The following is a 51,939-nucleotide window of genomic DNA, read 5'->3' as shown; positions in this document are numbered from 1 at the left end:
GTGGCCCAAGGGGAGGACACATGCCGCAGGACACGCCGCCGCTGCTCGGCCTTGGCTTCACCTGGCAGCAATTGGCGGTCGGCCAGCGCTTCCGCAGCTTCGGCCGCACCGTCACCGAGCACGACCTGATGGGCTTCGTCGCGCTGACCGGCATGCAGGAACCGCTCTTCGTCGATGCGACTCAGGCCGGCGCGCTCGGCGCCCGCCCGGTGCCCGGGGCGCTGACCCATGCGCTGATCGAAGGCTTGCTGCTGCAGGGCATGTGCCATGGCACCGGCCTCGCATTGCTCGAGACCCATATCCGCCCTCTGGCGCCGGTGCGCGTCGGCGATACGATCCGCGCCGAGGTCGAGGTCACCGCCATCCGCCCGACCAGCACCGGCGGCCGCGCCGTGGTCGCCTCCGCCGTACGGGTGCTGAACCAGCGGGACGAGCCGGTGATGGACTACGACGTGACGCGACTGCTCCGGGGAGAGGATACACCATGATCGCACGCCGCCATCTGCTGGCGCTCGGCGCCGCCGGCCTCGCCGCGCCGGCATTGGCGCAAGGAGGCTTCCCCGACCGGCCGGTGCGGCTGGTGGTCGCCTTCCCGCCCGGCGGCCCGACCGATGTGGTGGCGCGCATCCTGGCCGAGCGCATGGGCCGCGACCTTGGCCAGACGATCGTCGTCGAGAATCGCGGCGGCGCCAATGGTAATATCGCCGCCGAGGCGGTGGCGAAGGCCGAGCCCGATGGCTACACGGTGCTCTACAACACCTCCTCCATCGTCATCAGCCGGGCCCTGTACAAGCGGCTCAGCTACGACCTGCTGCGCGATCTGGCGCCGGTCTCGCTCACCGCTGCCTCGCCGCTCGCCCTGGTGGTGAACCCGGCCGCGCCGCCCCGGACGGCGCGCGAGTTCATAGACTGGGTCAAGGCCAATCCCGGCAAGCTCAGCTATTCCTCGGGCGGCGTCGGCAATATCTCGCACCTCGTCACCTTCCTGGTGATGCGGCATATCGGTGGCGATGCGGTGCATGTGCCCTATCGCGGCACGGCGGCGGCGCTGACCGACACGGCGGCGGGCAATGTGCAATTCACCGCCGATACGGTGGTGACGGCCCTGCCGATGATCCAGGAAGGCCGCGTCCGCGCCATCGCCGTCTCCTCCGCGGAGCGCACGCCGCTGCTGCCGGATGTGCCGGCCATGGGCGAGGTGGGGCTGACGCCGCCCGGCTTCGACCTCGGCGCCTGGCAGGGCATCCTCGCCCCGGCCCGCACGCCGCCCGCCGCCATCGCCCGGCTGAACGCGGCGGTGGCCGCGGCGCTGGCCGACCCCGAGGTGCGCGCCCGCCTCGCCGCCCAGGGTGCCAAGCCGACCGGCGGCAGCCCGGCCGATTACGCCGCCACTATCCAATCCGAGATCGGGCTCTGGACCAAGGTCGTGGCCGATAGCGGCGCCACGGCGGAATGAGCGACGGGATCGCCATCCGGCCGCTGGAGGAAGCCGACATGCCGGCGCTGCCCGGCCTGCTGGCCCAGCTTGGCTATGCGATGCCGGCCGAGGAGGTCGCCCGCCGCGTCGCCGCGGTCCGCGCCGCCCCGGGCCATGCGGTGCTGGTCGCGGTGCGGGAGGGGGCGGTGCTCGGCCTGATGCACCTCTTCCTCCGCCCGGCGATCGAGAAGCCGCCCGAGGCGATGGTCCAGGCGCTGGTGGTGGAGGCGGGGTCGCGCGGCACGGGCCTCGGCCGGCGGCTGATGGCGGCCGCCGAGGATTGGGCGCGGGCCCAGGGCCAAGCCTCGCTCGCCCTCACCTCCAACAGCGCCCGCAGCGGGGCGCATGCCTTCTACACCACGCTCGGCTACGAGACGGTGGCGACCTCCGTGCTGTTCCGGAAGGCGCTTTAGGCGACGGCCCGCCGCACCCGCTCGCTCTCGGTCTTCAGCTGCCCGCAGGCCGCCAGGATGTCTCGCCCGCGCGGCCGGCGGATTGGGCTGGAATAGCCGGCATCATTGAGGATGGCGGCGAATTTCGCCGTCTGCTCATGGGTGCTGGTCTGGTAGGGGCTGCCGGGCCAGGGGTTGAAGGGGATCAGGTTGATCTTGGCCGGGATGCCGTGCAGCAGCCGCACCAGCTCCCGCGCCTCGCCCTCCGAGTCGTTCACCCCGCGCAGCATGACATATTCGAAGGTGATGCGCCGCGCATTGCTCGCCCCCGGATAGCGCCGGCAGGCATCCAGCAGCTCCTGGATCGGATATTTCCGGTTCAGCGGCACGATCTCGTCGCGCAGCTCATCCGTCACCGCATGCAGCGACACGGCGAGGTTGACGCCGAGCTCCTGCCCGCAGCGGTCCATCATCGGCACCACGCCCGAGGTGCTGAGCGTGATCCGCCGGCGCGAGAGGCCGATGCCCTCGCCATCCATGATGATGCGCAGCGCCTTCGCGGTGTTCTCGTAGTTATAGAGCGGCTCGCCCATGCCCATGACGACGATGGTGGACAGCAGCCGCGGCTGGTCGTCCTTCGGGCTCGGCCATTCGCCGTAGCTGTCCCGCGCCGCCATGAACTGGCCGACGATCTCGGCCGCGCCGAGGTTGCGCACCAGCTTCTGCGTCCCCGTATGGCAGAACCGGCAGGAGAGGGTGCAGCCCACCTGCGTGCTGATGCAGACGGCGCCCCGGTCGGCATGGCGGTCGGGGATATAGACCGTCTCCACCTCCTGCCCGTCGCGCCAGCGGAACAGCCACTTGCGCGTCTCGTCGGCGCTGGTCTGCACCGTCGCCGCTTCAGGCCGGCCAACGGTGAAGCGCTCGGCGAGCTTCGCCCGCATCGGCCCGGCGATGCTGGTCATGGCGGCGAAATCGGTGACGCCCTGGTGATAGATCCAGTGCCAGAGCTGCTTCGCCCGGAACGGCTTCTCACCCAGCGCCGCCAGCTCCGCCACCAGCTCCTCGCGCGAGAGGCCGACCAGCTCCCGCCGCCCGTCGGGCAGCGTCGCCTCGGGCGGGTTGAAGAGTGCGGATTTGGCGAGGATGCGGTCGCGCTCGAGCGCGGTCAGGTCGCTCATCGGTGGGCGCCACCCGCGCCGGGCGGGCACTCCTTGCTGATCGCCTCATAAGCGGCGGTGAAGCCTGAGAGGGAGAAGCTGTCGGAGACGGTCCCGCGTCCATTGGCACCTGGCCCCTTCAGCACCGCGTCCCGCCCGTTGCGGAAGGCGCGCACGGCGGCCGCCCCGTCCCGCGCCGCGGCGGTGGAGCCGGCGGTATAGAAGGGCAGGTCCGTGCCGCCGACGGTCGCCGTCGCCTCGGCATTGCGGGGATAGGCGTAGCCGGCCGTGACCGTCACCGTGTCCCGCGTCGTGGGGCGGTGGGTGACGGAGAGCAGCACGCCCTGGCGGCCGGTGCGGGTGAAGGCGTAGCAGACCTTCTGGCCGCCTTCGGCATAGGAGGCGGCGATCCAGGCGCCGAATTCTCCGAGCTTCTGCGGTCGTGCCTGCTGCGCCTGCGCGGCCGGCACAAGAATCGTTCCGAGGATGAGGGCGAGGCGGAGCGCGAGCATGCCGCTAGATAAGGTCCCTGCCGCGCCGCAGCAACCGGGCTGGCGGCACCGGCGGCCGCGCCCTATGCAGAGCGGCCATGAGCGACCTCCCGGACCGCCACCTCGCCGCCCAGTACGAGGCCTTCCCCTACCCCGCCCGCGACCCGCGGGAGGAAGCGAAACGCCTCATCATCGGCAGCCCGAGCCATCTGCGCGAGATCGACCACTGGATCTTTGGCAGCCGACGCCCCGCCTCCACGCCCCTTCGGGCGCTCTTCGCCGGCGGTGGCACGGGTGATGGCACCCTCATGCTGGCGCAGCAGATGGCCTGGGCCGGCCGCCCGGGCGAGGTCACCTGGCTCGACCGCAGCGCCGCCGCCCACCGAATCGCCGAGGCCCGCGCCGCCACCCGCAAGCTGGGGAATATCCGATTCGAGGCGGGCTCGCTGCTGGACCTGCCGGGGAGCGGCCTCGGCCCCTTCGACTACATCGATTGCTGCGGCGTGCTGCACCACCTGCCGGACCCGCTGGCTGGGCTGCGGGCGCTCACCTCCGTCCTGGCGCCGGGCGGCGGGATCGGGCTGATGGTCTATGCCCCGCATGGCCGCACCGGGGTCTATATGCTCCAGGACGCGCTCCGCCTGCTGGCGCCGGAGGCCGAGTCGCCGCCGGCGCGGATCGACATCGCCCGCCGGCTCTGGCGCCAAGTGCCGGAGACCGCCTGGCTGAAGCGCAACCCCTGGCTAACCGACCACCTCTCGGGCGGCGATGCCGGGCTCTATGACCTGCTGCTGAACCCGCGCGACCGGGCCTATACCGTCCCGGACCTCGCCGCGCTGGTCGCCGAGGCCGGGCTCCGCATCGCCTGCTGGGTGGAGCCGGTGCGCTACGACCCGGATGCCTATCTGCCCGACCCGCGGCTGCGCGCCCGCACCGCCGGCATGACCCCGATCGAGCGCGCGGCGCTGGCCGAGGCGATCACCGGCAATATGGGCATCCACATCCTCTATTGCCGCCGCGCCGAGGAGCCGGAGCCGGAGCGCCCCTGGGAAGACCCGGAGGCCGTCCCGACACTCCGCGAGATGGACGGCGCCGCGCTGGCCAAGGGCCTGCCGCGCGACGGCACCCTGCCCGTCACCTTCGACGGGCTGCGGGTGAACCTGCCCCTGCCGCGCCTTGCGGGCGCCATCCTGCAACGGGTCGATGGCCGCCGCAGCCTCGGCGCCATCGCCGATGAGCTGGCGGCGAATGGCATCGCGCGGGAGGTTTTCTGGCGCGACCTCGCCGCCCTCCGCCAGAGCATGGAAGCCATGAACCGCCTGCTCCTCGCCGCCCCGGCGTGAGGGCGGCGATCGTCATCTTCGGCGCCGCCGTCCGCCCGGATGGCAGCGCCAGCCCTACGCTGCGCCGCCGGGTCGAGGCTGCCGCCCGCTTCGGCGCCCGGCTGGCCGACCCGATCTACATCCCGACCGGCGCCCAGGGACGTTTCGGCCCGGCCGAGAGCCAGGTGATGGCGGATCTGCTGCAGGCGCTCGGCGTGCCGGCGGCGCGCATCCTGGAGGAGCCGACCGGCACCGACACCCTCTCCTCGGCGCTGGCCAGCGTCGCCCTGCTGCGGCGGCTCGGCCATGCGGGCCCGGTCTATGCCGCGACCAGCCGCTTCCACCTGCCACGCTGCCTGCTGCTGCTGCGCCTCGCCGGCCTTCCCGCCCGCCCGGTGCCGATCGGCGGCTCGGCCGGGGCGGAGGGCTGGCGGCGGCGCTGGTACTGGCGGCTGCGGGAGGTGCCGGCCATTCCCTACGATGCCGCGCTGGCGCTCTGGCACCGGCTGCGGGGCGGGTAGCTCGACAGGGTCGTGGCCCCTTGCCATCCTCCCCCTGGGAGGAACCAAGAATGATCCAACCCATCGGCGGCGCGGCGGCCTGGCGGCCGACGCAGCTCGAAGCCTCGGGCGCCTGGCTGCGCCGCCTGACCGCGGCGGAGATTGCCGATCTCGAGGCCGGCTTCGCCCGACTGAAGGCGAGCGGGAAGAGCATGCTGGAGATGGTGCGGGAGGATTTCCCGCTCGGCCCCTTCGCCGCCGTGCTCGCCGAGGTGGCGCGGGAGATGGAAAGCGGCATCGGCTTCCGCACCCTCCGCGGCATCCCGGTGGAGCGCTATTCGGTCGAGGATGCGAGGCTGCTCTTCTGGGCGATCGGCACGCATCTCGGCGTCGCCCGGCCGCAGGGCAAGGCGAGCCAGCTGATGTCGGATGTGCGCGATGCCGGCGGCACCTATCGCGGCCATGGCGGGCGTGGCTACAACACCAATGCCGAGCTCGACTTCCACACCGATGGCAGCGATGTCGTCGCCCTTCTGTGCCTGAAGACCGCGCGCAGCGGCGGGCTCAGCCGCCTCGCCAGCTCGGTCGCCATCCATGATGCGCTGCTGGCCGAACGGCCGGAGCTGGTCGAGACGCTCTACGGCCTCTTCCCCCATAGCCGGCAGAAGGAGGAAGCGGCCGACGAGACGCCGACCTACATGGCGCCGGTCTACAGCCTGAAGGACGGCCACTTCGCCGCCCGCTACATCCGCAACCACATCCGCTCCACCCAGCAGATCGAGGGCGAGCCGCGCCTGACGGAGCAGCAGCACGCCGCACTCGACGCCATCCAGGACCTGGCGAGCAGCGACGCCTTCTGCTTCTCGATGTGGCTGGAGCCGGGCGACCTGCAGCTGGTGAACAACCACGTCATCATCCACAGCCGCACGCATTACGAGGATTTCGAGGAGCCGGAGCGCAAGCGCCACCTGCTCCGCCTCTGGCTCGCGGTGCCGGAGGGCCGGCCGCTCTGCGATGCGATGCGGGAGGTCTACAAGAACACCGCCCCCGGCAGCGTCCGCGGCGGCTTCAAGGGCCAGAACCTGCCGCCCGGCCTCGCCGCCTGGCAGGCTCGCGCCGCCGCCGCGCTCGGCATGCAAGACACCCCGTATTGAGGAGCGGCCGATGACCCTCACCCGACGTGCCGCCCTCGCCACCGCCCTGCTGGCGGGCTCTGCCCATGCCCAGCCGGCCTGGCCCAGCCGCCCCGTCACCATCATCGTCCCCTATGCCCCCGGCGGCGGCACCGACATCTTCGCCCGCGCCGTGGCCGAAGGCATGCGCGAGGCGATCGGCCAGCCGGTGGTGGTGGAGAACCGCGCCGGCGCCAATGGCGTGGTCGGCGCCGAATATGTCCAGCGCTCGGCGCCCGACGGGCATATGCTGATGGTGGCGACCGGCGCCCATGTCATCAACCGCTATGCCATGCCGAGCATCCCCTTCGATCCGGTGAAGGATTTCGCGCCGGTCTCGATGCTCTCGGGCTATCCGCTGGTCCTCGCCGCGCATGGCGGCCAGCCCTATTCCGACATTGCCGGCCTCATCGCCGCGGCCAAGGCCAAGCCCGGCAGCATCGCCTTCGGCTCCACCGAGGCGGCGACCAGCTATGCCGGCAATGCCTTCGCCCGCCAGGCCGGCATCCAGCTGATCGAGGTGCCCTATCGCGGCAGCGGGCCGCAGCTCAACGACCTGGTCGCGGGCCATGTGCCGCTGGCCGTCACCAGCACCGTCGCCGTGCTCCAGCATGTGGCGAGCGGCGCGGTGAAGGTGCTGGCCGTCACCTCGGCCCGCCGCTCCGCCCTGCTGCCGCAGGTGCCGACCATGGCGGAGGCGGGATTGCCCGGTTACGAATTCAATGGCTGGTACGGCATGTATGGCCCGCCCGGCCTGCCGCCGGCCCTGGCCGCGCGCATCTTCGCCGCGGTGCAGGCGGCGCTGGCCAGGCCCGCCATCAGCGGGCGCCTGGCGGAGCTGGGTGCCGATCTGGCGACGCTGGGTCCTGCGGAATTTGGCCCCTTCCTGGAGCGCGACAACCGGCGCTGGGCGGAGGCCGCCGCCTCCGGCCTCATCACCACCGCCAACTGACCGCCCGGGTCAGACCCGCATCGGCATCAGCACATAAAGGGCTTCCGGCTTCGCCGCATCCGTCACCACGGTCGGTGCGCTGCCATCGGCGAAGCGGAATTCCACGCTTTCGGTGATCTGGTCGGTGATGTCGTTCAGGTAGCGCGCCTGGAAGCCGATCTCGAGCGGCGAGCTGTCATACTGCACCACCTCGCCATCCAGCTCCTCCTGCGCCTGGCCCTGCTCGGCGGAGGAGGCCGAGAGCAGCAGGTGGTTGCGGTCGAGCGAGAGCTTCACCGGCCGCGACCGTTCGGAGCTGATGGCGGCGACGCGCCCCACGGCCTCGGCGAATTCCTTCTTCGAGACGCGCAGCACCTTGTCGTTGCCGCGGGGGATGACCCGCTCGTATTCCGGGAAGGTGCCGTCGATCAGCTTGCTGGTGAGCTGCACCGCGCCGATATCGAAGCGGATCTTGGTATCCGACAGGCGGATGGCGATCTCGTCCTGCGTCTCCTCGGCCAGCTTCCGCAGCTCGTTCACCGTCTTGCGCGGGATGATGACGCCGGGGATGCCGGCGGCGCCGTCCGGCAGCGGCTCCTCGACGCGGGCCAGCCGGTGGCCATCGGTCGCCACCGCGCGCAGCACCTGGACGCCGTCGCTCTCGGTCGCATGCAGGTAGATGCCGTTCAGGTAGTAGCGCGTCTCCTCGGTGGAGATGGCGAAGCGGGTGCGGTCCACCAGCTCCCGCAGCTGGCCGGCGGGCAGGGAGAAGCCGTGCGGCAGCTTGCCCTCGGTCATGGAGGGGAAATCCTCCACCGGCAGCACCGAGAGGTCGGTGTTGAACCGCCCGGCGCGGAGCTTGAGGGCGGCATCGCCCCCGGCATGGTCCAGCTCCACCTTGGCGCCGTCGGGGAGCTTGCGGACGATCTCATAGAGGGTGGCGGCCGGGGCGGTCGTGCGGCCGGGCCGGGCGACCTGGACGCCCGGCACCTCCTCGACCACCGCGATCTCCATATCGGTCGCGGTCAGCTTCAGGATGCCATCCCCGGCCGAAAGCAGGACATTGGCGAGGATGGGGATGGTATTGCGGCGCTCGACCACGCTCTGCACATGGGCGAGCGCCTTGAGCAGGATCGCCCGTTCGACCGTGAACTTCATCTGCCCCAGGATCCCCCGCGCCCAACGCCTTTTGGGCCGTCATACTAACAGCCCTGATTCGTAAGGGTAAGCGGGGGCTTCTTGGGAGGCTATTTGAGAATGCGCCAAGCGGCACATTCTCAAATGGCGGCACCGGCCCGCACCCCCACCCGGCCACCCACGACAGTATGCTGATGGGTAGCCGGGTGGGGTGCGGGCCGGTGCCGGGCCTGCTGAACGGCCTCTAGGTTTCCAGCATCTTCCGCAGCAGCGTCACATCCTCGGCGAAGCCGGCATCGGCCACCATCAGCTCCGCCACGCGGGAGACGGCATGCATGACCGTGGTGTGGTCCCGGTTGCCGAAGCGCCGGCCGATCTCGGGCAGGCTGCGCTGGGTGAGCTGCTTCGCCAGATACATCGCCACCTGGCGCGGCCGGGCAACGTTCCGGGCCCGGCGGGCGCTGCTCATGTCGGTCAGGCGGATATTGTAGTGCTCGGCGACCTTCTTCTGGATCTCCTCGATCGAGACCCGCTTCTCATGCGCCCGGAGGACGTCATGCAGCACCTCATGGGCGCTGTCGATGGTGATGGGCCGGCCGAAGAGGTTGGCATGCGCCACCAGCCGGTTCAGCGCCCCCTCCAGTTCCCGGACATTGGCGGTGATCTTGTTCGCCAGCAATTCCAGGACCTTGGGCGGCACTGCCACCTGCGCCGCCGCCGCCTTGGCCTGCAGGATGGACAGCCGCAGCTCATAGGTGGTGGCGTGGATATCAGCCACCATGCCGCAGCCGAGCCGGGTCCGCAGCCGGTCCTCGATCCCGGCGAGGTCCGAGGGCGACTTGTCGGAGGAGACGATGATCTGCTTGCCCTGATCGACAAGCGCATTGAAGGTATGGAAGAATTCTTCCTGTGTATTGTCCTTGCCGATCAGGAATTGCAGATCGTCGATCATCAGGACATCGACGGCCCGCAACGTTTCCTTGAATTCCATCGTGTTCTGCGACCGCAGCGCCGCGATGAAGCGGTACATGAACTTCTCGGCGGACATATAGGCGACCGTCCGGGCCGGGTCGTGGGCGCGGATCGCCCAGGCGGTCGCATGCATCAGATGGGTCTTGCCCAGCCCGACGCCGCCATAAAGGAACAGCGGGTTGAAGCCCGGACTCGCCGGCTTCTCGGAGACCCGGCGGGCGCAGGCATGGGCGAATTCGTTCGGCTTGCCGACAACGAAGGTGTCGAAGGTGAAGCGCGCCTCCAGCGGCACCACCCAGTCGGACCGGGACTCGGGCGTCGGCCGCGCCTCGGCCGCGCGCGCCGCCAGGGGTTCGGCCAGGCCGACCCGCTCGGCGCCGATGGCTGCCGGCTGCTGCTCCTCGGCCCCGGCCAGCGCGGCCTCGGCCGGCGGCGCGGCGGAGACGCGGAATTCCACCCGCCGCACGCCGGCATGCTCGGCCTGCCACAGCGCCCGCAGCCGGTCCCCGTAATGGCTGTTCACCCAATCGCGCAGGAAGCGGGTGGGCAGGAGGATGACGGCATCCTCACCCTCGATGCCCGAAAGGGTCATCTGCCGCAGCCAGGTGCGGTATTCGACCTCACCGACATCCTCGCGCAGCCGGCCGCGGATGCGGGCCCAAAGGGCAGCCATCTCTCCGGAGGATTGGGGTGGCAAGCGGCCGGCCTCCTGTTCTTGTCCTGCCCGTGCCGGCGCGTGCCAGCTCGAAAGGCCACGCAGGATGGCCCGCGGGGCGCCGACGGAGGATACAACTTCCCCAAAGCGGCGGACAATAGTTACTTTCCGCACCGAAGCGCGAACTCAGTATTGTTTGAATACAGTCGCGCAAAAGACAAAAAAGCCTCGCGCCGAATCGTCGCGAGGCTTCGTCGTCATCGCTGCGTGCTGTTGCGATGCAGGCCGTCAGGCCCGCACCCGGTCACTCAGGCGCTGAGCGACTTGATCCGGGCGGAGAGGCGGGAGAGCTTCCGCGCCACCGTATTGGCGTGCAGCACGCCCTTGGTCGCGGCCCGCTGCATCTCCGGCTGGGCCGAGCGGAAGGCTTCCTGGGCCTGGTTCTTGTCGCCGGTGGCGATCGCCGCCTCGACCTTGCGCAGGAAGGTCCGCACCCGGGAACGCCGCGCGCGGTTGCGGATCGTGCGCTTCTCGGTCTGACGGATGCGCTTGCGGGCGGACGCCGTATTCGCCATGGGGTTGTTTCAACTCGAGCAAGGGTGGTGGAAAGCCGAACGGATCCCGGAGCATCCCGTCTGGGGATAACCCTGGCCGCGCGAGGAACGGGCTTCTAGACCCCGCCGCCGCGCGGCGTCAAGCGATGCCGGAACCCGTACGCTACCCGACGGTCAGCGATTGCGGAAGGCTGGCGGACGCTTCTCGGCGAAGGCGGCCATGCCTTCCTTTTGGTCCTCGGTGGAGAACAGCGCCTGGAAGGCCCGGCGTTCGAATTTCACGCCCTCGGCCAGGGTGGTCTCGAAGGCGCGGTTCACCGCCTCCTTCGCCATGGCGACGGCGGGGGCCGAGAGGCTGGCGATCTTCTCGCCGATCTTCACCGCCTCGGCCACCACATCCGCCGCCGGGACGATCCGGGCGACGAGGCCGGAACGCTCGGCCTCATTCGCGTCCATCATCCGCGCGGTCAGCACCAGGTCCATCGCCTTAGCCTTGCCGATGGCCCGCGTCAGGCGCTGGGTGCCGCCGGCGCCCGGGATGACGCCCAGATTGATCTCCGGCTGGCCGAATTTCGCCGTCTCGGCGGCGATGATCATGTCGCACATCATGGCCAGCTCACAGCCGCCGCCCAGCGCATAGCCGGCGACCGCCGCGATCACCGGCTTCTGCACATAGGTCACCGCTTCCCAGCGCTTGCCGATGAAGTCGTCCAGATAGACCGCCGGATAGGTGCGGGACTGCATCTCCTTGATGTCGGCCCCGGCGGCGAAGGCCTTCTCGCTGCCGGTGATGACGATGGCCGCCACGCCCGGGTCCGCGTCATAGCCGCGCAGCGCCTGGCCGAGCTCCTCCATCAGCTGGTCGCAGAGGGCGTTCAGCGCCTTCGGCCGGTTCAGCCGGATCACGGCCACCCTTCCCTGCATCTCGGTCAGGATCATCGTGTATTCGGCCATGCCGCCCGTCCTCCGGTTTGGAGGGAAGATATCAGCGTTGCAGCCGCGGGCAATGGAAGGTGGCGCGGCCGGCCTGGACGAAACGCTGGATGCCGGGGCAGGTGCCCCCGGCGGAGCCGGTTTCCTTCCCAATACCTGGGCAGGCCTCGCAGGGCAGCCCCTCCCGGTCATAGACCTTGAATCGCTCCTGGAAGAAGCCGATCCCGCCATCCGCCTGGACATAGTCGCGCAGCGAGGAGCCGCCGGCGGCGATGCTCTCCTCCAGCACCGCCTTGATCGCCGGCACCAGCCGGACGGTGCGGGCGCCGGCGACGCTCGCCGCCTGCCGCCGCGGCGAGATGCGGGCGCGGAACAGCGCTTCCGACGCATAGATATTGCCGAGCCCGGCCACCACCTTCTGGTCGAGCAGCGCCACCTTGATCGGCGTCCGCTTGCCAGCCAGCGCCACGCTCAGCACCGCCGGGGTGAAGGCCTCCTCCAGCGGCTCCGGCCCCAGGCCGGCCAGCAGCCGGTGCCGCTCCTCCGCCTCGGTCGGCACCAGGTCGACGCTGCCGAAGCGGCGTGGGTCGACGAAGCCGACCCGGATGCCTTCCTCGGTCTCCAGCGCGAAATGCTCATGCGCGACGGGCGCATTGGGCAGGTCCTCGGCCCGCCGCGCCACCATCCGCCCCGACATGCCGAGATGGATCAGCAGGGACTCCCCGCCCGAGAGGCGCATCAGCATGTATTTCGCGCGGCGCCGGAAGGCTTCCACCCGGCGGCCGGCCAGCCTTGCCGCCAGCCCCTCCGGGAAGGGCCAGCGCATATCCGGCCGGGTGATGGCGGCGGCCCGGATCACCCGGCCTTCCAACACCGCGGCCAGGCCGCGCATCACCGTCTCGACTTCCGGCAGTTCGGGCATAGGTTCCGCATCAACTCCGCTGCCCCTATGGTGCGCCCCGCATGACCGAACGCAACACCCCCCCTGAGCGCAATGCGCCACGCCCGGCTGGTGCCGCCATCGAGGCTGCGCCTGAAGGCGCAGCCTCGATCGGGAACGACTCGACGATCGACTTCGGCTTCCGCGCCGTGCCGCGCGAGGAGAAGGCCGGCCTCGTCCGCCAGGTCTTCGACAGCGTGGCCCCGCGCTACGACCTGATGAACGACCTGATGTCGCTCGGCCTGCACCGGGCCTGGAAATCGGCCTTCGTTGCCGCCATCGGCGCCTCCCGCCGGGAGACGCTGCTGGACCTCGCGGGGGGCACCGGCGACATCGCCTTCCGCGCGCTGGAGGGCGGCGCCGGTCGCGTCATCCTGTCCGACATCAACCCCTCGATGCTGCAGGTGGCGCAGGGGCGGGCGCTGGAACGGGGCCTCGCCGCCGGCCTGACCTTCCTCTGCACCGATGCCGAGCACATCCCGCTGCCCGACCGCAGCGTCGAGAAGGCCTCGATCGCCTTCGGCCTGCGCAATTGCACCGACAAGCCCGCGGTGCTGCGCGAGGCGCGGCGCGTGCTCCGCCCCGGCGGGCGCTTCCACTGCCTGGAATTCAGCCGGGTGGAGGTGGCGGCCCTCGCCCCGCTCTATGATGCCTGGTCCTTCCAGGTCCTCCCCCGCCTCGGCGCCCGCATCGCGCGCGATGCCGAGAGCTACCAATACCTCGCGGAGAGCATCCGCATGTTCCCCGACCAGGAGAGCCTGGCGGCGATGATGCGCGAGGCGGGGCTGGAACGCGTCGCGCATCGCAACCTTTCGGGCGGTATCGTCGCTATCCATACCGGCTGGCGCCTGTAAGGCCTGCCAGGCAGGGCCGGCGGCTGAGGGCCGGCGAGGGATTTTTTGGCCTGGGGAGGAGGGCAGCGCCGATGCTGGTTGCATCGGCAAGCCGACCGACGCGCCCAGGGCGAAAAAGACCCGCTGGACCGACCCGATCGGCCCTGCCTGGCAGGCCCTTGGCCTGAGAATCCTTCGGCCGGCCTAGCCATGGCTGCATGCCCCGTGGGAGTATCGTATACGATATCTCCTTGGGGGACCGTCCTGCGCCGCAGGGCGGAGCGAGGGGGCCGACCGGATCCATGTCTGATCATTCAGAGGCACAATACCGCCTCGACACCGCACCCGAATTGCCTGGCGGCATGGTGGCCGAAGTGCCGGAGGGCTGGCTCAGCCTGGAGGGCTGCAGCCTGCAGAGCCGCCCGATCGATGCCGCGCCCGGCCCGGCGATCGCGGTCCCGCTGGTGCTGATGCATCCGGAATTCGGCCTGGCCATACTCGGGCTCGAGCCGGTGCAGGCGGAAGCCGCGGAGGCGGCGCTGCGCGAGCGGCTGGAAGCGGCGCGCTTCGGCGCGATCTTCCCGGGCCATCTGCCGGTGGTCTCGCTCAACCTGATGCCGGGCGATCCCTTCAACCTTCAGCGGCGCCTGGCGACCGCCTTCGCCGCCCAGCCGCCGCTGGAACTCGCCGGCGGCGACGGCTGGGTGACGGTGGTGCGGCGCCTGCTGCTGACCCATCCGCCGGTGCGGTCCAGCGCCATGCTGCGGCCCATGGTCCGCGCCCCGATGCTGCCAGAGCCGGAGGAGCCGGTTCGCGCCCCGCGCTTTGCCCTCGGCACGCTGCCCTGGCCGCTGCTCGGCCTCACTGCGGCGGGGCTGGTGGTCGGGCTGGCGCTCGGCCTCAGCCACCGGCCGCAGGAGACGAATACCGGGGCCGAGGCGCCACCGCAGCCGGCCACGAGCGCGCCCCCGCCGGTCGTGGCGGCCGCGCCGGCCCGCGTTGCGGAGCAACGGGCTACAGCCCCGGCCGCGCCGGCCCGCGTCGCGGAGCAGCGGGCCGCAGCCCCGGCCGCGCCTGCGGCCTCGCCCGCCCCCATGCCAGCGCCAGCGGCACCTGTCACGCCAGCCGCGGCACCCGCCGCCAACCTGCCGCGGGTCCTGGTCCGCACCGCGGCCAATATCCGCAATGGCCCCGATACCGGGGCCCGGGTCCTCCGCACCGCCCCGCGCGGCGAGTCCTTCCGGGTGCATGGCGAGGCGCGGGGCGGCTGGGTCCAGGTGGGCGATGCGGCGCCCGAGGGCTGGATCCATTCCAGCCTGCTGACGGAGCCCTGATCAGGCGATCTCCAGCGGCAGCACCCCCTGCCGCCGGCGCCGCGCATCCAGCCAGCGCATCGCCGGCGTCACCGTGACGCCATGCAGCCCGACCGAGACGAGCACGGTCAGGCTCACCACCGCCCAGAGCTCCGGCATCTCCGGGAAGGCCGCCGCATTGGCGGCGTAGCTGAGGTAATAGGCGCTGCCGAGGCCGCGGATGCCGAAGAAGGAGATCGCCGCCCGCTCCTCCAGCGGTCGCCCGCTGCCGATCATCGAGAGCATCCCCGCCGCCGGCCGCACCAGGAAGATGAAGGCAAGCGCCGCCGCCACCCCAGCCCAGCTGAGCGGCCCGAGCACGCCGCCCGCCAGCGCGCCGCCGAACAGCACCAGCAGCACCATCATCAGCAGCCGCTCCGTCTGCTCGGCGAAGTCGTGCAGCCGGTCGTGGTAGTCGTGCTGCCGTTCCGCCGCCCGCATCGCCAGCGCTGCGACGAAGACGGCGAGGAAGCCGTATCCATGCACCAACTCGGTCAGCCCATAGGAGAGGAAGGTGGCGCCGAGCGCCACGAACCCGTCCCCGGTGCGGGAGAGCCGCGCCCGGTTCGGCATATGGAAGGTGAGCCAGCCGAGTGCCGCCCCGATGCCCCAGCCCGCCGCGATGCCGGCGCCGAGCTTCCAGATCACGTCGAAGCCGATCCAGCCCCAGGCCCAGCCATTGGGCGCCGCCACCAGCACCACCGCCAGGTTGACGAAGGGAAAGGCCAGGCCGTCATTCAGCCCCGCCTCGGCGGTCAGGGTGAAGCGCACCTCATCCTCCTCGCCCGAACGGGGCGGGCCGACCTGCACATCGGAGGCGAGCACCGGATCGGTCGGCGCCAGCGCCCCGCCCAGCAGCACCGCCGCGGCGGCGCCGAGGCCGAGCCACCAATGGCCGATCAGCGCGATCCCGGCGATCGAGAGCGGCATGGCGATGCCGAGCAGCCGCCAGGTCAGCCGCCAGTTCTGCCAGCATAGCGGCCGGTCGAGCTTCAGCCCGGCGCCGGTCAGCGCGACGATGACGACGAGTTCGGTCAGCCGCTCCGTCGCATGCGGATAGGTGACCGGATTCGGCGTGTCGCCATTCGAGAGGGCGAAGGTGGCGGCGCCGAAGGCGATGCAGAACATCGGCAGCGAGAGCGGCAGCTCCCGCAGTGCCATCGGCAGCCAGGCGACGAGCAGGATCAGCGCCCCGGCGCCAATGAGCAAAACGATATATGGGTCCATCTAGGGACAACGCGCCGGCGCCGCCGAAGACGCTGGCTTGACCGACCGTCCGGCCGGGCCTGCAATGCCGGCAACGACCTGAGGGGAGAGGCCATCCGCATGCCCGATATCCGCGTGAAGTCCGAGATCGCCGGCTCCGTCTGGAAGGTGCTGAAGCAGCCGGGGGAGGCGGTGGCGGCCGAGGAGGACGTACTGCTGCTGGAATCGATGAAGATGGAAATTCCGGTCCCCGCCCCCCGCGCCGGCACGGTGCTGGAGCTGCTGGTGGTGGAGGGTGAGGCGGTCGCCGAGGGCGATGTGGTCGCGGTGATCCGCGCGGCTTAAGGCCGGTGATCCGCGTGGGATGACCGTCCGGCAGGAGACGAAGCGATGCGGGTGACGGTGCTGGGGGCAGGGGCGGTCGGTGGGTGGCTGGCGGCGGGGCTGGCGCGGGGCGGGCTGCGGCCCGCCATCCTCGCCCGCGGCGCGAGCCTCGCCGCGCTCCGGGCCCATGGCCTCCGCTTCCGCGAGGGCGAGCGGGAGGAGGTCTTTCCGGTCGAGGCCTCGGAGGAGCCGGAGGCGCTGGCGGGTGCCGATATTCTGCTGCTCGGGCTGAAGAGCCACGACCTGCCCGCTGCCCTGCCCCTGGTGCAGCGGCTGATGGGGCCGGACACGCTGGTGGCGACGGCGCAGAACGGCCTGCCCTGGTGGTTCCTTCAGGGCTTCGGCGGCCCGGCCGAGGGGTTGACCCTGAACGCCGTCGATCCCGGCGGCGCGCTGGCCCGCGCCATCCCGGTCGGGCGCGTGCTCGGCGGCGTCGCCCATGTCGGTGCCATGGTCGAGGCGCCGGGCAGCATCCGGCTCATGAAGCAGGACCGGATGATCTTCGGCGATCCCTCGGGCCGCAATCCGGCGGCGCTCGCCGCGCTGGTCGCGGCGCTGCGGGCCGGCGGCATCCCGGCCGAGGCCTCGGCGGATCTGCGCCGCGAGATCTGGCTGAAGCTCTGGGGCAATTCCAACATGAACCCGCTGAGCGCGCTCTGCCGCGCCGATATGCAGGCCATGCTGCAGGATGACGGGGTGCGCGGCCTGGTCGAGGCGATGATGGTGGAGATGGCCGCGATCGGCGACCGCATCGGCCTGCCCACCGGGCAGACGGTCGAGGAGCGCATGGTGGTCACCCGCCGCCTCGGCCCCTTCCGCACCTCCATGCTGCAGGACCTGGAAGCGGGGCGGCGGCTGGAACTCGGCCCGGTGCTGGGCGGGCTGGTGGAACTCGCCGCGCATCTCGGCCTGCCGGCGCCCAGCCTGGCGGGGGTGCATGGGCTGACCCGGCTGCTCGCGCAGCGGCTCGGCCTGGACTGAACCCGGACCGTTCTGCTGCGTCTCTGCGATATGGAGAGGATGACGAAACGGGCCCTGCTGCTGGGGCTGGCCGCCTTCGCCGCTGGCCCGGCCGAGGCGGAGGAGCGACGCCGGCGCCGGCGGACCCGTGCACCGGGCAAGCCGCAGGCCGCCGCCCCGCCGCCGCCCGAGCCGGCCGCACCGCAGATCGACGGCCCGCCGCCGCCCTCGCGCCAGACGGGGCTGGACCCGGCGCCGGTGCCGAATACCAATGTGCAGCGCCCCTATGCCGACCGGCTGCCGCGGGCGGATTGGGATCTCGGCGTGCCGTCGCGGCCCGACCCCTATCAGGGCCAGACCTTCGAGCGACGGGATCCGGCGCCGGACCGGCGTTCGCCTCCCGGTGCCTGGTATCCCTCGCCCGGCGCCAGCGTCCGGTTGCCCTTCTAGCTCTTCGGCGCCTCGTCCTCGCCGGGGCCGTCGGTCGAACGCCAGGGCTCCAGCCCGCTGCGGTCGCGCCGGGTCGGGAAAATGTCCACCGGCCCGCCCAGCTCGGCGGCGCGTTCGGCGAAATCGCCCGGCTGGGCATCGCCTGTGCCGATCGGCCGGTCGATGGTGCCGCTGGCGCGTTCGGTGGATTCGGTCGTGGGGTCTGGCTTCTTCTGGGTCATGCGCGGCCAACGCGCCCCGCCCGGCCCCGGTTCGCTTGGACCCGCCCGCCTGCCATGCGAGGCTTCCGCGTCCGAACCGGGAGGGTTGCCCATGCTCGAACTCCGCCCCTGCTGCGAATGCTGCGGCACCGATCTGCCGCCCGAGAGCACCGAGGCCCGCATCTGCTCCTTTGAATGCACCTTCTGCGCGGGATGCGCCGGGGGCGTCCTCGCCGGGCATTGCCCGAATTGCGGCGGGGAGCTGGTGCGGCGCCCGATCCGCCCGGCCGACCGCCTCGCCAGGCACCCGGCCTCGACCATCCGCAAGGTCAAGCCGCAGGGCTGCGTCGCCGCCTGATCACCGCGTCCAGGCGCCCATCAGCACCCCCTCGGCCAGCTTGCCCTGGAGGGTGAAGTCGGTGTCCTCCGGCCCGCCCCGGCCGGGATCGGTGAACCAGCGCCAGAGCAGCAGCGCCTCCACCGCCGGCCGGTCGAGCGCCCGCAGCCAATGCGCCAGCACCTGGGCCTGCACCCGCGGATCGGGCAGGGAGCGACGTTCCTCCGCCGTCTCCCAGGGCCGCGCCGCGGCGCCGGCCGCCGAGCGGATGCCGAGTTCCACCCAGACCCGCCGCCGCAGCCGGGCCGCGAGCCGGTCCAGCCGCTCCGCCTCGCGCCGCATCACCGGCGTCCATTCCTCCGGCCCGTCATCGCGGCCGAGCGCCGGGTAGAGCCGCAGCCCGATCCCGTCCAGCCGCTCCCAGAAGGGGATCGCCTCGGCCTCCTCCGGACTGCTCGCCATATAAAGGAGACGGCCGCGGAAGGTGCCGCGCAGCCCGTCCAGCAGGCCGCGCCATTCCGGCCGGCCCACGCTGCGGCCGAGGCCGCTGCCGGCGGCGAAAGCCTCCGCCCCCACCTCCTGCGCCAGCCGGGCGAGCTCCGTCACCTGCTGGCCATAGCTGGCGAACCAGCGGCGCCAGCCGGCCTCGTCCGCCGGGCGGGCCGTCTCCGGCCGGCCGCCCTCGACCCAGAGCAGCGGCCGGACCAGCACCCGCAGCCCGGAGGCCCGCGCCTGGCGGATCGCCTCGGCCAGCCCCTCGGGGTCGAGGTCGCCGCCGCGCAGAACCTCCGTGGCGGCCGGGCCGGATTGCCAGAGCGAGGGCAACAGCACCACCGCATCGGCGCCGAGCGGCAGGGTCTGGCGCATCGCATAGCGGGCATCGGCGCCGCCATAGGAAAAGCCCGGCACCTGCACCAGATGCAGCCCCCGCCAGGGCCCCGGCCGCGGCGCCTGCGCCCGGGCGAGGGCCGGCGCGGCCAGCAGCGCGGCGAGCAGGGGGCGGCGAAGCGGCATCGGCGCGGGTTATAACCGAAGCCGGTGGCAAGGGCAGTGGATGGATGGACGGGAGCTTGGTGATCTACGGCGCCGGCGGGCACGGACGGGCGATCCGCGAGCTGCTGCACCACCTGCCCGGCCTGGTGCCGGTGGGCGTGGTCGATGCCACGCCCCGCGCCGCGCAGCTGCTGGACCTCCCGATCCTGGGCGACGAGGCGGTGCTGCCCGGGCTTCTGGCCGCCGGCACCCGCCTCGCCTGCGTGGCGATCGGCGATGCCGCCGCGCGCCTCGCCGCCGCCGCGCGGCTGGAGGCGCTGGGCTTCACCCTGCCGGCGCTGGTGCATCCCTCCGTGATCCGGGCCCGCAGCGCGGTGGTCGGCCCCGGCGCGGTGGTGCTGCCGCGGGCCGTGCTCGGCGCGCTGGCCGAGGTCGGGCGGCTCGCCATCGTCAATACCGGCGCCATCCTCGAGCATGACGTGGTGGTGGGGGAGGCAGCGCATATCGCCCCCGGCGCGGTGCTGGCCGGCGGGGTGCGGGTGGGGGCGCGGGCCCTGGTCGGTGCGGGCGCGGCCTGCCGGCCCCTGGTCTCGGTGGGCGAGGGGGCGGTGGTCGGCATCGGCGCCGGCGTCGTCGAGGATGTGCCGCCCGGCGCCGTGGTCGGCGGCGTGCCGGCCCGCCCCTTGGCCCGCCCCTTGGGCTGATCCGGCACCGGTGGCATACCGCTGCCGGAAGGGGACCAGCCTTGCAGCAGCCACAGCCCGCCGAGCGGCCATCCAGCTTCACCGCCGCCGGCTTCCGTCGCGGCGCCCGCGCCGGCCTTGCCCTGACGATCGGGCTGATGCCCTTCGGCCTGGTGGTCGGCATGGCGGCCGATGCCCGCGGCCTGTCGCTGCTGGAGGCGCTGCTGATGTGCGGCCTGGTCTTCGCCGGCACGGCGCAGCTCGTCGCGCTGCAACTTTGGACCGATCCGGCGCCGATCCTCGCCGCGACGCTGGCCGCCTTCGTCATCAATCTGCGGCTGGCGCCGATGGGTGCGGCGCTGGCCCCGGTGCTGGACCGGGTGCAGGGCATCCGGCTCTGGGGCAGCCTCGCGGTGCTGGTCGATAATTCCTTCGCCCTCGCCATCGCCGAGATGCGGGCCGGGCGGCGCGATGCGGCCTTCCTCGCCGGGGCCAGCCTGACGATGTGGGCGAATTGGATGGTGATGTGCGGGGTCGGCCATGTCTTCGGCGCGGCGGTGCGGCTGCCACCCGGGCATCCGGTCTTCTTCGCCTCGGTCGCGGCGCTGGCCTCGATCCTGGTGCCGCTCTGGCGCGGGCGGGCCGACCTGCTGCCCTGGGGGCTGGCGGGGGTGCTGGCGCTGGCGGCGCATGGGCTCGGGCTCGGCCCGCCCTGGCCGGTGCTGATCGGGGCGCTCGGCGGTGCCGCGGCCGGGGCGGCGATGGACGGGCGGCGGGCGCGGGCATGATGCTGCGCTGGGACGTGCTGGCGGCCATCCTCGGGATGGCGTTGGCGACCTTCCTCTGCCGGGCCGGGGGTTATGCGATCCTGCGGGTGACGCGGCCGCCGCCCTTCGTCCAGGCCATGCTGCAGCACCTGCCGGGCGCGATCTTCGTCGCCTTCCTGGCGCCTGCCCTGGCGCAGGAGGGCTGGCCGGCCTGCGTCGCGGGCGCCGCGGCGCTGATCACCCAGGCGCGGATCGGCAGGATGGCGCTCTCGATCCTGGTCGGGGTCGCGGTGCTCTGGCTGCTGCGGGCAGCGCTCGGTACACCATGAAACGCCCGCCCCGGAGGGGGCGGGCGCTTGGTTTCTCCGATCCGGGCCGCGATCAGCCGATCACGGAATGGGTCGAATAGGTCGCCTCGTACAGGGTGACCAGGTTGTCGCCATTCTGATAGGCCGCGGCCCAGGCTGCCTGCTCGCCGACGCCCGGCACCGAGTTCTCGCCGCCATGGGCGAAGTCCTTCGGCACATGCTCGGTCGTCGTCCACTTCTGCACGCCGTCGACATAGCCGGTCAGGCGGCCATCCTGCCAGTCCATGGCATAGGTGTGCTTGTCGGTGAACTTGATGCCGTCCAGCTTGTAGGACTGGAACTGGTCGGACCCGTCGGCGCCCTTCCAGTGGATGGTCGAGTAGACGCTGCCATCCGGCGCCACCTCGGCCATGTCCAGCTCCGGGCCGGGCCACTGGTCGGATGCCGGCCAGAGGCACATGAAGGCGCCCGGCGCACTGTCCTGGTTGCCCTTCACCGTCCAGGAGAAGAGGCCGTAGCCGAAGCCGGCGCTCGGGCCGCTCGGCGCGATCATCGCGCCCGACTGGCCGAAGCCGTCGCCGGCCCAGGAGGCGATGTCCACCTGGCCGTCATGCGCCCAGACATGGCCGTAGTTGTGGCTGAACTTGCCGAGGCCGCCGTCGAAGGTCTCGCGCCAGACCAGATCGTAGCCGGAGGGCAGGATGCTCTCGCCGCTGGTCGAGGGCGGGGTGACCGGCGTGGACGGGTTGGTGGGCGTCGTCGGCGTGGTGGGCGTCGTCACCACCTGGGTCGCGGCGATGGCGAAGTCGTGGCTGCCATTCGAGTTCAGGTCGAAGTCGCCGCCCGCCTGCGCCTTGCCGTTATAGGAGACGGCGTCGACATGCAGGTTGCGGTCGGTCGCCGAGGTGCCGCCATAGAGGTCGTTCAGGAAGGTGACCGTCACGGTATGGGCGCCGGCGCCCCAGTTGCCGTGCAGCGTGATGATGTCGTCCTGGCCGAGCGCGTGGCTGGCATGGGCGGTCAGCGTGCCGCCGATCTGCTGGCCATCGACCTTGATCGTGTATTGCGCGTCGCCCTTGTAGGCGTCCTCGCTGATCTTGATGACGAAGGTGTCTTTGCCGGTGCCGAGGGTGGTGTTCACCGGGGCCGGCGTGGTCGGGGCCGGGTTGCTCGGCGTCGGGTTGCTCGGCGTCGGGTTGCTCGGCGCCGGGGTCGTGGTGCCGCCCGGCTTCCAGCCCATCGCGTTGATGTCTTCGTAGGTGGCCCACTTGCCCGTCGCGTCGTGATAGGCGGTCACCAGCGCGCCGATGGCGTTCCAATTGACCGCCGCAGGAGCCGGGGTCGGCATCGGGGCCGGGGCGGGCGTCGGGACCGGCATCGGGGTGACCGTGGTCGTGCCCGGGGTCCAGTTCATCGCCACGATGGAGTCGTAGTCGACCCACTTGCCCGTAGCGTCATGGTAGGCGTTGACCAGCGCTCCGATCGCGTTCCAGTCGATCTTGGTGCTGGTGGAAGTGGTGCTGGCAGCCATACGACTCTCCACATTGCCGTGAGATCGCGTGATCGTGATCTCTCTTTGCGCGGCAAACGTATGTCGTATTCAACCTGGAATTACAAACCTACAGTTGAATGTGCCCGATCACATAGTGTGTGCGGTTTATGAACGATTCGGTTAAAGCCACCAGAATCAGAGCTTTAAGCCCCTGGGGGCGGCCCATCGGCCACAGAAAGGGCCTGAATTGACGACGGGGGCGGCCTGAGCCACCCCCGTCCCTGCATCCATAGGTTGAATTGGCTTCCGGCCGAAACCGGACGATTCGAGCGGTTACTCGGCCGCCTTGGCCCCCGCCTTGGCAGGAGGAGGCGCGGCCTCCTCCGGCGGCTTCGCCGAACGTTCCAGCGGCGCCAGCGGCTGGTGGGGGATGTTGATCCCCATCTCCTCGAAGCGCCGCTTCACCCGCCGCATCAGCTCCCGCTGCACCGGCCAGCGCTGGGTCGGCTCGGTCCGCACCCGGCCGCGGAGCTGCACGCCCACCTGGCCCAGGCTGTCCACGCCCCAGAAGTCGAAATCGTCCCGGATCGCCGTCTTGAACCGCGTCTCGCAGCGCATGTCGGCGACGATCTCCTTGATCAGCGCGCCGGCCCGGTCGGTATCGGTGTCGTAGGCCACCAGGATATCGACCATGGCGAAGGCGAAGTCGCGCGTGCTGTTGGTCACCGTCGTCACGGTGGAGAAGGGCACGATATGGATCGCCCCGTCGCCGTCGCGCAGCTTGATGGAGCGGATCGAGAGATGCTCCACCACGCCGCCCTTGCCGCCGACATTCACCACATCGCCGACCGCCACCGCATCCTCGAGCAGGAGGAAGACGCCGGTGATCACATCCTTCACCAGCGTCTGCGAGCCGAAGCCGATGGCGAGGCCGACGACGCCGGCGCCAGCCAGCAGCGGCGCCACGTTCAGCCCGAGCTGCGACAACGCGTTCAGCACTACGAAGACAAGGATGAGGACGCCGAGCACCGTGCGCAGCATCGGCAGCAGCGTCCGCACCCGCGCGCTGCGCGCCGCATGGCTGTCCCGCGCCAGCCGGGCCAGCCGCCGCTGGATGGCGGAATTCGCCGTCTCCCACACCACCAGCGCCAGGATCAGCGTGCAGAAGATGTTGAACAGCGTCTCCAGCAGCCGGTTGCCGAGCGTGCCGTCGGCGAACCAGGCGAACGCGCCGAAGCCCCAGGTCTCCAGCAGCAGCACCGCCACCGCGCAGCCGATCAGCACCGAGACGGCGAGCCGCGCCGGCGGCACATAGGTCGCGGCGCGGGAGGGCAGGCCGGGCCAGCGCTGCGCCGTCTCCGGCGAGGGATGCAGGAGGTGGTCGGTCAGCCGGATGAAGCCCTCATCCACCGCCTTGGCGACGCCGAGGACCAGCAGGGTCAGCACCGTGCCCCAGAGCAGCCGCTGGAAGCCGTTCTCCAGCGCCAGCGCCCAGACCACCCAGCCGGCCGCGAGCCAGAGGATGACCATGACATGCCAGGTCTCGGCCAGGCGGTCGCGCAGGCCGCGCAGCAGCAGCCGGGTGCGGTCCGCCGTCTCGTCCGGCTTCAGCGGCTTGGCACGCAGCACCGCCGAGACCGCTTCCCGCTGCTGCAGCACCAGCCGCACCAGCAGCAGGGAGCTGACCAGCAGGGTGACGTTGATAATGGCGTCATAGGCCGCCCAGGGCATGCCGAAGAGCAGCGCGGCCTCGGCCAGCGCATAGCCGCCGACGCCGACCAGCATCAGCCGCCGCAGCCAGCCGATGCTGGCCGCCGCCGCGCCATCCGAACAGGGGATCAGCCGCAGATGGTTCGAGGCCGGCGAGAGCAGGGCCCGGGCCAGCGCGAAGGCGAGGCGCGAGCCCATATAGACATTGGCGATCATCAGCCCGACCAGCCGGGTGGTCGGCAGCGGCTTCACCAGGCCGAACAGCCCATAGACCACCAGGCCGAAGACGGCGATCGGCAGCAGGTCCAGCACCAGCCGGCCGAAGAGCAGCGGCAGGCGCTTCAGCCAGGTCCAGCGCTCATGCTCGGCCGGCGCCATGGCATCCAGCCAGCGCCGCGGCCGGGCCAGGCTGCGGAACAGCGTCGCCTCCGCCGCGAGGCCGAGGCCGATCAGCAGCACCAGCTTCCAGGCGGCATCCAGCAGCCGCGTATGGGCGACCGGATCGCGGGCGAGCTGGAGTGCGGCATCCCAGAGCGCTGGGAGATCGGCCATGGTCCGGGCGACGCCGAGCATGTCGTCCGAAACCTTGCCGATCCGGCCCGACACCCCGGCGAGGAGCTGGGCACCAAGGGTGTTCGGCGCGATCAGCGGGTCGGCCGCGGGCGCGGCAGGTGCGGCGGAGGCCGCGGCAGGGGGGGCCGCCGGCGCGGCGCCTTGGGCCGGGGCGGCAGGGGCTGGCTGGGCCGGGGCCGCGGCCGGGCCGGCCGCCGCCGGCGGGGTCGCCTCCGCCTCCTCGGCGGCGGCGCCATTCGGCACGGGGGCCGGCGCGGAGGCGCCAGGCGGCGCGGCATGCGGGGCCGGCATGGGCAGGATCATGCCCTCCGCCGCCGTTCCCCCCTGGGCGCGGCTTGCCGCCGCCAGCGCTTCCAGCGTGCGGAGGAATTCCGCCCGGCGGTGCTCGTCCTGGAGGAGCGAGGTCAGCCGGTCGATATCCTCGGTATTCAGGCTGGTCACCGGCCGCGCCGGCGCGGGATGGGCCGGCCGCGGCGCCGCGGTCTGGGCGGAGGCAGGTTCCCCAATGGCGGGCGCCCCGAGCAGGAGCATCAGGACTGGAAGGATCCGGAGTAAGCGCATGGGTCGGGCAGCAACCCCATCGACCGGCCGGGGTCAAGAAGCTCGCGATGCTTGCACTCGGCCGGCGGGGCGCTAACTCCTGGGGATGAAGACGATCCTGACCATCCTCGTCGCCCTTGGCATGCTGGCGACCCTCGGCACGCTCTTCGCCGGCATGCTCGGCCTCGCCAAGGGCGATGGCAGCGGAGCGCGGTCCAACCTGCTGATGCGCTGGCGGGTCATCATCCAGGGGGTGACGCTGCTGCTCTTCGCGCTGCTGCTGATGGTCGCACATCGGTGATCGGGGCCGGGGCCGCTTTGACAGGGCGCAGCGGGCCGCCCTATTTTGCCGCGGATTTTCGGGGGGCGGGGCTGGGCCGATCCCCCTGACCGTCCCGCGGCCCGGAAGGGCCGGCGGGGTATCCAATCAACAGCAGCCAGGAAACGGCAGAGCCTATGAAGCTCCTCGTCCCCGTCAAGCGGGTCGTCGATTACAACGTGAAGGTCCGTGTCAAGGCGGACCACACCGGCGTCGAGACCGCGAACGTCAAGATGTCGATGAACCCCTTCGACGAGATCGCGGTCGAGGAAGCGGTGCGCCTGAAGGAAAAGGGCGCGGCGACCGAGATCATCGCCGTCTCCGCCGGCCCCACGGCCTGCCAGGAGCAGATCCGCACCGCCCTCGCCATGGGCGCCGACCGCGGCATCCTGATCGAGCATGACGGCATTCTCGAGCCGCTGGCCGTGGCCAAGCTGCTCAAGGCGGTCATCGCCAAGGAAAGCCCGGACCTCGTCATCCTCGGCAAGCAGGCGATCGACGACGACATGAACGCCACCGGCCAGATGCTGGCGGCGCTGCTCGGCTGGCCGCAGGGCACCTATGCGTCGAAGGTCGAGCCGGCCGATGGCGGCATCAAGGTGACGCGTGAGGTCGATGGCGGCCTCGAGCGCCTCCAGCTCAAGCTGCCGGCGATCGTCACGACCGATCTCCGCCTGAACGAGCCGCGCTACGCCTCCCTCCCCAACATCATGAAGGCGCGCAAGAAGCCGATCGAGACGCTGAAGCCGGCCGATCTCGGCGTCGATGTCTCGCCGCGCCTCACGGTGCTCAAGGTGGAGGAGCCGCCGAAGCGCCAGGCCGGCAAGAAGGTCGGCTCGGTCCAGGAACTCGTCGAGAAGCTGCGCAACGAAGCGAAGGTGATCTGATAATGGCCGTTCTGGTTCTGGCCGACCATGACGGGTCGGCGGTGACGCAGCCCACCCGCAGCGCGGTGGCGGCCGCGAGCAAGCTCGGCGATGTGACGGTGCTGGTCCTCGGCCCGCGTGCCGCGGCCGACAGCGCCGCCAAGGTCGCGGGCGTCGCCCGCGTGCTGCACACCGAGGATGCGCTCTACACCAATGGCCTGGCGGAGCCGCTGGCGGCCCTGCTGGTCTCGATGGCGCCCGAGTATTCCCACCTGCTGGCCCCGGCCTCGGCCGCCGGCAAGAACGTGATGCCGCGCGTGGCCGCGCTGCTCGACGTGCAGGTGATCTCCGACATCGCCGGCGTGGTCGATGCCGATACCTTCGTCCGGCCGATCTATGCCGGCAACGCGCTGGCCACGGTGAAGTCGGCCGACCCGAAGAAGGTCATCACCGTCCGCGCCGCGAGCTTCGACCCGGCCGCCGCCGAGGGCGGCAGCGCCGCCGTCGAGGCCGCGCCGAAGGGCGAGGATCCCGGCCTCTCCAGCTTCCTCGGCGCCGAGATCGCCAAGTCCGAGCGGCCGGAGCTGACGGCGGCCAAGGTTGTCGTCTCCGGCGGCCGCGCCATGGGCTCGGCGGAGAATTTCCACATCATCGAGAGCGTGGCCGACAAGCTCGGTGCTGCCGTCGGTGCCTCCCGCGCCGCGGTCGATGCGGGCTATGCGCCGAACGACCACCAGGTCGGCCAGACCGGCAAGATCGTGGCGCCAGACCTCTACATCGCCGTCGGCATCTCGGGCGCCATCCAGCACCTGGCCGGCATGAAGGACAGCAAGGTCATCGTCGCGATCAACAAGGACGAGGAGGCGCCGATCTTCTCGGTGGCCGATTACGGCCTGGTCGGCGACCTGTTCAAGGTGATGCCGGAATTCGAGGCCGAGCTGGCCAAGAAGTAGGGCATCCAGTGCCACGGAAGGCCGCCGACGCTGGCTCAGCGTCCGGCGGCCTTTTTTCTATGGGATGGACATGATGGCAGAGGTGAAGAAGCTCGGCGTCATCGGCGCCGGACTGATGGGCAACGGCATCGCACATGTCGCGGCGCTGTCGGGCGTCCCGGTGGCGCTGGTCGATGTGAACCCGGCGGCGCTCGAGAAGGCGCTGGCGACCATCGGCAAGAATCTTGAACGCCAGGCGGCCAAGGGTGGCATTCCGGCCGGCGCGAAGGAGGAGGCGCTGGGGCGCATCTCCTCCGGCACCGACTATGCCGCCTTCGCCGATTGCGACCTCGTCATCGAGGCGGCGACCGAGAATGAGGAGATCAAGAAGAAGATTTTTGCCAGCGTCTGCCCGATCCTGCGGCCGGACGCGATCCTCGCCTCCAACACCTCCTCCATCCCCATCACGCGCCTGGGCGCCGCGACGGACCGACCGGGCCGTTTCGTCGGCATGCATTTCTTCAACCCGGTGCCGATGATGAAGCTGGTCGAGGTCATCCGCGGCCTCGCCACCGAGGATGCGACCGTCGCCGCCGTCACCGCACTCGCCGAGCGGATGGGCAAGTCGGTGGTGGCCGCGGCCGACTACCCGGCCTTCGTCGTCAACCGCATCCTCTGCCCGATGCTGAACGAGGCGATCTTCGCGCTGATGGAGGGCGTGGGCGACGTCCGCGCGATCGATGCCGGCATGAAGCTCGGCGCCAACCATCCGATGGGACCGCTGGAGCTCAGCGACTTCGTCGGGTTGGACACGCTCTACAGCGTGCTCAAGGTGCTGCATGAAGGGCTGGGCGATCCGAAATACCGGCCCTGCCCGCTGCTGGCGAAATATGTCGAGGCCGGCTGGCTCGGCCGCAAGTCAGGCAAGGGGTTCTACGACTACTCGACCAACCCGCCGACGCCGACCCGCTGACCGGGCCGGGCGCTTCGGCGCCCGGCCCCTTGCGGGACTCAGCCAGCCTTCTTGGTGAAGTCCACCTTGTCGTTGGCGCCGGGATGCGGCGGCTCCCCGGTCGTTACCGCCTTGAGGTAGCCATAGGCGTGGACCAGCGTGCTGCTCGGGCTGTCCCAGTATTCGGCGCCCTCGCACTCCACCCGGATCAGCTCGATCTTCGGGTCTTCGGCCCCGGCGGGGAACCAGACGCGCAGCGGCTCGCTCCACAGCGCCTTCTGCTTCGCCGCATCCTTCACCACCTCGGCATTGCCGTAGATGGAGACGTAGTTCTGGCTGCTCGGGTCGGAGAAGGCGAGGAGGACGCGGCCATCATCCTTGGCCTCGCCGGTCACCGGGCTGCCGGCGCTGGCGAAGAACCACAGCACGCCGTCGAATTCCTTGTTCACCGCGCGCATCGGCCGGCCGCGGAAGCGGCCCTCCCCATCCTGGGTGACCATCATGGTCACGTCGATGTCCTTGATCATCTCCCAGACCTTGCGCTTGGCCTCGGCGTCGCTGCGGGTTTCCGGCATGGTGGCCTCCGTTGCATGAAGTCGGGGGACCAACGACCGGGCCGGCGGGCGGTTGCAGCCCGTCCTGGCCCCGCGTAGCGTCGCCCGCCTCAGCAAGGGATCCAGACGCGTGACCGAGACCGCCGAGCCGACCATCCTCATGCGCCGCGAGGGCGCTGCCGGCACCCTGCTGATGAACCGGCCCAAGACCCTGAATGCCCTCGACCTCGAGATGATCCGCGGCTTCCAGGTCGCGCTCGATGCCTGGACCGGCGATCCGGAGGTGAAGCTGGTGGTGCTGGAGGGCGCAGGCCGGGCCTTCTGCGCCGGCGGCGATGTCCGCCGGGTGCGCGAGCAGGCGATCGCCGGCGACGCCGCCGCGATCGAGGCCTTCTTCGCCGAGGAATACGCGGTGAACCGCGGCATCGCCCGCTTCGGCAAGCCCTGGGTCTCCCTCATCGACGGGGTCTGCATGGGCGGCGGCATCGGCGTCTCGGTCCATGGCCGGCCGGTGGTGGTCACCGAGACCGCCATGCTGGCCATGCCGGAGACGGCCATTGCCCTCTTCCCCGATGTCGGCACCAGCCACATCCTGCCGCAACTGCCGGGCGCCATCGGCACTTGGCTGGCGCTGACCGGCGCGCGGCTGCGCGGCGCGGATGCGGTGACGGCCGGCCTCGCCAGCCATTTCGTTCCGAAGGAGCGGCTGCCTGCCCTGCGCGAGGCGCTGCTGGGCGGCGATGTCGGCGTGATCGACCGCTTCGCCGAAGCCCCGCCCGAGGCCAGCTTCGCCCCCCACCGCGCCGCCATCGACCGCTGCTTCGACCGCGACACCATGCCCGCCATCCTCTCGGCCCTGGCGGCGGAGCGGACGGACTGGGCGGCGGAGCAGCTCAAGATCCTCCGCCGCATGTCCCCCACCAGCCTCTGCGTCTCGCTCGAGCTGCTGCGGCGCGGGGCGGGGGCGAGCCTCGACGAGTGCCTGTCGATGGAGCTCGCCCTGACCCGCAGCGTGGTGAACCTGCACCCCGATTTCCGCGAGGGCGTGCGCAGCGTGCTGGTCGACAAGGACGGCACTCCGCACTGGTCGCCCTCGACCATCGAGGAGGTCGACCCGGCGGTGATCGCCCGCCTGTTCGAAGGTTAGCGCCCGACCAGCACCAGCACCACGCCGGCCACCACGGTCAGCGCGCCCAGCACCTCGGCGCGGGTCGGCTGTTCCCGCAGGTAGAAGCGGCTGAACAGCAGGGTCATCAGGATCTCCACCTGGCCGACCGCGCGCACCAGCGCGACGGGGGCCAGGGCGAAGGCGCTGAACCAGCAGGCCGAGCCGCAGGCCGAGAGGGCGCCGACCTGGGCGCTGTTCCGCCAAGTGGTGAAGACGGCGCGGAACTGCGCCGGCTCCCGCGCCAGCAGCCAGCCGCCCTGCATCAGGGTCTGCAGGATGTTGGTCACCACCAGCGTCGCCAGCGCCCGCAGCACCGGATCCTCCCCGGGCAGGGCCAGGTTCGCGCTCTTGATCAGGACGCTGGTGAGGGCGAAGAAGAAGCCCGAGGCGAGGCCGCAGACCGCCGCCGGCTGCACCGTCGCCCGCGCCAGCTCCCGCCAGGAAGCCGCGCGGCCCGAGAGCGAGAGCCACAGCACCCCGCACACCCCGACCGCGATGCCGCACCAGGCGATGGCCGAGATGCGTTCCCCCAGCAGCACCAGGGCGAGGATCGCGCCCTGCACCGCTTCCGTCTTCGCATAGGCCGTGCCGACCGCGAAGCCGCGATGCCCGAAGGCCATGATGAGCAGGTTGGTGCCGAGGATCTGCCCGAGGCCGCCGAGCGCGCAGAACAGCAGGAAGGCCCCGGTCGGCGCCGCCAGCGTGCCGCCGAAGACGGCGAGGTAGAGCACCAGCAGCAGCACTCCCACCGGCACGCCATAGAGGTAGCGCACCACCGCCGCGCCATTGACGGAAAGCTGCCCGCGCAACCGCTGCTGCATCGCGGTGCGCCAGCACTGGAACAAGGCGGCGGCCAGGGTCACCGGCAGCCAGAGCGGCGAAAGGATCATTGCGGCCCAGGCTGCGGTCGGCGCCCGCCCGCGTCAACTCGCGTCGAGCTGCAATCCTTCCTTGCGGATGACGGTGGCCCATTTGTCGATCTCGGTGTTGACGAAGGCGGCGTATTCCTCGAGCGAGCCATAGAGCGAGACGCCCCCCATCTCCCGCCAGCGGGCCTTCACCTCCTCGGTCTCGTGCCAGGATTTCATGGCGCGGTTGATCGATTCGGCGATCGGGCGCGGCGTCCCGGCCGGGGCGAAGATGCCGAACCAGGTGTTCACGTCGAACTGCGCCAGCTCCGGCATCGTCTCCCGCGCCGCGGGCACGTCGGGCAGCTGCGGGTTGCGGTCGGCGCTGCTGACGGCCAGCGCCCGCACCCGGCCGCCGCGGATCTGCTGGATGCCGCTGGTCAGGTTGTCCCACATGTACTGGATGTTGCCGGCGACGAGCTCTACCGCCGCCGGGCCGGCGCCGCGGAAGGGGATATGGATCGCCTCGGTCCCCGTCGCCTGGTTGAACCAGACGCCGGTGAGATGCGGCGACTGGCCGACGCCCGGGGAGCCGTAGCTGAGCTTGCCCGGGTTCTGCTTCAGATGCGCCACCAGTTCCGGCAGGGAGTTGGCGGGGACGGAGGGGTGGACAACCAGCACATTCGGCCCGCGCACGGTGCCGGCGATGGGCAGCAGGCTGTCCCGCCCATAGGGCAGGGTGCGGTAGAGCGAGAGGCCGATAGCCTGCGGCCCGATATTGCCGAGCAGCAGGTTCAGCCCATCCGGCGCGGCGCGCACGATTTCCGAGGTGCCGATGACGCCGCCGGCGCCGGAGCGGTTTTCGACCACGCAGTTCTGGCCGAAATGGGTCTGCAGATAGGGGGCGAGGAGGCGGGCGCTGATATCGGCCGTGCCGCCAGGGGCGGCGGGGACGACGATGCGGATCGGCTGGCTCGGCCGCCAATCCGCCCCTTGGGCGAGGGCGGGGGTGGCGAGCAGGCTGGCGAGCGCCGCCCGGCGAGTGAGTTGGGGCATGGGGTTCCTCCCGGTCGTGCCGTTTGGCCGGGACCATGCCGCGAAACGATGCGCGGGGCCAGGGTGGGCGCGCATCAGGCCGGTTCCATCCACCTTACTCCCCACGACACCGCTGCGCGGCGCCGCGGGGGCCCCGGAGGCGCCTTGCGGCCGGCGGGGTCGCAAGCCTGCCGCGGCAAAGCCGCGTCAGGGCACGGGCGGGGGATGGGGTGCCGCATCATGCTGGTTCCATCCAGCGGGGGATGCGGGTTCTGCCGCCGGCGATGCGGTGCATCGCCTTGAGCAGGCGGAAGAGGCGCGCGGGCGGGAACCAGAGGCGCTTCAGCATGGAGTCGGCGAAGGCCAGATGCACTTCGCGGTAGATTTCGGACAAATCCGGATCGGGGAGGAACTGCGACGGGGCCGGGAGGGCGGAGAACAGCTTCAGCCGCCTTGCCAGCACGATCGAGCGCAGGCTGCCCATGACGCGGATGGCGCGGCGGAAAGCGCAGCAGAGGCGGTGGGCGAGTGAGGCCAGTGCCTCGCGCTTGAGGGCGAGTTCGACCAGCAGCCGGGCCCAGAGCCCTTGCCTGGCCCAGCGGCGGTAACTGCGGCTGACCGTGTCGGGCTTGCCGAACTCCTCTGGCAGCAGGCGCCAAGGGGCACGCCCGCCCCGCTGCTTGGTGGTGGCCCAGCGGAAGATGGCATCCAGGCGCTCGCGCGGCGTGCAGTCGAGGGGGCGCCCGCGGTCGTGCAGGCCGCAGCCCATGCCGGCAAGCACCGGCTCCAGCGCGGCCCATTCGGCATCGGTCATCGGCGCCCAGGGCCGGGGCGGCGTCAGTCCCATGATCGGGTCGAGGCAGAGCCGGCGCAGCAGGTCGTGCCGGACCACGAAGTCCTTGGGGATGATGCCGGCGGGGATGGGGTCTGAGCGGCGGCGCCTGCGGCGGCGGAGGAGCATGGGGGCGGGCTCCGGTTGCGAGATCCGAACATAACAAGAACGAACCGAAAGTGCAAGACTCCGCTGCGGGGCTATGTGGCCGACCTTGGGCGATGGCGACCGGCCCGCCGGGCTCGACCCGTAGCAGCCCCTCGTCGTCTAGCTATCGACGGTCCGCTTACCTACCTTCCCACCCATGTCACGCTCCCCTGCTGCCGACCTCGCCCCCCTTATCAAGCTCCTGCAAGCGGGCGTCTCGCCCAACCGCGCTGCCACCGAAATTTCCCGCGTCCTGGCGATCTGGACGGCCGAACTGAAGGACGACAGCGAGCAGCTCCAGGAGCGGCTGTCCGGTCTGGCCGAGCAGATGACGGCGGGGATCGAGGAGATGCACGAGGGCATCGCCGAGGCGAGCGACAAGGGGAAGCCCACGCTGCGGCGGATCCTGGCGACGCATGAGGCGGTGCTGGACGTGGTGCGGAAGGCGCAGGAAGCAGGGTAGGCAGTCCGCCGCCCCCGCTAGGTGGCTACCGCAGGACGCGATCCAAAGCGACGTTCCCTGCGGTGGCCCGAACGGTTGGGTTTGGCGGGTAGCGGCCATACCGGCATCATTCTAAAAGGAGCTGCTAGAATGGTATATCATCTTCAGAAGCGCTTGGGTCTGGATCCTCATTGTCGTCTAAATTCTGATTTTCATCTGGCTCATCGTATTCCGGGTGACGAAGGAAGTCAGGTTCTATTAGACCGAAATAGATTGTTTGGCGGGCGCGCAATATTTCAACTATTTCAACATTAACGTCGTGAGTGAAGATATCGCCGGAGAATGTCACAAGGACATCCATGGGTATCTCGGTTTCGCATTCAGCTTCGCCCGAGCCCATGCTGACGTAATCTTTGTCTACGGAATCTCGAACCGAAAAAGAAAAAATCGCTGAAGCTCGTACTTGTGCCTTCAATCTTATTTCAGCAACGATTTGATCCATGCCAACTCTGACGATCGTAACCTCGAAGTCTCCATTTTGATTTTCAAACTCGTGTCTTAAGTATGTCAGTTCTATCTGATCTAGCTCATATTCAAATACGCTGTGCCCTTCTCCATAAAAGGGGTAAATCAAGAGTGCATTTTCGATTTTCGTGCTGAATTGATGGGTAACATGAGACGCTTCCCCGTGAGCCATATCAGTTAAAAGGCGATGCAACGCGTCCCGATACTTGGCGGCGTGCTCTTGCAGCAGCTGCATTGCTCGGGCCAGATCGTCGACCACTTTGATGCGGCGGGAGCTTTGCGCGTAAGCTGCCCAGTCGCTGTCTTTCGTGGCTGCGAGAATGTATCGATCATTCTTCTCCGCCCATGCCTCCAATGACAGAAGTGCAATCGCGTCCGGAAACTCATGCTTTTTCTCCTTCTTGGTCCGGGAGAATGGGGGAAGCGACTGAAAATACATGCGGGTAAGATCTTTCGCAGATACCGCATCGACATCCGCTATTGCCGCCCCAATCGCTCGCATGAAAGTGGAAATACGCTTCCGAGACAAATTTTCCGGATCGGGAAGTGCTTTCGCTCGTGCTGCTTCTTCGGCAGCGATCAAGCCAACTTCCACTAGCTTGTCCTGTGCTTTCTCATGCGCCTCTACCGCCGTTTTCATGCGGTCTACGAGGTGCGCAAAAATCTCGTCCAGCACCACATCAGCGACGACAACCTGAATGGGACTGCGGCGGAACTGCTCGATCTGCGCCAGGAGGCCTCGGTCGAAACGGAAACTGTTCTCTTGTACAGCTTGGGTGTCAAACGTGAAGGAGTTGAACGACAAAGGTGTCCGTTCCGCATCTTTGTCGCCAACCATCCGAGGCCGTCCTACGCTGTTCGGTTGAATATAGCGGCGTCAACTATGTCTTCTTAAGAAGCGTCACCCCAAACCCCCGGTGTCCAGAGGCCCTCCGGCCTCTGGCGGGGTGGTCCGGAGGGGCAGCGCCCCTCCGGCTTCGGCCCCGCATTCCTACCCCTCCACCAACCCCAACCCATTCAACCCCGGCAGCATCTCCGGCCACCGCCGCTTCTCGGCCGATTGCTGCAGGATGCGCGCCCAGGCGACCCAGCCGGACCAGGCGATGCGCTTGTCCCAGGCCACGCCCCAATCGCCCAGCAGCGCCAGGGCGGCGCCGGCCTGGCGCGCCGCCTCCTCCCACTGTTCGGCGCCGAGCGCGAGTTGCGCCAGCATCAGCCGCGGCTCGGCGACATGGGGGTTGTGGGTCACGGCAGCCTCCAGCGCGCGGCGGGTGGCGTCGGGGCTGGCGACCGGCAGGGCGCGGGTGACCGCCTGCCAATAGAGCGTCACGGCGGCCAGCTCCTCGGCCGGGTCCAGCCGGGCGGTGCAGCGGGCGAAGATGGGCGGCACCGGAATGCCCCAATCGGGCGGCATCTCCGCCAGCGGCTGGGCGAGGCGGGAGAGCATCGAGAGCATGCCGGCGGTCGGCTTCAGCGGCCCGGGCCAGAGCGCGGCGGCCCAATGGTCCGCGACGCGGCGCGGCTTGGAGGGCCCAGGGAAGCCCGGAAAGATCTCGTCCTGCCAGGAATGCCATTGTTCGGCGAGGTCGGCGATGGTGGCGATGGCGAAGACCGCGACATCCCGCATCGACAGCAGGGTGGGCGGCGCCCCCTCGCGCTCCAGCACCATGCCCTCCTCGGGCAGCTCGCCTTCCTCGATCAGGCGGCGGGTGAAGAGGGTGCGGGGCATGGTGCAGAACAGATGCACCAGCCGCTCCGCCTCCTCGCCCAGGGCCTGGCGCAGCGGGGCGCGGTCCTGGAACAGCTTCAGGTCCACATATTCGTTGGAATAGACGCTGTGGAACAGGCCGAGCAGCCGGATCTCCCGCGGCATGTCCCACAGCGCCAGCGTCCGATACAGGCCGAGGAGGTGGTCCTTGAAGGTCCCGGCCTTGTGCCAGTCCTCGCCGGCGGCGCGGGCGAAGAGCATCTCCAGCAGCGGCGGGAGATCGGGATCGATGGCGGCCCAGTCCTCGGCGAGGAGGGGCTTGATCAGCGGGTGCATCCGGCGAGCCTAGCCAGGGCCAAGGGGGCTGTGCCAGGGGGCTGGACCAGCGGCGCCGGCGGGGCCAGATGAAGCGGGAAGCGGAGCGGATGCGCCGATGGGGCTCGAGACCGACCTGTTGATCGACCGGAGGCGGCTGAAGCGCCGGCTGGCGCTGTGGCGCGGCTTCGCGGTGCTGCTGCTGCTGGCGGGCGTGCTGGCCTGGGTGGGGCGGGCGAGCGACCTGCCCGGCCTTGCCTCCGGGCGGGTGGCGCGGCTCAGCATCCAGGGCTTCATTGGCGACGACCGCAAGCTGCATGAAGCGATCGAGGCGCTGGGCAAGGATTCCGGCGTGCGGGCGGTGATCGTCGCCATCGACAGCCCCGGCGGCAGCGTCGGCGGGGGCGAGGCGCTGCATGGCGCGCTGCTGCATCTGCGCCAGGCGAAGCCGGTGGTGGCGGTGATGCGCGGCACCGCGGCCTCGGCCGGCTATATGACGGCGGTGGCGGCGGAGCGGATCTTCGCCCGGGAATCGACCCTCACCGGCTCGATCGGCGTGATCCTGCAGACCTTCGACACCTCGGAGCTGCTGGCGCGGCTCGGCCTGCGGGGGGAGGCGCTGGTCTCCGGCCCGCTGAAGGACCAGCCCAACCCCTTCCACCCGCTCTCGCCCGAGGGGCGCGCGGTCTTGCAGGGCGTGGTGGGCGACATGTACGACCAATTCGTGCAAAAGGTCGCCACCGGCCGGCGGCTGCCGGCGGAGCGGGTGCAGGCCCTGGCCGATGGCCGGGTCTTCACCGGGCGCCAGGCGCTGGAGGCCGGGCTGGTGGACGCGATCGGCGGCGAGGCCGAGGCGCGGGCCTGGCTGGCGGCCGAGAAGGGCGTGCCGGCCACGCTGCCGACCCGCGAGGTGGAAACCCGCGGCGCGGCCGAGCGGCTGGTTGGCGCGACCCTCCGGCTGGCTGTAAAAACCGTGGTTTCAGAATGGCTTGGCGTTGACGGACCGATGCCGCTCTGGCAGCCTGCGCGCTGACGACCGGGAAGGGCTGCGATGACCAAGAGCGAGCTGATCGCCCATCTGGCGGCGGAGAACCCGCATCTCCGCCAGCCGGATATCGAGCTGATCGTGGCCACCATCTTCGAGGAAATCACCGCGGCGCTCGCCCGCGGCGACCGGGTGGAGCTGCGCGGCTTCGGCGCCTTCTCGGCCAAGCAGCGGGATGCCCGGACCGGGCGCAACCCCCGGACCGGCGCGGCCGTTCCGGTCGAGGGCAAGGCCGTGCCCTATTTCAAGCCGGGCAAGGAGTTGCGGGAGAGGGTGAATGGCGGGCAAATCCCGACCGCCCGCACCGCCCGCGCCCCGGCCAATCCATGAGGCTTCCATGCTCCGCCTGATCCTGCTGCTGCCGCTGCTCGTCATCCTGGTGCTGTTCGGGCTCTCGAACCGGCAGGAGGTGGTGCTCTATCTCTGGCCCTTCGACCTGGGCTGGGCGGTGCCGCTCTCGGTCGCGATGCTGATCTTCGGCGCGCTCTGCTTCCTGTTCGGGGCGCTGGTCGCCTGGATCGCGGCGCTGCCGCAGCGCGCCCGGGCGCGCCGGGCGGAGCGCCACGCCCAGCAGATGGAAGGCGAGCTGGCCGAATTCCGCGCCGCCTCGGCCAAGCGCGTCGGGCCGATGCCGGCGGGCACGGGCATCGTGGCGCTGCGCAACACGGCGGCCTGAGCCTGTGCTGGAACGGCCTTCCCGCCCCGCGGCGCGGCTGATCCCGGCGATCGACACGGCCGACCCGGCCCGGGCGGCGGCGCTGGCCGCGGCGTTGGCGCCGGACTGCGGCGCGCTGAAGCTGGGGCTGGAGCTGTTCTGCGCCGCCGGCCCCGCCGCGGTGCGGGAAGCGGCGGGGACGGCGCCGGTCTTCCTCGACCTCAAGCTGCACGACATCCCGAATACCGTCGCCGGCGCGGTGCGATCGCTGCTGCCGCTGCGGCCGGCGATGCTGACCCTGCATGCGGCCGGCGGCCCGGCCATGATCGCCGCGGCGCGCGAGGCCGCCGAGACGGCCGGCGAGGCGCGGCCGATCCTGCTGGCGGTGACGGTGCTGACCAGCCTCGATGCCGGGACCCTGGCCGAGACGGGCGTCTCCGGCGGGCCGGTGCAGCAGGTGCTGCGGCTGGCGCGGCTGGCGCTCGGCGCCGGGGCGGATGGGCTGGTCTGCTCCCCGCGCGAGGTGGCGCCGATCCGCGATGCCTTCGGGGCCGCGCCGCTGCTGGTGGTGCCCGGCATCCGCCCGGCCGGCAGCGCGGCGGGCGACCAGGCGCGGGTGGCGACGCCCGAGGAGGCGGTGGCGGATGGCGCCGACTGGCTGGTGATCGGCCGGCCGATCACCGGCGCGGCCGATCCGGCGGCGGCGGCGCGGGCGATCGCTTCGGGCCTGCCGCGGTGACCACGGTCAAGATCTGCGGGATCAGCGACGCGGCCGGCTTCGACGCGGCGGCCGCGGCGGGGGCGGAGATGGTGGGCTTCGTCTTCTACCCGCCCTCGCCCCGGGCGGTGACGCCGGAAGGGGCGGCGGCGCTCTCGGCCCGGATGGAGGACGGGCCGCTGCGGGTCGGGCTCTTCGTCGACCCGACCGACGAGGAGATCGCGGCGGCGCTGGCGGCGGTGCCGCTCGGCCTGATCCAGCTCCATGGGGCGGAGAGTCCGGAGCGCTGCGCCGAAATCCGCGCCCGGTTCGGGCTGCCGGTGATGAAGGCTCTCGGCATCGGCGATGCGGCGGATTTCGCGGCGCTGGAGGCTTATGCGCCGGTGGTGGACCGCTTCCTGCTGGACGCCAAGCCGCCGGCGGGGGCGAGCCTGCCGGGCGGCAATGCCGCGGCCTTCGACTGGGGGCTGACGGCGGGGCGGGTGATCCCCCGCCCCTGGCTGCTGGCGGGCGGGCTGACGCCGGAGACGGTGGCGAGGGCGATCCGGCAGAGCGGGGCGGCGGGGGTGGATGTGTCCTCAGGCGTCGAGCGGGCGCGGGGGGTGAAGGATCCGGGGCGGATCGGGGCCTTCGTACGGGCGGCGCGCGACGCGGCTCAGGCCGGATAGGCGAGGCCCAACCGGGCGCCGAGCGCCGCCAGTCGCCGGTCCCGTGTCCAGAGCCGGGCGGCGCTGAGCCGGGAAGCGGCCAGCAGATGGGCATCGAGATAGCCGATGCCGCTACCGGCCAGCGCCTCCGCCTCGATCAGCCCTCTTACCTCCGCCTCCGTCGCCATCACGGCTTGGGAGAGATTGTCGAGTGCCGCCAGCACCATCCGGCGCTGGCGCAGATGGCCGAGGGCGATCTCGCCGATGACGAAGGGATGGGTGAGGACCAGCCCGGCTTCCAGCAGGCCGCGCAGCATCGGGTCGTCGGCCCGCAGATGGTCCACCCAGACCGAGGTATCGACCAGGATCACTCGGGCGGTCGGCGGCGCGGCGGGACCTCCAGCAGCCGCTCGCTGCCGCCGAGCTTGGCCAGGCGGCGGGCGCTCTCGCGCTCGATCAATGCCTTCAGCGCGTCCCGCACCAGGGCGGATTTCTCCGTCTGGCCGGTCAGGGCCTGGGCCTCGGCGAGCAGCGCGTCGTCCAGGGCGAGGGTGGTTCGCATCACGGGACCTCCGGCACGGATTTTAGCATCAGTTGATGCGCATTGTCATGCCCGCCAGCCCCCGCCTTCCCCCCCTCGCCACCCTGCTCTATGAACCCCCGCAGCCAGGGGAACGCTCGTGAACAAGCCGCTGCCCAATACCTATCGCCAGGGTCCCGACAGCCGTGGCCGCTTCGGCCCCTTCGGCGGCCGCTTCGTCGCCGAAACGCTGATGCCCCTCATCCTCGAGGTCGAGCAGGCCTATGAGGCCGCGAAGCGCGACCCGGCCTTCGATGCCGAATGGCGCCGCCTGCTGACGCATTATGTCGGCCGCCCCAGCCCGCTCTGGTTCGCCGAGCGCCTGACCGCGCATCTCGGCGGGGCCAAGGTCTACTTCAAGCGCGATGAGCTGAACCATACCGGCGCGCACAAGATCAACGCCGTGCTCGGGCAGATCCTGCTCGCCAAGCGCATGGGCAAGACGCGCATCATCGCCGAGACCGGCGCCGGCCAGCATGGCGTGGCGACGGCCACCGCCTGCGCGCTCTTCGACCTGCCCTGCACCGTCTTCATGGGCGCGACCGATGTGGAACGGCAGCAGCCCAACGTCTTCCGCATGAAGCTGCTCGGCGCCGAGGTGATGCCGGTGACCAGCGGCGCGGCGACGCTGAAGGATGCGATGAACGAGGCGCTGCGCCACTGGGTCGCTAATGTGCAGGACACCTATTACTGCATCGGCACCGTGGCCGGCCCGCACCCCTATCCGGTCATGGTCCGCGACTTCCAGAGCGTGATCGGCGAGGAAGCCAAGCAGCAGATGCTGGCCGCCGAGGGGCGGCTCCCGGATGCGCTGGTCGCGGCGATCGGCGGCGGCTCCAACGCCATGGGGCTGTTCTACCCCTTCCTCGACGACCCCGAGGTGGCGATGTACGGCGTCGAGGCCGCGGGGCGCGGCGTCGAGACCGAGGAGCATGCGGCCTCCCTCACCAAGGGACGGCCGGGCGTGTTGCATGGCAACCGTACCTATCTGCTGCAGGATGCCGACGGCCAGATCACCGAGGCGCATTCGATCAGCGCCGGGCTCGACTATCCGGGCGTCGGGCCGGAGCATTCCTGGCTGCATGAGCTCGGCCGGGTGAACTATGTCAGCGCGACGGATGACGAAGCGCTGGCCGCCTTCCAGCTCTGCTCGAAGCTCGAGGGCATCATCCCGGCGCTGGAGCCCTCGCATGCGCTGGCGCATGTGATCCGCATGGCGCCGACATTACCGCGCGAGAACATCGTCCTGATGAATCTCTGCGGCCGCGGCGACAAGGACATCTTCACCGTGGCGCGGCATCTGGGAGTCGAGATGTGAGCCGCATCGGGACGAAATTCGCCGCGCTGAAGGCCGAGGGCCGCGGGGCGCTGGTGACCTATCTCCAGGCCTTCGACCCGGACCGGGAGACCTCGCTCGGGATCATCCGCGGCCTGCCGGGGGCGGGCGCCGATCTCATCGAGGTCGGCGTGCCCTTCACCGACCCGATGGCGGATGGGCCGGCGATCCAGCGGGCGGCGCAGCGGGCCTTGAAGGTGGGCGCCACCCTGCCGGGCGTGCTGGCGCTGGTGCGCGAATTCCGCGCCGGCGACGATGCGACGCCGATCATCCTAATGGGCTACTACAACCCCATCCTCGCCTATGGCGTCGACCGCTTCTGCGTGGATGCGGCGGCGGCCGGCGTCGATGGCCTGATCGTGGTCGATGTCCCGCCCGAGGAGGCGGATGAGATCGAGCCGCAGGCCAAGGCGGCGGGGCTCGACCTGATCCGCCTGGTGGCGCCGACCACGGATGAGGCGCGGCTGCCGCGCGTGCTGGCTGCGACCAGCGGCTTCGTCTACTACGTCTCGATCACCGGCATCACCGGCACGCGCAGCGCGACCGCCGCCTCGCTGGAGGAGGCGATCCCGCGCATCCGCCGGCATACGGACCTGCCCATCGCCATCGGCTTCGGCATCCGCACGCCGCAGCAGGCGGGCGAAGCGGCGCGGCTGGCGGATGGCGCGGTGGTGGGGACGGCGCTGGTGGATACGCTGGCGGCGAGCCTCGACGAGGAAGGCCGGGCGCGGCCGGAGACGGCGGGGCTGGTGCTGGAGCAGGTGCGGGCGCTGGCGGCAGCGGTGCGGGGCACCTAAGAATCCGTACGCGATAATCCAGGGATCAGGCCGGCTCCGAGACATGGATCGTGCTGGCGGGCTGGGCTGACCATCCCGGGCCGAAGTCTTGCACCAGCCGGCCGGTCCCGCTGAGCGTCTTCCCGCTTCGGCCCGACCTGTTCCGCACTCCAGCCGTGGAGACGGCCGGAACGTCCTGGAGCGGTTCCGTCCGCTCAGGCTCACGGAAGCCGCTCCAGACATATGTTTGGGCGAGCAAACCCCGCCCAGCCGATTCCGCCTGAGCGGAGTTTGCTCTCATCGAGGTGTTCGTCTTCGCGGTCGAGGCCGAACTGGACGCCATGGACCGGGAGAGGACCGGCGCGCACAGACGCGGTCGCACGCCGGACCTTGGGCTGCGGCGTCGGCTGATCTGGATGCTCACCTTCGGTGGCATGCAGTGGCGTCTCGCCGGCTGGCCCGCGGCGACGAGGTGCTGCCCTCGGCGGTGATGGCGGACAGCCGCGCCCGCGGTTGGCCCCAACCGCTTGGCTCAGCCGCTACCGGCGGCTCACCATCGTCTACGACCGCGCCCCCGACCCCATTGCCGGGCACGTCTGGATGGCAATGATCTCTGTCATCGCGCGCCGCCTCGTCGCACAAAGCCGGACACGGCAAGGGATCTGATCATGCATGGTTCTTGAGTTCAGATGATATTGTAAATAATAAATTTCAACCAGGAGTTGCGATTACACTTCGCATTCTCATTTTATTATTCGTTTCTGCTTGCCTTCCTCCCCGACCATAATCATGCTTCGGTATCGTTTCCGATTGCCTGTCTTTCCAGGCGGACCGCATCGGCGAAGCAGGAGGGAGGAAAATAACGATGTCTGTAATTAATTTAGAGCAGGCGCAGCCTGACATTGCAGCAGATGCTAGAGATGTCGAAGATGCACAGCTAGTATACAATTTTACTTCGCCCGGCAGCATCTCAACTTTCACCGTGCAAGTAGCCGGTTTGTACAGCATTGAAGCGATTGGCGGGTCTGGTGGCACAGGGAACGCTCGCACTGGCTCAAGCAGCGACGAGGCGGTCGGTGGTTTCGGCGCAGAGGTGGGCGCCACCTTTGACCTGAACTCGGGCGATACCCTGACGATCGTCGTAGCAGCCCAAGGTGGAAACTCCCGCGAAACCATTGGACCGGCAGGTGGCGCGGGCGCGACCTTTGTAACCGGGCCGAATGATCTGCTGGTGGTTGCAGGCGGCGGTGGCGGCGGGGCGGTGGGCGGCAACGAAGCACAAAGCAGAGGAACCGACGCCCTTCAGGATGCAACTGCCGGCAAAGCCGCAGCATTCATTCACGGTGAGAGCGTGGCCGGCGGCGCTGCAGGCAGCAACGGCGATGGGGGCGGTGGTGGCCCGACTTCTGGTGGTGGAGATGGCTACGGCGGAGGCGGCGGTGGCGGTTACTTCACCAGCGGAGGCAGCGGCGGCATTCCTGCAAATGCTGGCGGCGGCGGGAGTGCCCTGAGCAATTCAGACCCTGCGGGCGGATCTGGCGGGGCCGGTAACGGTGGTCCCGGTGGGTTCGGTGGTGGCGGCGGTGGCGGCTACCTTGGCGGCGGCGGAGGCGGCGGCGGATACAATGGCGGTGGCGGTGGTCCGGCCGTCGAGAATGTCGGCGGCGGAGGCGGTGCTGGCGGCTCATTCGTCAGCAGCAATTCACTAAGCGTCAGCTTTGCTACAGCTTCGGCGCATGGCAATGGTTCGGTGGTACTTACGCTTCTGGATGACGGATTGGACAGCCCGCTAGTCATCGACTGGAATGCCCTCGCGGCCCGGGCCACAGCGAATTTCGAGGCGACCGGACAATGGTTTCTTGACCCTGTGTCCTACAATGAGGAAACCACCGACTGGAACGCGCTGGCAGCACAAGTGACGGCGAACTACAACGCCACAGGCCAATGGTACCTTTAGAAGCCGTACGCGAATAAATCCCCTGCTGCAGCCGGGTTGGGCGACGAGCCGTTGTGGGATACGGTTCAGACTGTGCGGCAAGTCGCCGGAGCTCAAGACACGGACCCGACGGGAAACCGGGCCCATGCCGCAGGTGACCTTGACCGCCGAGTTGAGCCGCTTCGCCGAAGCCTGCGTGGCGGGCGGCCGGCACCGCACGGTCGATGAGGTGATGGCGGCATTTCGCCTGCTGCAACGGCAGGAGGAGCTGGCTGGCTTCCGCCATAGACTCGATGCCGCGGCAGCGCGGGGCCAGGCGGAAGGCTGGGTCGAGCTCGACGATGCCATGGCGGCCGTGGAGCGCGAGCGCGCCGCCCCGGAATGAGCCGGCCGGCCCGGTTCTCGCCCACCGCTTTCGAGACCTGCGGGAGGTCGTGGCCTGGACCGAGCGCGAGCGGCCGGGCGTGGCCCGGGCGCTGGCCCTTGCTGTCCGGCAGGCGGCGATCCGCATCGGCGACCATCCCGGGATTGGCGCTGCCACCCCTGGCCTGCCCTCGGCGGCGGACCGGCTTTTGCCGATCCTGCGCTGGCCTTATGTGATCATCTATCGTATCGGCGCCGGCCGGCCGGTGATCCCCCGCGTATTGCACGGGGCCCGCGACCTGCCCGCGGTGCTGCGCCGGCCCGGGGAGCCTGGAGACTACCCATGAACTGGATCAGCGAATGGGCGCTGCCCAAGATCAAGACGCTGTTCGGCGCGCCGCGGGAGGTGCCGGAGAATCTCTGGCACAAGTGCCCGGCCTGCGAGCAGATGATCTTTCACCGCGACCTCGAGCGGAACCTGCATGTCTGCACCCATTGCGGGCACCATATGCGGGTCGGCGCGCGGACGCGGATGGACTACACGCTGGATGAGGGCTGGCAGCGGATCGAGCTGCCCAAGGCGCCGCAGGATCCGCTGCGCTTCCGCGACCAGCGCCGCTATGTCGAGCGGCTGCGCGAGGCCCAGGCCAAGGCCGGGCAGGAGGATGCGGTGGTCGTCGCGCATGGCTCGATCGAGGGCAACCGCGTTGTCGCCGCGGCCTTCGAATTCAGCTTCCTCGGCGGCTCCATGGGCGCCGGCGTGGGTGAGGCGCTGGTGACGGCGGCGCGGCTCGCGGTGCTGCAGGATGCGCCGCTGATCGTCTTCACCGCCTCGGGCGGGGCGCGGATGCAGGAAGGCGCCATCAGCCTGATGCAGATGCCGCGCACCGTCATCGCGACGCGCATGGTGAAGGAAGCGGGGCTGCCCTTCATCGTCGTGCTCTGCGATCCGACGACGGGCGGCGTCACCGCCAGCTTCGCCATGCTGGGCGACATCCAGATCGCCGAGCCGGGCGCGATGATCGGCTTCGCCGGCGCCCGCGTCATCGAGCAGACGGTGCGGGAGAAGCTGCCGGAGGGCTTCCAGCGCGCCGAATACCTGCTGGAGCACGGCATCCTCGACCTGGTGGTGAAGCGGGGCGAGATGCGGGCGACGCTCGCCCGCCTGATCGGCCTGCTGCGGACGCCGGAGCGGGTGGTGGCGCCGCCGCCGGCCGAGCCGGTGGCCGAGCCCTTGCCGGCCCTGCCGGCGCCCGAGGGTCCGGCCGTCCCGGCGTGAGCCGCCGCTCCGAGGCCATCCTGGAGCGGCTGCACGCCCTCCATCCGGTGGCGATCGATCTCAGCCTCGGGCGCTTGCAGGCGCTGCTGGCGAAGCTCGGCCATCCCGAGCGGCGCCTGCCGCCGGTGGTGCATGTGGCGGGGACCAATGGCAAGGGCTCGACCTGCGCCTTCCTCCGCGCCATCGCCGAGGCCGCCGGGCAGCGGGTGCATGTCTTCACCTCGCCGCATCTGGTCCGCTTCCATGAGCGCATCCGGCTGGCCGGCGAGCTGGTCGCGGAGGAGCTGCTCGCCGCGACGCTGGAGGAGGTGGAGGCGGTGAATGCCGGCGCGGCGGTCACCGTCTTCGAGACCATCACCGCGGTTGCCCTGCTGCTGTATAGCCGCGTCCCGGCCGACCTGCTGGTGCTGGAGGTGGGCTTGGGCGGGCGGTTCGACGCGACCAATGTGATCGACCCGCCGGCTGCTGTGGCGATTACCTCCATCTCCATGGACCATATGGAATTCCTCGGCGACAGCCTGGCGGGGATCGCGCGGGAGAAGGCAGGGATCATGAAGCCGGGCGTGCCCTGCGCGACCGGCATCCAGGCGCCCGAGGCGATGGCGGTGCTGGAGGCCTGCGCGGCGGAGGTCGGGGCACCGCTGCTGGCCCGCGATGCCGCCTGGCGGATCGGCCCGCGCGAGGGTGGGCTGCGCTATGCGGATGCGGCCGGGGCGCTCGACCTGCCGCCGCCGGGGCTGCTCGGCGCGCATCAGGCGGACAATGCGGGGATCGCCATCGCCGCGCTCCGCGCCTGGGGCCCGGCCTGGCTGACGACGGAGGCCATCGCCCAGGGTGTCGCCCGGGCGGAATGGCCGGGGCGGCTGCAACGGCTGCACGGCGCGCTTGCGGCAATGCTGCCGCCGGGCTGGGAGCTCTGGCTGGATGGCGGGCACAATGCCGGGGGCGGGGCGGCGCTGGCCGTCCAGGCCGCGGCCTGGGCCGACCGGCCGCTGCATATCCTCGTCGGGATGAAGGGGACGAAGGTGGTGGAGGATTTCCTCCGCCCTCTGCTGCCCCATGCCGCCACCCTCTGGGCGGTGGCGGAGCCGGGGCAGCATCTGGCGACACCGGTGGAGCGCATCGTCGCCGCCAGCGGCGGGGTGGCCCGACCGGGCCCCACCGTCACGGCCGCGCTGGCGGCGCTGCCTCAAGAGGGGCCGCCGGCGCGGGTGCTGGTCTGCGGCAGCCTCTACCTGGCGGGCGAGGTGCTGAAGCTCGACAGCCCATAGATCCGGGCGGCGGTGCCGCTGAACAGCGCCGCCTTCTCCGCCGTGCTGGCGCCGGCGGCGAGGCGCTTGAAGGCGTTCCACAGCACCGGGTAGCTGCACATCCCCTTGTCCACCGGGAAATTGCTCTCGAACATGCAGCGGGTGGGGCCGAAGGCCTCGATGCAGGTCTCGATGTAAGGCTTCCAGGCGGCGGCCAGGGCCTCCGAGCCGGGCGGGCGATCGGCCAGATGGAAGTCGAAGCCGTTCACCTGCATCGCCAGCCCGCCGAGCTTCACCGCCAGGTTCGGTAGGGCAGCCAGCGCCTGGATCGATTGCCGCCAGACCGGGAAGACCTCCTCCCGCCGGCCGCGGAAGGGGCCGGTGCCGAGCGGGCCGCCGACATGGTCGAGGATGATGGTCAGCTCCGGCACCGCCCGCGCCAGGGCCAGCACCAGCGGCAGCTGGGTGTGGTAGGCCCAGACATCCAGCGTCAGCCCCTGCCGTGCCAGCTCCCGCGCGCCCTCGGCGAAGCCCGGATGCTCCAGCGGCCCCGGCGGCGGCGTGACGAGGTTGGAGCGCACCTCCGGCGAGGGATGCCAGGCGGTGCGGTTGCGGACCCCGCGGAAGCGGCGGCCGGCGATGGCGCGATGCGCCGCCAGCAGCGGGGCGACGCGGTCGCCGAGGGTCAGGTCCACCATGCCGATGATGCCGGCGCAGGCGCGGGTCGGGCCGTATTTCCCGGTGGCGCTCTGCGCCGCGGCGCCGGTGACGAATTCCGTCTCGCCGAGCGAGCGCTCATCCTCCGGCCCCTCGGCGCGGTACATGGCGCCGCATTGGACGAAGATGGTGGTCTGGATGGCATGGCCGCTGCCAGCGTCGCGCAGCAGGTCATCCAGGAAATACCGCTCTCCCGGATGGTCCCAGAGGTGGTGATGCGGGTCGATGATCGGCAGGGCGGGATCGAGGATCTCCTCCCGCGTCAGATCCAGCCAGTCCTCCCGCACCATGACCTGGCGGGAGGGGGTGAGGAGCGCGTCGCTCATCGCTGCACCGGGTCGAGGCCGGTGCGGCGCAAGGTCTCCCGCGCCGTGGGGGAGGCGAGAAAGGCAATCAGGGCGCGGGCAGCCTCAGGTTCGCGCGCATGGGCGGCGAGGCCGGCGGAGAAGACCGTCACCTGCTGCACCTCGGGCGGGATGGGACCGAGGAAGTCGATCCCCTGGATCGGCAGCAACTCGCTGATCTGCTGGAAGCCGAGCTCCGCCTCGCCCCGGGCGACGACGCTGCCGACGCGCTCGCTGAAGATCTTGCGGCTCTTCGGCATCAGCTCATCCGCGAGGCCCATGCGGCGATACATCTCCGTCTCGATATAGACCCCGCTGGCGCTGGCGGAATAGGCGATGGACTTCGCCGCCAGCAGGGCGCGGCGGAAGCCCTCCATGGTGGAGATGTCGGGGTGCGGGGCCCCGGCGCGGACCGCCATGCCGATGCGGCTCTCGGCGATGTCGGTGCGGCTGCCGGGCATCGCCTTGCCCTCGGCGATCAGCCGGTCGAGCGCGCCGCCCGCCAGCAGCAGCACATCGGCCGGCTCGTCGCGGGCGAGGCGCTGGGGGATGGCATCCGGCGCGCTGCCCATGGAGGCGCCCTGGGCGGTGACCAGCCTATGGCCCGTCGCCTTCTCGAATTCCGGGGCGAGGGCGCGATAGGCGGCGGTGAGGCCGCCCGAGGTCAGCACGTGGATTTCCGCCGCCGCGGCGGGCGCGGCGAGGGCGAGCAGCGCCGCCGCGAGCAATAGCAGGCGGCGGCCGGGTTTCGGCATGGGCATGGCGGTATCCTCCCGGGAGGGGAGGCTAGAGCAAACCTCACCCGAGCGGAAACGGCAGGCCGGTCAGCCCGCCCGCCGCCGCAATTGCTGTTCCCGCAGGAAGATGAACAGGCCGGCGCCGATGATGATGGCGGCGCCCGCGAGGGGGAGGGGGCCGATGACCTCATCGAAGACGAGGTAGCCGAAGAGCATGCCCCAGAGGATCAGCGTGTATTGGTAGGGCACCACCGCCGAGGCCGGCGCCAGGCGCAGCGAGTGGTTGACGCAGAGATTGCCGCCGAGCGAGCCGATGCCGAGCACCAGCATCAGCACGAAATCCATGGGGCCGGGCGGCGTCCAGCCCTGGGCCAGCACCAGGACGGTGCCGAAGGTCAGGGCCGCGAGGAGCTGGAAGGTCATCAGCACCGTGCCGGGCGCGCCGGCCAGCTTGCGCGTCGTCACCAGGAACATCGCATAGCCGAAGCTGCCCGCCAGGGCGCAGAGGGCGCCGGTGGAGAGCGAGCCGGGCTCCGGGTGCAGGGCCAGCAGCACGCCGCCGAAGCCGACCGCGACGGCGGTCCAGCGCCGCCAGCCCACCCTTTCCCCCAGCAGGAAGGGGGACAGGGCGGTGACGTAGATCGGGGCGGCCATGTAGTAGGCCATGACCTCGGCCAGGGGCAGTTCGGTCAGCGCCCAGAAGAACAGCGAGCCTTCCAGCGTCGAGAAGACGATGCGCAGCAGCTGCAGGCCCGGGCGCTGGACGTGGATGAAGGCGCCAGGACCGGCGCGGCGGATGGCGGGCGCCATGGCCAGCAGGCCGGCGATGCTGCGCACCAGCATGAGCTGGCCCACCGCATAGGCGCCGACCAGCCACTTCCCGAGGGTATCGTTGACGGCGAAGAGCAGCACGCCGAGCAGCATCATGGCGATGCCGCCGGCGGTGCCCGCCGGGACGAGGCCCCGGCGCAGAGTGAGGGACACGGCGTTCCACCCGGTTCTTGCGCCCTCCCCCCGGCAGGGAGGGCGGGGGCGTGGCATAGCGGGAGGGGGGCTGGGGGGGAAGCCTGGGGAGGGTTTATTTCAGGCTGGGCAGGACGACTTCGAAACGTCTCTGGCGTTGTTTTTGATTGAGACTGGGACGTCCGCAGTCGGCCTCAAGCTGATCACCGCGCGACCTGCGGAAGTTCTGGCGTTAGCGGGCAAGCGGACATTGCCTGCCCGCGACCATGGTCGTCGGCTCAGCGCCGATGGCAGACGTCCGCGTCGCCTCGAACGCTCCCGGAAGCAGTCGTGATGTCGCGCCACCTGGATAACCCGGCACATGGGCGTGCGAGCTGTAGCATTTGGCATCAAATCCCGTAGCTGATACCCGCCAGCCGCTCCAGTTCACAAAAAAGCCTGTGCCCGGCCCGATGGTCATGGGCAAAGGGAGCAGTCGGCGTCTCAACCGGATGCCCACGCAACCGCCATAGGCCGCCGGGGCCGTAATAACCGCCCGGCTTGGCGTCCGGCGATGTTGCAGCCATCAGTGTTGGCTCTGCGCCTTGAGCGGCGTCTTGCATGATCGGCGTCAGAAGCCAGGTTGTCAGTTTCATCCCGAAGGTGGTGTTGACCGCCAGATTGGTATGCGACGCGCCGGGATGACAGGTCGTAGCCAGCAGCCTGTCACCAGCGCGGCGCTGCAGCTCGCGCGTGAAGAGGATGTTCTCCAGCTTGGTTTTCCCGTAGGCGCGGACTGGCTTGTACTCCCGCTCCGAGTTGAGGTCTTCGACCGGCACCGGGCCGCCGATCGTGTGCGCGTAGGATGCGACGTTCACCACACGCGGTGCTGATGCGCGCAGGATCGCCGGCAGGAGCAAGCCCGTCAGCAGAAACGGTCCCAAGACATTGGTGGCGAACTGCATTTCGAAGCCGTCCTTGCTCACCTCCCGCTTCGGCAGCGCCATGACGCCCGCGTTGTTGACGAGCGTGTCGATGGGGCGGGGATCAGCCAATTCACGGTCGGCAAAGGTGCGGACCGATGCGAGGTCCGCCAGATCCATGACGCCTGTCTTCAACCGTGCTTGTGGAACCTGAGCCCGGATGCGCGCTGCGGCTCCCTCGGCCTTCTCCTGAGAACGGGCCGAGATCGTCACTTCGGCCTCTGCCCGCGCCAGCTCCAGTGCCGTGTGCCAGCCAATGCCGCTGTTGGCACCTGTGATGAGGATGCGCTTCCCGGTCTGAGGCGGAATATCTCGGAGGGTCCAGATCTTGGTCATGGCCTAACGATGGGCCGTGCTGTATCCATCCGCAATCAGGTACCCATGGGTAACAAAGGAGCCATTCGGTTCCTAAAGAGGGCTGAGAATGCCAAAGCAAGCCGGCCTACTGGTGACAGATGACAGCCATGGCGACTTGTGTGACGCCATGTCGCCTGGCGATCAGGCGTTGATTCGTGACGTGTTGGCCCGTGTCGTGGACAGGTGGAGCCTTTGGGCTCTCAGCGAGCTGACCGAGGATGGCCCGTTGCGCTTTTCGCGGCTGCTGGAACGCCTCGAGGGGATCAGCCAGAAGTCCCTCACCGCAACCTTGCGGGAGCTTGAACGCGACGGATTTATCACCCGAACGGTGACTGTGCAGGTGCCAATCCGGGTCGATTACGCAGCCACCCCTCTAGGCCATGCCTTGATCGAGCAGGTGCATCCGTTATGGCTATGGGCGGCCAAGAACCTCGCGGCCTTCGCCGCGGCTCGTGCCAACTATGATCGGCTCAAGGTGCCCAAGCCGACCTAAGGTCCGCTGAACTGCAGCTTGAATACGGACGCTTCGAAGCCCGATTGAAAGCCAACCGTGTTCATGTCCGCTTGCGAGGCCGGAGCGAACAGCTCTGTACCATCCGTCTGCGGGAGCTTTCCACATATCGCAGATGTTGCAATCGTTCAGAGGCGGCCTCTCAGTGCATCGGCACAAGCTCCCCCACGAATCACTGGGAGCAGCCGAGGCGGGCCAGTCCCGCCCGCCCCTGCCCAGCCTGGACCCGAGCCTCACCCCCGCACCAACGCACACCCCCCTCGCTCATCGGCCGCATCGCCTGCTCCGCCTCGATCGTCCCGGCCAGCCGGTAGAGATCCCACCCGCTCTTCACCTCGGCCGGCGCCTTCACCTCGAACAGATAGCGGGGTGCATGCACGAGGATGCCGAGCAGCAACCCGTCCGTGTCGACCGCAAGGTGGCGCTTGCGTCCCTTCAGCCGCTTGGCGGCATCCCAGCCGCGTGGACCGCCGCTCTCCGTGGTCCTCACGCTCTGGGTGTATCGACGATCGCCACCGATGGACTGGCTTCCCGCCCGGCGCCCTCGCGCAGCATGAGCACGAAGTGGCGGCGGATGCTCTCCCATACGCCGTCCCGGAGGAAGGCGCGCATGTAGCCGTAGATGGTCTGTTTACAAACGACAAATTCTGCCTTGTCCGGCGTGATTCGCTGGCGCTGCCGTGGCGGCGCGGGCCG

59 protein-coding genes and 1 pseudogene are annotated in these 51,939 nt (G+C 70.3%); 35 read left to right on the top strand and 25 right to left on the bottom strand.

Annotation, left to right across the window (positions count from 1 at the left end; all coding sequences use genetic code 11):
* Nucleotides 1–20 precede the first annotated feature (20 nt).
* From JMJ55_RS22485 to JMJ55_RS22475, 3 genes are read left to right on the top strand one after another with little or no spacing between them, the layout of a single operon-like run.
* Complete coding sequence (locus tag JMJ55_RS22485) at nucleotides 21–488, top strand: MaoC family dehydratase (protein ID WP_202827851.1); 468 nt, start codon at nucleotides 21–23, stop codon at nucleotides 486–488.
* On the top strand, nucleotides 485–1,456 hold the full coding sequence (locus JMJ55_RS22480) for a Bug family tripartite tricarboxylate transporter substrate binding protein (protein ID WP_202827850.1): 972 nt from the start codon (nucleotides 485–487) through the stop codon (nucleotides 1,454–1,456). Before JMJ55_RS22485 ends, JMJ55_RS22480 begins: the two co-directional genes overlap by 4 nt.
* Nucleotides 1,453–1,890, top strand: coding sequence for a GNAT family N-acetyltransferase (locus tag JMJ55_RS22475; protein WP_202827849.1), 438 nt, complete (start codon nucleotides 1,453–1,455; stop codon nucleotides 1,888–1,890). The genes JMJ55_RS22480 and JMJ55_RS22475 overlap by 4 nt, the downstream gene beginning before the upstream one ends.
* Here JMJ55_RS22475 and rlmN read toward each other — a convergent pair.
* Nucleotides 1,887–3,050: a 23S rRNA (adenine(2503)-C(2))-methyltransferase RlmN gene (gene rlmN, locus JMJ55_RS22470; protein ID WP_202827848.1), complete on the bottom strand. Its 1,164-nt coding sequence runs from the start codon at nucleotides 3,048–3,050 to the stop codon at nucleotides 1,887–1,889. The two genes, JMJ55_RS22475 and rlmN, sit on opposite strands and share 4 nt — an antisense overlap.
* Entirely contained in the window at nucleotides 3,047–3,541 is a 495-nt protein-coding gene (locus JMJ55_RS22465) for an invasion associated locus B family protein (RefSeq protein ID WP_202827847.1), read from the bottom strand. Before JMJ55_RS22465 ends, rlmN begins: the two co-directional genes overlap by 4 nt.
* A gap of 77 nt (nucleotides 3,542–3,618) precedes the next feature.
* On the opposite strand from JMJ55_RS22465, the gene JMJ55_RS22460 reads away from it, so the two are divergent.
* The 4 genes from JMJ55_RS22460 to JMJ55_RS22445 are packed head-to-tail and all read left to right on the top strand — an operon-like array spanning nucleotide 3,619 to nucleotide 7,466.
* Nucleotides 3,619–4,863: a methyltransferase gene (locus JMJ55_RS22460; RefSeq protein ID WP_202827846.1), complete on the top strand. Its 1,245-nt coding sequence runs from the start codon at nucleotides 3,619–3,621 to the stop codon at nucleotides 4,861–4,863.
* On the top strand, nucleotides 4,860–5,363 hold the full coding sequence (locus tag JMJ55_RS22455) for a YdcF family protein (protein WP_202827845.1): 504 nt from the start codon (nucleotides 4,860–4,862) through the stop codon (nucleotides 5,361–5,363). The genes JMJ55_RS22460 and JMJ55_RS22455 overlap by 4 nt, the downstream gene beginning before the upstream one ends.
* A 50-nt stretch (nucleotides 5,364–5,413) precedes the next feature.
* Nucleotides 5,414–6,496 (top strand): TauD/TfdA family dioxygenase, encoded by a 1,083-nt coding sequence (locus JMJ55_RS22450; protein ID WP_202827844.1) that lies wholly within the window; start codon nucleotides 5,414–5,416, stop codon nucleotides 6,494–6,496.
* Between the two features lie 10 nt (nucleotides 6,497–6,506).
* The gene (locus tag JMJ55_RS22445) at nucleotides 6,507–7,466 is read left to right on the top strand and encodes a Bug family tripartite tricarboxylate transporter substrate binding protein (protein ID WP_202827843.1); all 960 of its coding nucleotides are present in this window, start codon (nucleotides 6,507–6,509) and stop codon (nucleotides 7,464–7,466) included.
* A gap of 9 nt (nucleotides 7,467–7,475) precedes the next feature.
* Here JMJ55_RS22445 and dnaN read toward each other — a convergent pair whose 3' ends face one another.
* From dnaN to mutM, 5 genes are all read right to left on the bottom strand, one after another.
* Nucleotides 7,476–8,603: a DNA polymerase III subunit beta gene (gene dnaN / locus JMJ55_RS22440; protein ID WP_202827842.1), complete on the bottom strand. Its 1,128-nt coding sequence runs from the start codon at nucleotides 8,601–8,603 to the stop codon at nucleotides 7,476–7,478.
* A gap of 223 nt (nucleotides 8,604–8,826) precedes the next feature.
* On the bottom strand, nucleotides 8,827–10,227 hold the full coding sequence (dnaA, locus tag JMJ55_RS22435; RefSeq protein ID WP_202827841.1) for a chromosomal replication initiator protein DnaA: 1,401 nt from the start codon (nucleotides 10,225–10,227) through the stop codon (nucleotides 8,827–8,829).
* A 290-nt stretch (nucleotides 10,228–10,517) separates the two neighbouring features.
* Entirely contained in the window at nucleotides 10,518–10,784 is a 267-nt protein-coding gene (gene rpsT / locus JMJ55_RS22430) for a 30S ribosomal protein S20 (RefSeq protein ID WP_202827840.1), read from the bottom strand.
* A 153-nt stretch (nucleotides 10,785–10,937) separates the two neighbouring features.
* Nucleotides 10,938–11,717, bottom strand: coding sequence for an enoyl-CoA hydratase (locus JMJ55_RS22425; RefSeq protein ID WP_202827839.1), 780 nt, complete (start codon nucleotides 11,715–11,717; stop codon nucleotides 10,938–10,940).
* A gap of 31 nt (nucleotides 11,718–11,748) precedes the next feature.
* Complete coding sequence (gene mutM / locus JMJ55_RS22420; RefSeq protein ID WP_202827838.1) at nucleotides 11,749–12,618, bottom strand: bifunctional DNA-formamidopyrimidine glycosylase/DNA-(apurinic or apyrimidinic site) lyase; 870 nt, start codon at nucleotides 12,616–12,618, stop codon at nucleotides 11,749–11,751.
* Nucleotides 12,619–12,659: 41 nt separating this feature from the next.
* Here mutM and JMJ55_RS22415 point away from each other — a divergent pair, with 41 nt between their 5' ends.
* Nucleotides 12,660–13,490 (top strand): class I SAM-dependent methyltransferase, encoded by an 831-nt coding sequence (locus JMJ55_RS22415; protein WP_202827837.1) that lies wholly within the window; start codon nucleotides 12,660–12,662, stop codon nucleotides 13,488–13,490.
* Between the two features lie 281 nt (nucleotides 13,491–13,771).
* Nucleotides 13,772–14,803 (top strand): SH3 domain-containing protein, encoded by a 1,032-nt coding sequence (locus JMJ55_RS22410; RefSeq protein ID WP_202827836.1) that lies wholly within the window; start codon nucleotides 13,772–13,774, stop codon nucleotides 14,801–14,803.
* Here JMJ55_RS22410 and JMJ55_RS22405 read toward each other — a convergent pair whose 3' ends face one another.
* Nucleotides 14,804–16,048 (bottom strand): cation:proton antiporter, encoded by a 1,245-nt coding sequence (locus JMJ55_RS22405; protein ID WP_202827835.1) that lies wholly within the window; start codon nucleotides 16,046–16,048, stop codon nucleotides 14,804–14,806.
* A 99-nt stretch (nucleotides 16,049–16,147) separates the two neighbouring features.
* Between JMJ55_RS22405 and JMJ55_RS22400 the strand changes: the two genes are divergently transcribed.
* From JMJ55_RS22400 to JMJ55_RS22390, 3 genes are read left to right on the top strand one after another with little or no spacing between them, the layout of a single operon-like run.
* A complete protein-coding gene (locus tag JMJ55_RS22400) occupies nucleotides 16,148–16,372 on the top strand; it encodes an acetyl-CoA carboxylase biotin carboxyl carrier protein subunit (RefSeq protein WP_202827834.1) in 225 nt (74 codons plus the stop codon).
* A 45-nt stretch (nucleotides 16,373–16,417) separates the two neighbouring features.
* Complete coding sequence (locus tag JMJ55_RS22395) at nucleotides 16,418–17,392, top strand: 2-dehydropantoate 2-reductase (RefSeq protein WP_202827833.1); 975 nt, start codon at nucleotides 16,418–16,420, stop codon at nucleotides 17,390–17,392.
* A 39-nt stretch (nucleotides 17,393–17,431) separates the two neighbouring features.
* Nucleotides 17,432–17,821 carry a hypothetical protein gene (locus tag JMJ55_RS22390; protein WP_202827832.1) on the top strand — a complete coding sequence of 130 codons (390 nt, stop codon included), beginning with the start codon at nucleotides 17,432–17,434 and terminating at the stop codon, nucleotides 17,819–17,821.
* Here the strand turns inward: JMJ55_RS22390 and JMJ55_RS22385 are convergent.
* On the bottom strand, nucleotides 17,818–18,042 hold the full coding sequence (locus JMJ55_RS22385; protein WP_202827831.1) for a hypothetical protein: 225 nt from the start codon (nucleotides 18,040–18,042) through the stop codon (nucleotides 17,818–17,820). The two genes, JMJ55_RS22390 and JMJ55_RS22385, sit on opposite strands and share 4 nt — an antisense overlap.
* 91 nt (nucleotides 18,043–18,133) lie before the next feature.
* Between JMJ55_RS22385 and JMJ55_RS22380 the strand changes: the two genes are divergently transcribed.
* Nucleotides 18,134–18,379: a DUF1272 domain-containing protein gene (locus JMJ55_RS22380; protein WP_202827830.1), complete on the top strand. Its 246-nt coding sequence runs from the start codon at nucleotides 18,134–18,136 to the stop codon at nucleotides 18,377–18,379.
* Here the strand turns inward: JMJ55_RS22380 and JMJ55_RS22375 are convergent, their stop codons facing one another.
* Complete coding sequence (locus JMJ55_RS22375) at nucleotides 18,380–19,372, bottom strand: glycoside hydrolase family 113 (protein ID WP_202827829.1); 993 nt, start codon at nucleotides 19,370–19,372, stop codon at nucleotides 18,380–18,382. It abuts the gene before it with no gap.
* Nucleotides 19,373–19,416: 44 nt separating this feature from the next.
* Between JMJ55_RS22375 and JMJ55_RS22370 the strand changes: the two genes are divergently transcribed.
* From JMJ55_RS22370 to JMJ55_RS22360, 3 genes are read left to right on the top strand one after another with little or no spacing between them, the layout of a single operon-like run.
* Complete coding sequence (locus JMJ55_RS22370) at nucleotides 19,417–20,055, top strand: NeuD/PglB/VioB family sugar acetyltransferase (RefSeq protein ID WP_202827828.1); 639 nt, start codon at nucleotides 19,417–19,419, stop codon at nucleotides 20,053–20,055.
* A gap of 41 nt (nucleotides 20,056–20,096) precedes the next feature.
* A complete protein-coding gene (locus tag JMJ55_RS22365) occupies nucleotides 20,097–20,822 on the top strand; it encodes an AzlC family ABC transporter permease (protein WP_236033933.1) in 726 nt (241 codons plus the stop codon).
* The gene (locus JMJ55_RS22360) at nucleotides 20,819–21,130 is read left to right on the top strand and encodes an AzlD family protein (protein WP_236033932.1); all 312 of its coding nucleotides are present in this window, start codon (nucleotides 20,819–20,821) and stop codon (nucleotides 21,128–21,130) included. The genes JMJ55_RS22365 and JMJ55_RS22360 overlap by 4 nt, the downstream gene beginning before the upstream one ends.
* A 52-nt stretch (nucleotides 21,131–21,182) precedes the next feature.
* Here the strand turns inward: JMJ55_RS22360 and JMJ55_RS22355 are convergent, their stop codons facing one another.
* Both JMJ55_RS22355 and JMJ55_RS22350 read right to left on the bottom strand, forming a co-directional pair.
* Complete coding sequence (locus JMJ55_RS22355) at nucleotides 21,183–22,640, bottom strand: carbohydrate-binding domain-containing protein (protein ID WP_202827827.1); 1,458 nt, start codon at nucleotides 22,638–22,640, stop codon at nucleotides 21,183–21,185.
* A gap of 294 nt (nucleotides 22,641–22,934) precedes the next feature.
* Nucleotides 22,935–25,415: a mechanosensitive ion channel domain-containing protein gene (locus JMJ55_RS22350; protein ID WP_202827826.1), complete on the bottom strand. Its 2,481-nt coding sequence runs from the start codon at nucleotides 25,413–25,415 to the stop codon at nucleotides 22,935–22,937.
* A 115-nt stretch (nucleotides 25,416–25,530) separates the two neighbouring features.
* Here JMJ55_RS22350 and JMJ55_RS22345 point away from each other — a divergent pair, with 115 nt between their 5' ends.
* The 4 genes from JMJ55_RS22345 to JMJ55_RS22330 all read left to right on the top strand — a co-directional run bounded on the left by JMJ55_RS22345 (nucleotide 25,531) and on the right by JMJ55_RS22330 (nucleotide 28,514).
* Nucleotides 25,531–25,725, top strand: a complete 195-nt coding sequence (locus JMJ55_RS22345; RefSeq protein ID WP_202827825.1) for a twin transmembrane helix small protein — start codon at nucleotides 25,531–25,533, stop codon at nucleotides 25,723–25,725.
* 155 nt (nucleotides 25,726–25,880) lie between these two features.
* Nucleotides 25,881–26,630: an electron transfer flavoprotein subunit beta/FixA family protein gene (locus tag JMJ55_RS22340; RefSeq protein ID WP_043359185.1), complete on the top strand. Its 750-nt coding sequence runs from the start codon at nucleotides 25,881–25,883 to the stop codon at nucleotides 26,628–26,630.
* 2 nt (nucleotides 26,631–26,632) lie between these two features.
* Nucleotides 26,633–27,562 carry an electron transfer flavoprotein subunit alpha/FixB family protein gene (locus JMJ55_RS22335; protein WP_202827824.1) on the top strand — a complete coding sequence of 310 codons (930 nt, stop codon included), beginning with the start codon at nucleotides 26,633–26,635 and terminating at the stop codon, nucleotides 27,560–27,562.
* Nucleotides 27,563–27,635: 73 nt separating this feature from the next.
* Nucleotides 27,636–28,514, top strand: a complete 879-nt coding sequence (locus tag JMJ55_RS22330; protein ID WP_202827961.1) for a 3-hydroxybutyryl-CoA dehydrogenase — start codon at nucleotides 27,636–27,638, stop codon at nucleotides 28,512–28,514.
* A 38-nt stretch (nucleotides 28,515–28,552) separates the two neighbouring features.
* On the opposite strand, the gene JMJ55_RS22325 is transcribed toward JMJ55_RS22330, so the two are convergent.
* Nucleotides 28,553–29,068, bottom strand: a complete 516-nt coding sequence (locus tag JMJ55_RS22325; RefSeq protein WP_202827823.1) for a pyridoxamine 5'-phosphate oxidase family protein — start codon at nucleotides 29,066–29,068, stop codon at nucleotides 28,553–28,555.
* 109 nt (nucleotides 29,069–29,177) lie between these two features.
* Between JMJ55_RS22325 and JMJ55_RS22320 the strand changes: the two genes are divergently transcribed.
* Nucleotides 29,178–30,194, top strand: coding sequence for an enoyl-CoA hydratase/isomerase family protein (locus JMJ55_RS22320; RefSeq protein WP_202827822.1), 1,017 nt, complete (start codon nucleotides 29,178–29,180; stop codon nucleotides 30,192–30,194).
* Here JMJ55_RS22320 and JMJ55_RS22315 read toward each other — a convergent pair.
* The 3 genes from JMJ55_RS22315 to JMJ55_RS22305 all read right to left on the bottom strand — a co-directional run bounded on the left by JMJ55_RS22315 (nucleotide 30,191) and on the right by JMJ55_RS22305 (nucleotide 33,059).
* Nucleotides 30,191–31,105, bottom strand: coding sequence for a DMT family transporter (locus JMJ55_RS22315; RefSeq protein ID WP_202827821.1), 915 nt, complete (start codon nucleotides 31,103–31,105; stop codon nucleotides 30,191–30,193). The two genes, JMJ55_RS22320 and JMJ55_RS22315, sit on opposite strands and share 4 nt — an antisense overlap.
* A gap of 33 nt (nucleotides 31,106–31,138) precedes the next feature.
* Nucleotides 31,139–32,119, bottom strand: a complete 981-nt coding sequence (locus tag JMJ55_RS22310) for a Bug family tripartite tricarboxylate transporter substrate binding protein (protein WP_202827820.1) — start codon at nucleotides 32,117–32,119, stop codon at nucleotides 31,139–31,141.
* Between the two features lie 217 nt (nucleotides 32,120–32,336).
* Complete coding sequence (locus tag JMJ55_RS22305) at nucleotides 32,337–33,059, bottom strand: transposase (protein ID WP_202827819.1); 723 nt, start codon at nucleotides 33,057–33,059, stop codon at nucleotides 32,337–32,339.
* Between the two features lie 175 nt (nucleotides 33,060–33,234).
* On the opposite strand from JMJ55_RS22305, the gene JMJ55_RS22300 reads away from it, so the two are divergent.
* Complete coding sequence (locus JMJ55_RS22300) at nucleotides 33,235–33,540, top strand: hypothetical protein (protein WP_202827818.1); 306 nt, start codon at nucleotides 33,235–33,237, stop codon at nucleotides 33,538–33,540.
* 124 nt (nucleotides 33,541–33,664) lie between these two features.
* On the opposite strand, the gene JMJ55_RS22295 is transcribed toward JMJ55_RS22300, so the two are convergent.
* Both JMJ55_RS22295 and JMJ55_RS31100 read right to left on the bottom strand, forming a co-directional pair.
* Nucleotides 33,665–34,882: a PIN domain-containing protein gene (locus tag JMJ55_RS22295; RefSeq protein ID WP_202827817.1), complete on the bottom strand. Its 1,218-nt coding sequence runs from the start codon at nucleotides 34,880–34,882 to the stop codon at nucleotides 33,665–33,667.
* A gap of 153 nt (nucleotides 34,883–35,035) precedes the next feature.
* Entirely contained in the window at nucleotides 35,036–36,088 is a 1,053-nt protein-coding gene (locus tag JMJ55_RS31100) for a DUF6817 domain-containing protein (RefSeq protein ID WP_236033931.1), read from the bottom strand.
* Between the two features lie 97 nt (nucleotides 36,089–36,185).
* Here JMJ55_RS31100 and sppA point away from each other — a divergent pair, with 97 nt between their 5' ends.
* The 5 genes from sppA to JMJ55_RS22265 are packed head-to-tail and all read left to right on the top strand — an operon-like array spanning nucleotide 36,186 to nucleotide 39,153.
* Nucleotides 36,186–37,100, top strand: coding sequence for a signal peptide peptidase SppA (sppA, locus tag JMJ55_RS22285; protein ID WP_202827816.1), 915 nt, complete (start codon nucleotides 36,186–36,188; stop codon nucleotides 37,098–37,100).
* 18 nt (nucleotides 37,101–37,118) lie between these two features.
* Nucleotides 37,119–37,442 (top strand): integration host factor subunit beta, encoded by a 324-nt coding sequence (ihfB, locus tag JMJ55_RS22280; RefSeq protein WP_202827815.1) that lies wholly within the window; start codon nucleotides 37,119–37,121, stop codon nucleotides 37,440–37,442.
* Between the two features lie 7 nt (nucleotides 37,443–37,449).
* Nucleotides 37,450–37,788, top strand: coding sequence for a lipopolysaccharide assembly protein LapA domain-containing protein (locus JMJ55_RS22275; protein WP_202827814.1), 339 nt, complete (start codon nucleotides 37,450–37,452; stop codon nucleotides 37,786–37,788).
* Nucleotides 37,789–37,792: 4 nt separating this feature from the next.
* A complete protein-coding gene (gene pyrF, locus JMJ55_RS22270) occupies nucleotides 37,793–38,506 on the top strand; it encodes an orotidine-5'-phosphate decarboxylase (protein ID WP_202827813.1) in 714 nt (237 codons plus the stop codon).
* Nucleotides 38,503–39,153 carry a phosphoribosylanthranilate isomerase gene (locus JMJ55_RS22265; protein ID WP_202827812.1) on the top strand — a complete coding sequence of 217 codons (651 nt, stop codon included), beginning with the start codon at nucleotides 38,503–38,505 and terminating at the stop codon, nucleotides 39,151–39,153. The genes pyrF and JMJ55_RS22265 overlap by 4 nt, the downstream gene beginning before the upstream one ends.
* On the opposite strand, the gene JMJ55_RS22260 is transcribed toward JMJ55_RS22265, so the two are convergent.
* Both JMJ55_RS22260 and JMJ55_RS22255 read right to left on the bottom strand, forming a co-directional pair.
* Nucleotides 39,141–39,503: a type II toxin-antitoxin system VapC family toxin gene (locus JMJ55_RS22260; RefSeq protein ID WP_202827811.1), complete on the bottom strand. Its 363-nt coding sequence runs from the start codon at nucleotides 39,501–39,503 to the stop codon at nucleotides 39,141–39,143. The genes JMJ55_RS22265 and JMJ55_RS22260 overlap by 13 nt on opposite strands.
* Nucleotides 39,500–39,694, bottom strand: a complete 195-nt coding sequence (locus tag JMJ55_RS22255; RefSeq protein ID WP_202827810.1) for a type II toxin-antitoxin system VapB family antitoxin — start codon at nucleotides 39,692–39,694, stop codon at nucleotides 39,500–39,502. The genes JMJ55_RS22260 and JMJ55_RS22255 overlap by 4 nt, the downstream gene beginning before the upstream one ends.
* Before the next feature lie 118 nt (nucleotides 39,695–39,812).
* On the opposite strand from JMJ55_RS22255, the gene trpB reads away from it, so the two are divergent.
* The 7 genes from trpB (at nucleotide 39,813) to JMJ55_RS22220 (ending at nucleotide 46,673) form a co-directional block, all read left to right on the top strand.
* Nucleotides 39,813–41,030 carry a tryptophan synthase subunit beta gene (trpB, locus tag JMJ55_RS22250; RefSeq protein ID WP_202827809.1) on the top strand — a complete coding sequence of 406 codons (1,218 nt, stop codon included), beginning with the start codon at nucleotides 39,813–39,815 and terminating at the stop codon, nucleotides 41,028–41,030.
* Nucleotides 41,027–41,845, top strand: a complete 819-nt coding sequence (trpA, locus tag JMJ55_RS22245; RefSeq protein ID WP_202827808.1) for a tryptophan synthase subunit alpha — start codon at nucleotides 41,027–41,029, stop codon at nucleotides 41,843–41,845. The genes trpB and trpA overlap by 4 nt, the downstream gene beginning before the upstream one ends.
* Nucleotides 41,846–42,689: 844 nt before the next feature.
* On the top strand, nucleotides 42,690–43,781 hold the full coding sequence (locus JMJ55_RS31695; protein WP_202827807.1) for a hypothetical protein: 1,092 nt from the start codon (nucleotides 42,690–42,692) through the stop codon (nucleotides 43,779–43,781).
* A gap of 124 nt (nucleotides 43,782–43,905) precedes the next feature.
* Nucleotides 43,906–44,145: a ribbon-helix-helix domain-containing protein gene (locus JMJ55_RS22235; RefSeq protein ID WP_202827806.1), complete on the top strand. Its 240-nt coding sequence runs from the start codon at nucleotides 43,906–43,908 to the stop codon at nucleotides 44,143–44,145.
* On the top strand, nucleotides 44,054–44,470 hold the full coding sequence (locus JMJ55_RS31690) for a type II toxin-antitoxin system RelE/ParE family toxin (protein WP_328702748.1): 417 nt from the start codon (nucleotides 44,054–44,056) through the stop codon (nucleotides 44,468–44,470). The genes JMJ55_RS22235 and JMJ55_RS31690 overlap by 92 nt, the downstream gene beginning before the upstream one ends.
* On the top strand, nucleotides 44,467–45,402 hold the full coding sequence (accD, locus tag JMJ55_RS22225) for an acetyl-CoA carboxylase, carboxyltransferase subunit beta (protein ID WP_202827804.1): 936 nt from the start codon (nucleotides 44,467–44,469) through the stop codon (nucleotides 45,400–45,402). Before JMJ55_RS31690 ends, accD begins: the two co-directional genes overlap by 4 nt.
* Complete coding sequence (locus JMJ55_RS22220) at nucleotides 45,399–46,673, top strand: bifunctional folylpolyglutamate synthase/dihydrofolate synthase (protein WP_202827803.1); 1,275 nt, start codon at nucleotides 45,399–45,401, stop codon at nucleotides 46,671–46,673. Before accD ends, JMJ55_RS22220 begins: the two co-directional genes overlap by 4 nt.
* Here the strand turns inward: JMJ55_RS22220 and JMJ55_RS22215 are convergent.
* The 4 genes from JMJ55_RS22215 to JMJ55_RS22200 form a co-directional block, all read right to left on the bottom strand.
* Nucleotides 46,634–47,695, bottom strand: a complete 1,062-nt coding sequence (locus JMJ55_RS22215; protein WP_236033930.1) for an amidohydrolase family protein — start codon at nucleotides 47,693–47,695, stop codon at nucleotides 46,634–46,636. The two genes, JMJ55_RS22220 and JMJ55_RS22215, sit on opposite strands and share 40 nt — an antisense overlap.
* The gene (locus JMJ55_RS22210; RefSeq protein WP_236033929.1) at nucleotides 47,692–48,474 is read right to left on the bottom strand and encodes a substrate-binding domain-containing protein; all 783 of its coding nucleotides are present in this window, start codon (nucleotides 48,472–48,474) and stop codon (nucleotides 47,692–47,694) included. Before JMJ55_RS22210 ends, JMJ55_RS22215 begins: the two co-directional genes overlap by 4 nt.
* Before the next feature lie 63 nt (nucleotides 48,475–48,537).
* Nucleotides 48,538–49,434, bottom strand: coding sequence for a DMT family transporter (locus tag JMJ55_RS22205; protein WP_328702747.1), 897 nt, complete (start codon nucleotides 49,432–49,434; stop codon nucleotides 48,538–48,540).
* Nucleotides 49,435–49,802: 368 nt separating this feature from the next.
* A complete protein-coding gene (locus JMJ55_RS22200; protein ID WP_202827801.1) occupies nucleotides 49,803–50,711 on the bottom strand; it encodes an oxidoreductase in 909 nt (302 codons plus the stop codon).
* An 88-nt stretch (nucleotides 50,712–50,799) separates the two neighbouring features.
* Here JMJ55_RS22200 and JMJ55_RS22195 point away from each other — a divergent pair, with 88 nt between their 5' ends.
* Nucleotides 50,800–51,225: a winged helix-turn-helix transcriptional regulator gene (locus tag JMJ55_RS22195; RefSeq protein WP_202827800.1), complete on the top strand. Its 426-nt coding sequence runs from the start codon at nucleotides 50,800–50,802 to the stop codon at nucleotides 51,223–51,225.
* A gap of 388 nt (nucleotides 51,226–51,613) precedes the next feature.
* Here JMJ55_RS22195 and JMJ55_RS32350 read toward each other — a convergent pair.
* Nucleotides 51,614–51,804: pseudogene (locus JMJ55_RS32350) on the bottom strand (transposase); the annotation flags it as partial.
* Between the last annotated feature and the right edge of the window lie 135 nt (nucleotides 51,805–51,939).

The organism is Belnapia mucosa, from assembly GCF_016775475.1.
GTDB lineage: Bacteria > Pseudomonadota > Alphaproteobacteria > Acetobacterales > Acetobacteraceae > Belnapia > Belnapia mucosa.
This window is presented reverse-complemented; position numbering and strand designations above follow the sequence as displayed.

What these genes read in the sequence shown, in the direction of transcription:
- JMJ55_RS22485 (WP_202827851.1), top strand. Translation starts at nt 21, where the DNA reads ATGCCGCAGGACACGCCGCCGCTGCTCGGCCTTGGCTTCACCTGGCAG.
- JMJ55_RS22480 (WP_202827850.1), top strand. Translation starts at nt 485, where the DNA reads ATGATCGCACGCCGCCATCTGCTGGCGCTCGGCGCCGCCGGCCTCGCC.
- JMJ55_RS22475 (WP_202827849.1), top strand. Translation starts at nt 1,453, where the DNA reads ATGAGCGACGGGATCGCCATCCGGCCGCTGGAGGAAGCCGACATGCCG.
- rlmN (WP_202827848.1), bottom strand. Translation starts at nt 3,050, where the DNA reads ATGAGCGACCTGACCGCGCTCGAGCGCGACCGCATCCTCGCCAAATCC.
- JMJ55_RS22465 (WP_202827847.1), bottom strand. Translation starts at nt 3,541, where the DNA reads ATGCTCGCGCTCCGCCTCGCCCTCATCCTCGGAACGATTCTTGTGCCG.
- JMJ55_RS22460 (WP_202827846.1), top strand. Translation starts at nt 3,619, where the DNA reads ATGAGCGACCTCCCGGACCGCCACCTCGCCGCCCAGTACGAGGCCTTC.
- JMJ55_RS22450 (WP_202827844.1), top strand. Translation starts at nt 5,414, where the DNA reads ATGATCCAACCCATCGGCGGCGCGGCGGCCTGGCGGCCGACGCAGCTC.
- JMJ55_RS22445 (WP_202827843.1), top strand. Translation starts at nt 6,507, where the DNA reads ATGACCCTCACCCGACGTGCCGCCCTCGCCACCGCCCTGCTGGCGGGC.
- dnaN (WP_202827842.1), bottom strand. Translation starts at nt 8,603, where the DNA reads ATGAAGTTCACGGTCGAACGGGCGATCCTGCTCAAGGCGCTCGCCCAT.
- dnaA (WP_202827841.1), bottom strand. Translation starts at nt 10,227, where the DNA reads ATGGCTGCCCTTTGGGCCCGCATCCGCGGCCGGCTGCGCGAGGATGTC.
- rpsT (WP_202827840.1), bottom strand. Translation starts at nt 10,784, where the DNA reads ATGGCGAATACGGCGTCCGCCCGCAAGCGCATCCGTCAGACCGAGAAG.
- JMJ55_RS22425 (WP_202827839.1), bottom strand. Translation starts at nt 11,717, where the DNA reads ATGGCCGAATACACGATGATCCTGACCGAGATGCAGGGAAGGGTGGCC.
- mutM (WP_202827838.1), bottom strand. Translation starts at nt 12,618, where the DNA reads ATGCCCGAACTGCCGGAAGTCGAGACGGTGATGCGCGGCCTGGCCGCG.
- JMJ55_RS22415 (WP_202827837.1), top strand. Translation starts at nt 12,660, where the DNA reads ATGACCGAACGCAACACCCCCCCTGAGCGCAATGCGCCACGCCCGGCT.
- JMJ55_RS22410 (WP_202827836.1), top strand. Translation starts at nt 13,772, where the DNA reads ATGTCTGATCATTCAGAGGCACAATACCGCCTCGACACCGCACCCGAA.
- JMJ55_RS22405 (WP_202827835.1), bottom strand. Translation starts at nt 16,048, where the DNA reads ATGGACCCATATATCGTTTTGCTCATTGGCGCCGGGGCGCTGATCCTG.
- JMJ55_RS22400 (WP_202827834.1), top strand. Translation starts at nt 16,148, where the DNA reads ATGCCCGATATCCGCGTGAAGTCCGAGATCGCCGGCTCCGTCTGGAAG.
- JMJ55_RS22395 (WP_202827833.1), top strand. Translation starts at nt 16,418, where the DNA reads ATGCGGGTGACGGTGCTGGGGGCAGGGGCGGTCGGTGGGTGGCTGGCG.
- JMJ55_RS22390 (WP_202827832.1), top strand. Translation starts at nt 17,432, where the DNA reads ATGACGAAACGGGCCCTGCTGCTGGGGCTGGCCGCCTTCGCCGCTGGC.
- JMJ55_RS22385 (WP_202827831.1), bottom strand. Translation starts at nt 18,042, where the DNA reads ATGACCCAGAAGAAGCCAGACCCCACGACCGAATCCACCGAACGCGCC.
- JMJ55_RS22380 (WP_202827830.1), top strand. Translation starts at nt 18,134, where the DNA reads ATGCTCGAACTCCGCCCCTGCTGCGAATGCTGCGGCACCGATCTGCCG.
- JMJ55_RS22375 (WP_202827829.1), bottom strand. Translation starts at nt 19,372, where the DNA reads ATGCCGCTTCGCCGCCCCCTGCTCGCCGCGCTGCTGGCCGCGCCGGCC.
- JMJ55_RS22370 (WP_202827828.1), top strand. Translation starts at nt 19,417, where the DNA reads ATGGACGGGAGCTTGGTGATCTACGGCGCCGGCGGGCACGGACGGGCG.
- JMJ55_RS22360 (WP_236033932.1), top strand. Translation starts at nt 20,819, where the DNA reads ATGATGCTGCGCTGGGACGTGCTGGCGGCCATCCTCGGGATGGCGTTG.
- JMJ55_RS22355 (WP_202827827.1), bottom strand. Translation starts at nt 22,640, where the DNA reads ATGGCTGCCAGCACCACTTCCACCAGCACCAAGATCGACTGGAACGCG.
- JMJ55_RS22350 (WP_202827826.1), bottom strand. Translation starts at nt 25,415, where the DNA reads ATGCTCCTGCTCGGGGCGCCCGCCATTGGGGAACCTGCCTCCGCCCAG.
- JMJ55_RS22345 (WP_202827825.1), top strand. Translation starts at nt 25,531, where the DNA reads ATGAAGACGATCCTGACCATCCTCGTCGCCCTTGGCATGCTGGCGACC.
- JMJ55_RS22340 (WP_043359185.1), top strand. Translation starts at nt 25,881, where the DNA reads ATGAAGCTCCTCGTCCCCGTCAAGCGGGTCGTCGATTACAACGTGAAG.
- JMJ55_RS22335 (WP_202827824.1), top strand. Translation starts at nt 26,633, where the DNA reads ATGGCCGTTCTGGTTCTGGCCGACCATGACGGGTCGGCGGTGACGCAG.
- JMJ55_RS22330 (WP_202827961.1), top strand. Translation starts at nt 27,636, where the DNA reads ATGGCAGAGGTGAAGAAGCTCGGCGTCATCGGCGCCGGACTGATGGGC.
- JMJ55_RS22325 (WP_202827823.1), bottom strand. Translation starts at nt 29,068, where the DNA reads ATGCCGGAAACCCGCAGCGACGCCGAGGCCAAGCGCAAGGTCTGGGAG.
- JMJ55_RS22315 (WP_202827821.1), bottom strand. Translation starts at nt 31,105, where the DNA reads ATGATCCTTTCGCCGCTCTGGCTGCCGGTGACCCTGGCCGCCGCCTTG.
- JMJ55_RS22310 (WP_202827820.1), bottom strand. Translation starts at nt 32,119, where the DNA reads ATGCCCCAACTCACTCGCCGGGCGGCGCTCGCCAGCCTGCTCGCCACC.
- JMJ55_RS22305 (WP_202827819.1), bottom strand. Translation starts at nt 33,059, where the DNA reads ATGCTCCTCCGCCGCCGCAGGCGCCGCCGCTCAGACCCCATCCCCGCC.
- JMJ55_RS22300 (WP_202827818.1), top strand. Translation starts at nt 33,235, where the DNA reads ATGTCACGCTCCCCTGCTGCCGACCTCGCCCCCCTTATCAAGCTCCTG.
- JMJ55_RS22295 (WP_202827817.1), bottom strand. Translation starts at nt 34,882, where the DNA reads ATGGTTGGCGACAAAGATGCGGAACGGACACCTTTGTCGTTCAACTCC.
- JMJ55_RS31100 (WP_236033931.1), bottom strand. Translation starts at nt 36,088, where the DNA reads ATGCACCCGCTGATCAAGCCCCTCCTCGCCGAGGACTGGGCCGCCATC.
- sppA (WP_202827816.1), top strand. Translation starts at nt 36,186, where the DNA reads ATGGGGCTCGAGACCGACCTGTTGATCGACCGGAGGCGGCTGAAGCGC.
- ihfB (WP_202827815.1), top strand. Translation starts at nt 37,119, where the DNA reads ATGACCAAGAGCGAGCTGATCGCCCATCTGGCGGCGGAGAACCCGCAT.
- JMJ55_RS22275 (WP_202827814.1), top strand. Translation starts at nt 37,450, where the DNA reads ATGCTCCGCCTGATCCTGCTGCTGCCGCTGCTCGTCATCCTGGTGCTG.
- JMJ55_RS22255 (WP_202827810.1), bottom strand. Translation starts at nt 39,694, where the DNA reads ATGCGAACCACCCTCGCCCTGGACGACGCGCTGCTCGCCGAGGCCCAG.
- JMJ55_RS31695 (WP_202827807.1), top strand. Translation starts at nt 42,690, where the DNA reads ATGTCTGTAATTAATTTAGAGCAGGCGCAGCCTGACATTGCAGCAGAT.
- JMJ55_RS22235 (WP_202827806.1), top strand. Translation starts at nt 43,906, where the DNA reads ATGCCGCAGGTGACCTTGACCGCCGAGTTGAGCCGCTTCGCCGAAGCC.
- JMJ55_RS31690 (WP_328702748.1), top strand. Translation starts at nt 44,054, where the DNA reads ATGCCGCGGCAGCGCGGGGCCAGGCGGAAGGCTGGGTCGAGCTCGACG.
- accD (WP_202827804.1), top strand. Translation starts at nt 44,467, where the DNA reads ATGAACTGGATCAGCGAATGGGCGCTGCCCAAGATCAAGACGCTGTTC.
- JMJ55_RS22215 (WP_236033930.1), bottom strand. Translation starts at nt 47,695, where the DNA reads ATGAGCGACGCGCTCCTCACCCCCTCCCGCCAGGTCATGGTGCGGGAG.
- JMJ55_RS22210 (WP_236033929.1), bottom strand. Translation starts at nt 48,474, where the DNA reads ATGCCCATGCCGAAACCCGGCCGCCGCCTGCTATTGCTCGCGGCGGCG.
- JMJ55_RS22200 (WP_202827801.1), bottom strand. Translation starts at nt 50,711, where the DNA reads ATGACCAAGATCTGGACCCTCCGAGATATTCCGCCTCAGACCGGGAAG.
- JMJ55_RS22195 (WP_202827800.1), top strand. Translation starts at nt 50,800, where the DNA reads ATGCCAAAGCAAGCCGGCCTACTGGTGACAGATGACAGCCATGGCGAC.